Source organism: Arachidicoccus ginsenosidivorans, from assembly GCF_007971385.1.
Lineage (GTDB): Bacteria > Bacteroidota > Bacteroidia > Chitinophagales > Chitinophagaceae > Arachidicoccus > Arachidicoccus ginsenosidivorans.
This window is the reverse complement of record NZ_CP042434.1, coordinates 2,537,543-2,595,213: the sequence shown is the minus strand read 5'-3', so window position 1 is coordinate 2,595,213 and position 57,671 is coordinate 2,537,543. Positions and strand designations below refer to the sequence as shown.

Here is a 57,671-nt window from a genome sequence, read left to right as displayed (position 1 = left end):
GTGTACCTCTGCTTTTTGTTAGTGGTACTTGTTTGTATTGTGATCGTCGGTAAGGCTTTCTATATTCAACAAGTGCAGGGGACTATTGGGAATCCATGAGCGATAGCCTGCACCAGAAAATTCAGGAAATTGCTGCCGACAGAGGGACTATTTATAGTGACAATGGACAGATGCTGAGCACCAGCATTCCACAATTCGATGTTTACATTGACTTTGAGGCGGACGGACTGAGAGAAAAAAACGGTAAACGTTTTACGGAGAATCTGGATTCCTTAAGTTATGGACTGGCAGAGTTGTTTAAAGACAAAACGGCCGCTATGTACAAACAACTCTTGAAAGAAGGGTATAGAAAGGGCAGCCGCTATTTTAGCCTGAAAAAAGGAATCTCTTATAGAACCTACCAGAAATTATTAAAATTACCGCTGGTAAGAGAAGGACGTAATAAAAGTGGATTTATTGCAGAGACCAAAAACATTCGCTTAAACCCGTATCAGATTCTGGCCTATAGAACCATTGGGCTGAACCGCAGCAATTCCCAAAAAGTGGGGTTGGAAGGCACTTATGATTCCGTACTCAAGGGACGCCGGGAAAAAGGCTGGTCAGGTTTATCGCCGGCGGTGTGGCAGTACCTGTGGACGAATCAGCAGATATCGATCCCGAGAATGGTAAAGATATTATTACAACCCTTGATACCCATATTCAGGAAATTGCCGAAAATGCCTTGATGAAAATGATGGTTTCTAATGAAGCCACGCATGGCTGCGCGATTGTTTTGGAAGTAAAAACCGGTAAAATCAAAGCCATTGCCAATCTGGGCAGGACACCAAACGGGAATTATTGGGAAAATTTTAATTATGCCGTGGCACCTACAGAACCAGGCTCCATTTTCAAACTGGCCACAATGCTGGCGCTTTTAGAAGACAACAAAACAACGCTGGATGCACCCATTGACCTGCATGGTGGGCATTGGGCCATCAATGGACGCGTGGTCAATGATGCAGAAAATCATGGAAATGTAGCCAATGTTAAGGAAGCATTTGAAGTCAGCTCCAACGTGGGTATGGCTGAACTGGTCTATAACGCTTACAAAAACAATCCCATGCAGTTTATTAACCACCTGAAAAAATCGGACTGGGTAGCTTAACCGGGGTTGATATTAAAGGAGAAAGGCATCCATTCTTATATACACCCCAAAGTAAGCTCTGGAGTGCCACCACTTTGCCTTGGATGGCTTTTGGCTATAATACGCTCATCTCTCCTCTGGCCATCGCTATGCTATACAACGCTGTAGCAAATGACGGTGTAATGATGAAACCTTATCTGGTTTCTGCTTTTGCAAAGGAAGGGCAGATCATCAAACAGATTGAACCGACCAAACTAAGGACCATTGCAGATTCCACTGTTATTAAAAAGCTGCAATCCCTGGTCTATGGTGTCTGTAATGACAAGCATGGAACAGGATACACCTTACTAAAGGATCTTCCCTTTAAACTCTGCGGGAAAACAGGCACCGCACTTGTGGCAGACGGTAAAAATGGCTATAGTTCCAAAATCTATCAGTCTGCTTTCGCCGGTTATTTTCCAGCTGACGACCCGCAGTATACCTGCGTGGTAGAAATTGTCAACAAACCGCACGCAGCCCATTACTATGGCGCCGCTGTGGCAGGGCCGGTTTTTAAAGAAATTGCCGAAAGGTTATATACGCTTTATGTCAGACGCAATAATCCCAATCATTATGCGGGACTCGACAGCCTGAAAAAAGTGGCCAGCGACTATAGTTTTGTCGGCAAAACCTCTTCATTTAAAACAGTGGCTAATACACTGGGCTGGAAATACCAATATGCCACTAAAGATGAGGATGCCATCTGGAGCAGGTTTTATAACAACAACCAGCCTGAGAGTTACCTGGCACCTCTTGGAAGTGTGCAGACGGGCTTCAAAAAAGGGCTAAACGGCAACAAAATGCCAGATCTAAGCGGAATGGGCCTCAAAGACGCCTTATATATATGTGAAGGATTAGGACTTAAAGTAGATGTCAAAGGATTTGGGCGGGTCAGTAAGCAGTCGCTTGATGCGGGTGCTCCGGTAGAAAAAGGGCAGGTTGTGCAGCTTTATTTAGGGGATCCCCCAAAACAAAGCACTTAAGGATGATCGGCCCTAAATGAGGTTTGAAAAAGAGATTCAATCAGTAAAGGATTTAAAATCCAACAGTACTTATAAATATTATCTGAATTATCGCATTTGAAACAGTTACGTGACATATTACATAAGGTAGCCCTGGTACAGGTGCACGGTCAGACAGATCTTGATGTTCAGGCGTTACACCTGGATTCCAGAAAAGTACAGCCTGGCAGCGTATTTATAGCAGTGGCAGGCGTTCAGGTAGACGGTCATCAATTTATAGATAAAGCAGTCGCTTTGGGCGCCACCGCTATTATCTGTGAACAGTTGCCCTCCACCCTGCATGAAAGTGCCACCTATGTTCAGGTCAGAAACAGCCACGAAGCCACTGGGGTTATGGCTCATAATTTCTATGATGAACCTTCCGCTAAATTGCAACTGGTAGGCGTAACTGGCACCAATGGCAAGACCACCATCGCCACCTTACTCTTTAACCTGTTTTCAGAACTTGGTTATAGCTGCGGTCTGGTCAGCACAGTGCAAAACAAGATCGGGCAGTCCATAATTCCGGCGACCCATACAACCCCGGATGCCATTCAGTTAAATGCACTACTTGCTGAAATGGTCAGTGCGGGCTGCACGCATGCCTTTATGGAATGCAGCAGTCATGCCATCGATCAAAAGCGCATTGCAGGACTTCATTTTAAAGGGGCATTGTTTAGTAATATCACCCATGACCACCTGGACTATCATAAAACCTTTGATAATTATATCAAAGCCAAAAAAGCCTTTTTTGATGGATTGACTTCGGACGCTTTCGCTTTGTCCAATGCAGATGATAAGCGGGGCACAGTTATGCTGCAGAATACCAAGGCGTCCAAGCATTATTACGGCCTTAAAAATATGGCGGAATTCAAAGGCAAGATCCTGGAAAATAACCTCACGGGCCTCACGATGCTGGTGGGAGCTACAGAAGTCAGTTTTGGACTAATCGGCACCTTTAATGCCTATAATTTGCTGGCCGTATATGGCGCAGCCACATTGTTAGGTGAAAAAAGGGAGGAAGTCCTAAGGGTTTTGTCTATGATTAAAGGGCGGAAGGCCGCTTTGATTATGTCATCAGCCCGGGTAGGGTCATTGCTATCATAGATTATGCACATACACCCGATGCCCTGGAAAATGTGCTGGCCACGATTAATCAATTGAGAAATAATGGAGGGCAAATCATCTCTGTAATAGGTTGTGGCGGCGATCGTGACCGGACCAAAAGACCAGAAATGGCAGCAGCGGCTGCCTTATTAAGTGATCGGGTAATACTCACCAGCGACAATCCCAGAAGTGAGGATCCTACTCAGATTATCAAAGAAATGGAAACAGGCCTGGACAGCGCTGGCAGAAAAAAACCATCAGTATTGTGGACCGAAAAGAAGCGATCAAAACAGCTATTAGTCTCGCAGATTCCGGGGACATTGTTTTGGTAGCCGGTAAAGGCCATGAGAAGTACCAGGAAATAAGCGGTGTTAAAACTCATTTTGATGACCATGAAGTGGTCGGGGAAATGTTTGAATTACTAGATAAATAAAATAGAAGCAGTCAATTATAAAAAAGGCATAAAAGAACCATCAACACAACATAAATGTTATACAGTCTATTTACATGGTTAAAGCAAGAATTTAATATCGCCGGAGCGGGATTATTCCAATTCATTACGTTCCGTGCGGCCATGGCTATATTGCTGTCCTTATTTATCGCCACTGTTTATGGGAAGCGAATTATTAACCTGCTTTCCAGAAAGCAAATCGGTGAAACCGTACGTGACTTAGGTCTGGCAGGAGAAGCGCAGAAAAAGGTACACCCACAATGGGTGGTATTATTATTCTACTGGCCATTATTATCCCAACATTACTATTGGCGGACCTGGATAAGGTATATGTTCGGCTCATGTTACTGTGTACTGTATGGTTGGGCGCGATTGGCTTTTTAGATGATTATCTGAAAATAAAATCCCGTCGTAAAGCCCAGCAAAAGGGCGAACAATATAAAAAGAAAGATTCTGATGGCCTCGCCGGTACTGCAAAATCATTGGTCAGGTCGGACTCGGCATTATTATCGGTGCTACATTGTATTTTAACCACAATGTATCTATGGAAAGGGAAGTTATCCCCAGTGGCAACCAAAGCACCGTGGATATGAAGATCAACAATCCAAATGAAACCATCCGTAAAGTAGACGGTGTAAATATTAAATATGTAAAGGTAAACGCACCGATCACGACGATTCCCTTTGTCAAAAATCATGAGTTCAACTACAGTCGTTTAATCAGCTGGATTGGGCCGGGAGCGGAAAAATATACCTGGATCGTCTATATTCTGATTGTCACCTTTATTATTACAGCGGTTTCCAACGGTTCAAATATGACCGATGGGTTGGACGGACTGGCAGCTGGTGTCAGCGCCTTTATCGGGGTAGGGCTGGGTATTTTGGTTTACGTATCCGGTAACTTCAAAATGGCAGGCTACCTAAATATTATGTATATCCCCAATCTGGGTGAGCTCACTATTTTTATCAGTGCCTTTGTGGGGGCATGCATTGGATTTCTCTGGTATAACGCCTATCCTGCCCAGGTGTTTATGGGGGACACCGGCTCTCTGGCGCTGGGAGGTATCATTGCTTCTCTGGCCATTATTGTACGCAAAGAATTATTGTTACCCATTTTTTGCGGAATCTTCTTCGTAGAAACACTTAGTGTAATTATACAGGTCAGTTATTTTAAATATACAAAAAGGAAATATGGAGAAGGCAGGCGGATCTTTTTAATGAGTCCCCTGCATCATCATTACCAGAAAAAGGGATTCCATGAAAGTAAGATCGCTATTAGGTTTTGGATTATCACGGTTTTATTAGTGGTATTCTCTATTGCGACACTGAAAATCAGATAGTTGACAGATTAATAGAAAAAATCGTATTCGTTGTAATCAAAATAAAAGTGGCAGCTAAAAGTCAACATATAGAACCAAATAAAAATATGAAGTCATTATCCTTGGTGGCGGGGAGAGCGGCGTAGGAGCTGCTGTGCTCGCTAAGATCAAGGGACTCGACGTGTTTTTAACGGATGCAGGCCAATTGGCACCGCTCTACGAAAGAGAGCTGGAAGAGCATGATATCCCATTTGAGCAAGGAGGTCACACGGAAAATCTGGTGCTGAACGCATCATTAATCGTTAAAAGTCCGGGGATTCCGGAGAAAAATGAGCTAGTCAAAAGATAAGGGCTAAAAATATACAAGTCATCAGCGAAATAGAACTCGCTTACAGATATAAAGGAGACAGTAAAATTGTTGGCATTACCGGCACCAATGGCAAGAGCACGACAACCAGCCTGATCTATCATATTTGTAAAGAAGCCGGCTTGGATGTTGCCCTGGTGGGTAATATTGGCATCTCCATTGCCCGACAGGTGGCACTAAAGCCCAAGGCGCTATACGTAGCAGAAATCAGTTCCTTTCAACTCGATGATATCCAGCACTTTCGTCCTGACATCGCCATCCTGCTCAATATTACAGAAGACCATTTGGACAGGTATGAATATGATATCCAGAAATATATTCAGAGCAAGTTCAAAATCGTACAAAATCAAAAACCCGGTGATTATTTTATCTATAATATAGATGATCCGCTGATCACCGGCCATTTAAAAAATATTTCCATCTCATCTAACTTATTACCTTTCTCTATGAAACAAGAAGTATCCAAAGGCGCTTACATCAAGAACAGTGAAATGCTGATCAAACTGCAGGAAGAGCAGGTCAGTATGAATATCTACGATTTTGTTGCATTAAAAGGTAAACACAATCAGTATAACACTATGGCAGCAGGCATTGCGGCATCCGTGCTGGACATCCGTAAAGAGAAAATTCGTTCAGCGGTGCAGACTTTTGAAAGTCTGGCCCATCGTATGGAGTTTGTAGCCACCATCAGAGGCGTTGATTTTATCAACGATAGTAAAGGAACCAACCTGAACTCTGTATGGTTTGCACTAGAGAGTATGGAAAAGCCCACGGTACTGATCATGGGTGGTGTAGACAAAGGCAATGATTATACCCTGATCGCAGATCTGGTCAGTGAAAAAGTAAAAGCAATTGTCTGTATTGGACTGGATAATCAAAAGATAGCCGAAGCATTTAAAGACATCGTCCCACAGATTGTACAAACCGCCTCTATGAAAGATGCCGTAGAGCAGGCCTACCATCTTGCAGAAAAAGGCGATGCGGTTCTACTTAGCCCGGGTTGTTCCAGTTTTGATCTATTCAAAAACTATATGGACCGTGGAGATCAGTTCAAGGAAAATGTAAAAAACTTATAGTTACTTCTCAAAGGAGAAGGACGTCGACCATTTTAAAGTATATAATTAATAATAATACGGACTGAAATTAGTTTAGGAGTCTTAGCAGCAATGATCAATGATTTATTAGACATAGAAAATCCATTTAAGAACCTGAGTCAACGGACCAAGGGTGACCGGTATATCTGGGCATCTGTGGCCTTGTTGGCATTAGTGTCCTTACTCGTGGTATATAGTGCAACAGGATCGTTGGCTTACAAAATGAATCATGGAATACAGAGGTTTATCTTTTTAAACAAATTGTATTCATTGTGCTGGGACTGGGTGTCATCTACTTTCTGCACCGGGTAAATTATTCACTGTATTCCAAGATCGCTTTAATTTGTTATGCGATCTCCATACCGCTTTTGTTTTACACCTTGTTTTTCGGAGCAGAAATCAATGACGGTAGCCGGTGGATAAAGCTCCCCATCATAAATATGACTTTTCAGACCAGTGATTTTGCAAAACTGGCCCTGTTTATGTTTATGAGTCGCCAACTCAGTCGTAAGCAAAAGGTGATAAAAGATTTTAAAAGGGATTTTTACCCGTCTTTATACCGGCAGCGCTGACCTGTCTGCTTATCTTTCCGGCCAACTTATCCAACGGGTTGTTAACCGGGGCAACAGCCCTGATGCTCATGTTTATAGGCAGGGTCAGTTTAAAACATATCGGCCTGGTAATCCTGGTAGCCTTAATACCAGTTGCACTACTCATTGCATCCGCGGCGATTCACCACAGCCAGACCACGGACGCTGCGGGACATAAAATTGAGACAGCACAAAGCTCAGATGGCGTTTTTAAAAGATTTAGTACCTGGCGCAGTCGGGTTGAGAATTTTATGTATTCTGAAGATACAGAAGTCCCCTATCAAGTGAAGCAGGCAAAAATAGCTATTGCCAATGGCAGTGTACTGTTTGGCCTGGGCCCGGGCAACAGTCGTCAACGCAATTATCTACCACAGGCCTATAATGACTTTATCTATTCAATCATTATAGAAGAGTATGGATTGTTGGGTGGGGTTTTTATCATATTTATTTACCTGGTCTTTCTTTTCAGGTGTATTCGGATTTTTAGAAAATGCCCTTTTGCATTTGGCGCCTTTTTGGCCTTAGGCTTAAGTTTTACCCTAATTATTCAGGCACTGGCCAATATGGCGGTCAACGTAAACCTAATGCCCGTTACCGGCGTTACCCTTCCACTGATCAGTATGGGAGGCAGTTCCTTTTTATTCACCTGCGCCTCCATCGGGATTATCCTGAGTGTGGCCTGTAATGTGGAGAAAATGGAGGGAAAGCAAGCAGCGGCAACTATTGCTTCTTCCCTTGTCCCGAAAGCAAAAATTAAAACAGCAACCGTTTAAATATTTAACAAGCACGCAGCAGCAAAAATGGAAAAAGAAAATAAAATACCCAAAAAGTCAACTCGTATCATCATTGCTGGTGGTGGTACAGGAGGACACATCTTTCCGGCCATTGCTATTGCCAATGCCCTGCGTAAATCCAATCCGGAAATCGAGTTGCTGTTCGTAGGGGCTAAAGGCAAAATGGAAATGGAAAAGGTGCCCCAGGCTGGTTACGAGATCAAAGGGCTGAATATTGCAGGATTTAATCGTAGCTCACTATTGAAAAACCTAAGCCTGCCTTTTAAACTGATTCAAAGTTTCTACCAGGTAAAAGAAATTATAAAACAATTTAAGCCAAATGCGGTGATCGGTGTGGGGGCTATTCCACTTTCCCGGTTTTAAAATATGCCCAGAAAAAAGGGATTCCGACTTTTATCCACGAGTCCAACAGTTTCGCGGGAAAAAGCAACATTTTGCTTGGAAAGCATGCGGTTAAAATATTTGTTGCATCTGAGGGCATGGAGAAATTCTTCCCCAAAGAAAAAATAATTATCACGGGCAATCCGGTCAGAAAATTATTACAGAATCAACTGTGACCAGAGCACAGGGCATTAAATTTTTTGGTCTGGATGAGAATAAAAAGACCATTCTGGCAGTAGGCGGATCTTTAGGCGCCCGCAGCATCAATGAAGTGATGCTCACCCACCTGATCGACCTGCATCCATTAAACATCCAGCTGATATGGCAAACGGGGAAAAATAACGCTTCCCGCTATATCATGAGTGGAAAGATGCATAAAAATACGGTTTGGGCTGGTGAATTTATCCATGAAATCGATAAAGCCTACGCAGCAGCAGATATCGTCATCTCCAGAGCCGGTGCCATGTCCGTAGCGGAAATGTGCGTCGCCGGCAAGCCGACAGTCTTTGTCCCCTACCCTTATGCCTCTGAAGACCATCAGACAGAAAATGCCATGCGGTTGATTCGTAAAAATGCGGGGGCTATGGTGGCGGACAGCGAGGCTGGCACCAAATTATTCGGTACGGTGACCGATATTTTGTTTGACGAGACCAAATTAAAACAGTTCGCCCAAAATATCAGTAAACTGGCGATCACCAATGCAAATGAAATCATCGCAGATGAAATTTTAAAAAGTATTCAATAAAATATAAAATCAGAACAGTCAGTGAGTCAGTCAACTCAACATATAAGCACACCAGCCAAAAGGCTTCAGGATTACCGGCAAGTTTACTTTATCGGTATTGGCGGCATTGGTATGAGCGCACTGGCCAGATTCTTTAAAAGTAAGGGTGCAGCAGTGGCTGGTTATGACCGGCATCCGACACCGCTTACTGCTCAACTGGAAAAAGAAGGTATTCAGATTCATTTTACAGAGAACATTGACCTTATACCGGCTAAAACTGATCTGGTGATTTATACACCGGCCATCCCAAAAGACAGTGTTGAACTAAAATACGTACGCGATACATTTAAGGAGCTGGAAATTGTCAAAAGAAGTGATGTGCTTGGTTGGATCACCGAGCAGACATATAATATCTGTGTGGGTGGCAGCCATGGTAAAACCTCCATCTCCGCCATGACAGCGCATATTTTGCGACATACAGGGTATGGCTGCAACAGCTTTTTAGGTGGTATTGCCGTAAATTATAATAGTAATTTCTGGGCTAATGAACGCGGCGTAAGCGTTATAGAAGCCGATGAGTACGACCGCTCATTTTTAAAGTTATCGCCCGATATCGCAGTTGTTACCGCTATGGACGCGGATCATCTGGATATTTATGGCACCGCTGAGGAAGTTGAAAATGCCTACATAGCCTTTACACAGAAGATTAAGCCAGGGGCCTGTTAATCAGCAAATATGGCTTAAAAAGAGATCCTGAATTGACGGCAGATAATCACCTTAGATATAGTCGTTTTGATTCAACAGCAGATGTATATGCCTTCAATCTCTCCGTTGACAAAGGTAGCTATGTATTTAATATTCAGTTTAAAGATCAGGTAATTTCTGAACTTAGGCTGTCTATCGGCGGACTACATAATGTGGAGAATATGGTTGCAGCGGTCGCAGTTGCCACCTATCTTGGAATCAAAGAAGACAAGATTCGGGCTGCTGTTGCTGATTTTAAAGGAGTCAAAAGGAGATTTGAATATTATCTGAAAGACGATGCGCATATTCTAATTGATGATTATGCCCATCATCCGGAAGAAATCGCAGCGTTAATAGAAGGCGTCAGAAGTTTGTATCCTAAAAAACTCACCGTTGTATTCCAGCCGCATCTGTACAGCCGTACAAATGATTTGGCAAAGCAGTTCGCTCAAGCACTGGACAAAGCAGATGAAGTGATACTGCTGCCGATTTATCCGGCCCGGGAATTACCCATAGAAGGCGTGAGTAGCGAATTGATATTAAATGGCATGCATTTAGAACAAAAAAGAATTTTAGAAAAAGACGCCCTTTTATCCACCATTGAGAAAGAAAACCCGGAATTACTCGTTCTTTGCGGTGCGGGAGATATTGCAGAACTATTGAAACCGGTTCAGCATATTTTGGAGCAAAAGGTTAACATAAATTAATGATTAAAAAGAAGCTCATATTAATTGTTTGGTTATTGCTGGGGTTCGGCGCCATGGCTCTTTTCTTTATTGGTGCCAGCTCCAAGCAGGACAAGCCATGCAAGGGCATCAATGTAGAGGTGAGCCGTAAAGCCAAGCAAGTTTTTACAGATGTACAGGGTATCAAACAAAATATTGCAGAGGCGGGCGGCAAACCAGGTTTACCAATTGGCCAGATTAACTTGAGTCAGATCGAACAAACCCTCAAACTAAACCCGTGGATCAGTCATATTAAGCTATATTTTGACAACGACCAGGTATTGCAGGCAAGTCTGGAAGAAAATGATCCGATCGCAAGGGTGTTTACCATAACAGGCAAATCTTTTTATTTAGACAGCGGTGCTCATTTTCTGCCTACCAATAGAAATATCGTTGCCCGGATTCCTGTTTTTACCGGATTCCCGTCCGATAAAACAATTCTTTCCCGTCCGGATAGTGCGATATTACGGGACATGTGTGCCATTGCCGCATTTGTCATTAATGACACATTTTGGAATAGTTTTATCGCGCAAATTAATTATAGCCCTGAAGATGGATTTGAGATCCTACCCACAATTGGTGATCAGATAATCCGTATTGGTAATGGAGAAGCACTGGAAAGCAAATTTAACCGGCTGTACAGCTTTTATAGGCAGGTTATTGCCAAAACAGGCCTGGATGCATATAGCCAAATCGACGTACAGTATCAGGGACAGGTTGTGGCCACCCCTGCCGGGAAAACGGCACATGTACCGCATCCTTTGGTGACGACAAGCAAATCCACCGGGATTCCGCCACCAGCGACTTCAAAGGCAACAAGTCAGCCAACGCCTAAAGCAGTGATGAGGCCGGCAAAAAAAACAATAAAAAAACTCCCCAAACAAAAACAACTAAAAAACCATAAATAATGAACGAAAATCTAAACGCACAGCAAAGGAAAATTGCGGAAGAAATGGTTCAGATGTCTGTCGACAGTGACGCTCCAATTATTGTCGGGCTGGATATCGGTACTACTAAAATTGCCGCTATAGCAGGCCGTAAAAATGAACAGGGCAAACTAGAGATCCTGGGCTTTGGCCATGCGCCCAGCAATGGAGTTCAACACGGACAGGTGCTCAATATCGATCAGACCATGCGGGCCATTAATGCCGCCCTGGAAAACTGTCGGGCAAGCAATCCTGATTTGGATATCAATGAGGTGTATGTCGGCATCGCCGGTCATCATATCAAGAGTCTACAAACACGCGGCGATATTGTTCGACAGAATGCAGAATTAGAAATCCAGCGTGTAGAGATCGAACAGCTCATCGATAATCAACGTAAAACCTTTATTCCGGCAGGGGATCAGATCATTGATGTGATTCCTCAAGACTTCTATGTGGATAACTTTCAGTTCATTAAAGACCCCGTTGGCTATAATGGCGTGAAAGTTGGAGCTAACTTCCACATTATAACGGGGGACAGGAATGCGATTCGTAATATTAACCGCGCTGTGGAAAGAAGCGGGCTGAAAACAAAGGATCTGGTATTACAGCCACTGGCGTCCTCCTCCGCAGTTCTTTGTGACATGGATATGGAAGCAGGCGTAGCTGTACTGGATATTGGCGGCGGCACTTCAGATTTGGCCGTCTTCTATGAAGGCGTTCTTAAGCACACAGCCGTGATTCCATTCGGTGGCGAAAATATCACACATGACATTCGTCTGGGTCTGGGCGTCTTAAAACAACAGGCAGAGGCAATGAAAAAGCAGTTTGGTTCTGCACTTACAGATGAGGCCAAAGCCAATGCTTTTATAACCATTCCCGGCTTACGCGGTTTGCCACCCAGAGAAATCAGTGTTAAAAACCTGGCCAACATCATCCAGGCAAGAATGACCGAGATTCTGGAATTTGTAACCTACCACTTAAAACAAGTGGGTCTGGATAACCGTAAATTAAACGGTGGCATTATCTTAACAGGAGGTGGTGCACAGCTCAAACATTTGAAACAATTAACCGAATTTGTCACTGGTCTGAATGCCAGAATCGGTTATCCAAATGAGCACCTGGCTCCTAATCATATTGAACAGCTAAAAAGCCCGATTTACTCTACCTGTTTGGGACTGATCTTAAAAGGATATAGTGATTTTGAAAATCACACTAAAATATTTGAAAAGTCTAATCTGGTGAAACATCCTACAAGCCCTATTCTAACAAGTAATGGCCAAGGGACCCAGACACAAATAGATCAACAAACTGGTCAAACTGCGGGTGCCAATAGTGATTCGACGCCAGCACCAGCGGCTAAACCATCGAAACCCAAGGCTCCTCGTAAGCCGAATATGTTTTGGGAGAAATTTAAAAACAATTTGATTGATCTATTCAAAGAAGAAGAAGATCAGGTCATCAAATAATATATAACCTATACCGGCTTTAAAGTTTACAATTAATTTTAGATAATAATTGTAAACTTTAAGGCCAAAGAAAAACACTTATAACTACTAACCATTTAAATTGAAACATTATGATCGACTTTGATATCCCCAAGCAAAAGTCATCCATTATTAAGGTAATCGGTGTTGGCGGCGGTGGTGGTAATGCGGTTAACCACATGTTTGGTCAGAAAATAGAAAATGTAGACTTTATAATCTGTAATACAGATGCCCAAGCGCTGGAAAACAGTGCCATTCCAAATAGAATCCAACTAGGACCACACCTCACACAGGGTCTGGGTGCCGGCGCGAATCCCTCCATCGGTCGTCAGGCAACTGAAGAGTCTTTGGAAGAGATAAAAAGAATCCTTGAAGTAAACACCAAGATGGCCTTTGTCTGTGCAGGCATGGGCGGCGGCACAGGCACCGGAGGCGCTCCTATTATTGCTAAAATCTGTCAGGATCTGGGAATACTGACAGTAGGTATTGTTACGACGCCTTTCAGTTTTGAAGGGCCCAGAAGACGAGGCCAGGCAGAAAACGGCATCAAAGAACTGGAACCGCATGTGGACACATTACTGGTGATCAGTAATGATAAACTCCGTATGCAACACAAGAACCTTAAAATGCGTGAAGCCTTCGGAAAAGCAGATGATGTCTTATCCACCGCAGCTAAATGTATTACGGATATTATCAATTCCAATGGACAGATCAATGTTGACTTTGCCGATGTTTGCACTGTAATGCGTAAGGGCGGTGTTGCCATCCTGGGTAGTGCAATTTCTGAAGGCGATGACAGAGCTAAAACAGCGATTGAAGACGCTATCAATTCACCTTTACTCAATGATAATGATATCAGCGGTGCTAAATGGATTCTGCTGAACATCAATACCAGCGAAGGAGAATTTGAGTGTGGAACCGATGAATTCGAGCTCATCAATGACTTTGTCCGCGAAAAAGCGGGTGAGGAAACGGATGTAATCGTCGGTATGGGTATCGATGAGAGTTTAGGAAAAGGGCTTGCGGTTACTTTAATTGCTACCGGATTTGAACACAAAGATCCATTTGACAAAAACGTTCAGAAAAAAATTGCTGACAAAGACAAAGAACTCTATACTTTGAATTTACAGGAAAATACAGTAGCCGCAGAAGCAAAACCAGTCACACCAGCTGAGCTGGTCGCAAGTGCAGCGCCTGCTCCGGCCCAATCGCCGCAGCCAGTTGCTGCACCGAAAGCTCCTGTAGTGGAAACGCCGAAAGAACAAACGGAGAGCGAAAGGTTAGCTCCCAGACTGATGGAGGAAGAATTGCCAGAGGTCAAAACACCTATTGCTCAAATGGAGCAACCTATTAACCCTAATCCAAGTCAGCAGGAAGCACCACAAGTTGTTCATTTTACATTGGAGACTGAAGAGCAGATAACGACGCCAGGGCAGATTCAGCAGCAACAAACAGCAGCCGAATTGCCACAACAACCACAAGCTCAGCCACAGCCTCAGGTTCAAGTTCAGCAACCTCAACCTGATCCTGTAGCACCAGAGCTTGAATTTGGCTATACAGAAAAAACAACAGCGGCAGAACAAGCGCAATCCGCTGCATCCACGCAGTCCGCACAAGTACCGGGATTTCTAAACAAACCAGCCAATATTTACGCTGAGCAGCAGCAGCCCAAAGCTGCTCCACAACAGCCGCAAAGCCAACAGACGCAGAGCGCTCAACACGCATATGTTCAACAACCACAGCCCGAACAGCGACAAGTGCAGCCTGCACAGGTGCCAACTTACCAGCAGCCCGCACCAACATCTGCACCTTTTTCGCAGCAGCCAGCCCAACAGCAGTCAGTACAACAGCAGCCGGCCCCTAAGCCCGCAGAGCAGCGTCCGATTATGAATAGTATTCCCAACCTTCAACAAGAAGAGGAAGAAATGCAAATTGTATATAAAGAAACGCCACAGCAACCACAGACACCGGCACCGAATCCTTATGCCAGTGCAGCACTTGGCGGCCTGCAGGATCTCTCTGAAGAAGAAATGAAAAGAAAAAAAGCGGAAGAGAGAATCCAAAAGCTACGCAACCTTTCTTATAATGTGCAAAATGGTGATCCCAGTGGTGATTTTGATGCTGTTCCTGCCTATGTACGGCGCAACCTGGAAATGCTCGGTGGTGCAGAAAGCAGCACGGCAGAGAACTATTACAGTAAATACACCGTTAATAAAGATGATAAAGATGGCGCAAATATATCAAGCCTTAATGCTTTCTTGGAAGGCAAAAAGCCTGATTAATACCTGCTCTTTATTATAATAGCAATATCAATTTTTTGGTTTAAATGGTTTTTAGTTGTAAGGTCCCTCTGATATACATTCAGGGGGACTTTTTATTTGCCTTTATCAAATTTATTTTTAACTTTATTGAGAGCGCCTCTTACCGCTTTTAAATAACAAGACTCTCTAAATAAACGACTTTTAAGAATCCCCATAACAATTCAATTCATCAGAACATGAAAGTCACTCCACAAGCACAAGCACTTAAGGCTTTTCGTTAATGGATTATTAACCTCTGACTCTCCCTGTCGACTACCTTTCTAAAATATTGGCGGGTTAGTCAGAGCTTCGTAACTTTGCCCAGCGTTATGAACTTACAAAATTTACTAGGTCAATACCTGGATGCCCCCCACCTGCAACCGTTGGTAGGGCGCTTAACTATTGCCGGAACCCAGCATATCTTTTTAAAAAACCTCCATGGCTCAGCGGCCGCTTTTGTTGCGGCCAGCTTGTTTAACCATAAAGATCTCTCTACATTCAATCATGTTTTTGTGTTAAATGACAGTGAAGATGCGGCGTATTTTCACAATACACTGGCAGGTTTGACCAGTGCCCTGAATATATTTTACTTCCCGTCTTCTTTTAAAACAAAAAAGAATTTTCGGCTGCTCAATGCGTCACATGTAATGTTACGCACAGAGGCCCTGACCCGGTTTTCATCACCTTTGGGTGCCAGAACCGGCGCCCTGGTAACCTATCCGGAAGCTTTATTTGAGAAGGTTGTACTGCCAAAAACGCTCAGTGGGAATATTATACATATCAAAGCCAATGACACCTTAAAACTGGAGTCTCTAATGGGGCTGTTTATTGATTATGGTTTTGTACGCACAGATTTTGTCTATGAGCCGGGGCAGTTTGCTTTAAGGGGTGGCATTTTGGATATCTATTCATTCGGCAATGACAAGCCATACCGTGTAGAACTATTTGGTGATGAAGTAGATAGTATTCGATTATTTGACCCGGAAACCCAACTCAGTGAGCGCAAATTATTGCAGGTTTCTATTATCCCGAATATTGAAACACAGTTTGAACAAGAGGATAAGGTATCCCTGTTGGACTTTTTACCCGAAAACACCATCTACTGGATCAAAGACTGGGATGTGATCTCGGAACAGATTACCAGGCAATACCGGGATATGGAAGATTTTCAGCAGAAAATAGCCAGTGGAACCAAGGAAGCAGAGGTGCAGGATGACCCTGACGATACCAAGATTCTAAAAGAGATAAAGCCTCAAGATTTTCAGGATGCCACGGCACTCCAAACAGGATTGCAAAAAAGATCTATTATTGAATTTGGCTATCAGCGTCATTTTTCTGACGAGGTTATGGATTTTCAGACAAGGGAACAACCGGCATTTAACCGCAATTTTAGCCTCTTGATCCAGGACCTTAAGACCTTTGAAAAGAATAAATATTCAATCTACCTGTTCTCTGAGCAGCCTAGGCAACTAGAGCGGCTTAGGAGTATCTTTTTAGATCTTCAGACGGAGATTCAGTTTACGCCTATTCCCACGAGTATCCACGAAGGATTTATTGATGATGATTTGAAAATAGTTTGCTATACGGATCACCAGATTTTTCAGCGCTATCACAAATACCACATCAAACAAGCCTTTAATAAAAATAAAGCACTCACCTTAAAAACACTCAGAGACCTCCAACCAGGTGATTATGTTACGCATATTGATCATGGGGTCGGTCGTTATAGTGGACTGCAGAAACTTGAAGTAGGGGGCACCCTGCAAGAAGCGGTCAGGATCATTTATAAGGATAATGATATTTTATATGTAAATATCAATTCCCTGCATAAGATCTCTAAATATACCGGCAAAGAAGGCACTCAGCCAAAAGCCAATAAATTGGGCAGTGATTCCTGGAATAAACTCAAAGAGAAAACCAAGACCAGGGTCAAGGAAATCGCTTTTGATCTGATTAAATTATATGCGCAGCGTAAGGCACAAAGTGGTTTTGCATTCTCGCCTGACAACTATATGCAAACGGAGCTAGAAGCCAGCTTCATTTATGAGGACACTCCGGATCAAAGCAAAGCCACGGCGGACGTCAAAAAGGATATGGAAAGTGCCGCACCTATGGACAGGCTGATATGCGGAGATGTTGGCTTTGGTAAAACCGAGATTGCGGTAAGAGCCGCTTTCAAGGCAGTGGTCGACGGCAAGCAGGCAGCCATTTTAGTACCCACGACCATTTTGGCTTTTCAGCACTATAAAACCTTTGCAGAACGGCTGGCTGATTTTCCGGTAACCATCGATTACATTAACCGGTTTAAAACGGCCAAGGAAAAAAAGGAAACCCTGGAAAAGCTGGCCACAGGCAAAATCGATATCATTGTTGGTACCCATGCACTACTGGGCAAAGCTGTCAAATTTAAAGACCTGGGCCTAATGGTTATTGATGAAGAGCAAAAGTTTGGTGTAGGACATAAGGAAAAATTAAAAACCCTTAGGACAAATGTAGATTCACTCACTCTTACAGCTACGCCTATTCCACGCACCCTGCAATTTAGTATGATGGGTGCCAGAGACCTAAGTATCATCAATACGGCGCCGCCCAACAGGCAACCCATCCAGACAGAAGTAGTTACATTTAACCAGGATTTTATACGGGAAGCCATCTATTTTGAAATAGAAAGAGGTGGCCAGGTCTTTTTTATTTTTAACCGAATTCAGGGAGTGAAGGAAATGTCAGCCCTGATCCAGACGCTTTGCCCTGATTTAAGTGTATCCTTTGCGCACGGTCAAATGGAAGGTAAAGAGCTGGAAGAAAAGATTATGGACTTCGTAGAAAGAAAATACGATGTGCTGGTCTGCACCAATATTATTGAAAGTGGCGTGGATATACCCAATGTCAATACCATCATCGTGAATAATGCCCATCATTTTGGCTTAAGTGATTTACATCAGTTAAGAGGCCGGGTGGGTAGAAGCAATAAAAAAGCTTTTTGTTATCTGATCGCACCACCGATGAGCACCCTGCCTGCTGATTCACGTAAAAGGTTGCAGACCCTGGAACAATACAGTGATTTAGGAAGTGGTTTTCAGATCGCTATGCGAGATCTTGATATCCGGGGTGCAGGTAATCTGCTGGGAGGCGAACAAAGCGGCTTTATGGCAGAAATCGGCTTTGAGATGTATCAAAAGGTATTACAGGAAGCCATCAGAGAGCTTAAAAGAACCGACTTTAAGGATTTATTTAAAGAGGAGATCTCCCAGCAAGATGATTATGTTGCTGACTGCACCGTTGATACAGATCAGGAAATCCTGATTCCTGACGCTTATGTAGAAAGTATTACCGAAAGGCTGGCACTGTATACCAGACTTAACAATTGTGCGGATGAAGAGGAACTTCAAAGTTTCTATCAGGAACTCATAGACAGGTTTGGTCCTATTCCAAGACAAGTGGAAGATCTCTTTGCCGTTATCAGAAGCAGAAAACTGGCCATCAGTCTTGGATTTGAGAAAATGACCCTTAAGGACAAGGTCTTACGTTGCTATTTTATCAATAAAAATGACTCCCCTTATTTTGACAGCGCGCTATTCAAAAACATTTTAAGTTATATACAGACGGGCACCAATAAAGCAAGGCTTAAGCAAGCAGGCACTAATTTTTTACTGATTAATAACTCAGTGGAAAATGTCAATCAAATGTGGCAGTTTTTACAGCAGATTTGGGATGGGGTCAATTCCAGTCGCTCACAACAAAAATCATAACAGCCACCATAGCTTTCAATAAAAACAGCATAAACTGCTTTTATTGAAAGCTATGCCTGAAGGCAAGCGGAGAAACCTGGGTTTTGGTTTTAAACATCTTGCTGAAAGACTGTAAATGCTCAAATCCCAGTTCATAGGCAATCTCACTGACAGAAAGCGACGTGGTAGACAACTTCTCCTTGGCCAGTTCAATGAGCTTATCATGCAGGTGCTGTTGTGTACTCAGGCCAGTCAGTGTTTTAAGTAAGCTGCTCAAATAACCAGGGGATATATTCAGCTGGGCGGCTATCATTGAAACACTGGGCAATCCTTTTTCGGCAAGGGCACCACTGGCAAAATATTGCGCTAGAAAATCTTCCATACGCGTAAGTATTTCATGACTGGCCACCTTTCTGGTAATAAACTGCCGCTGGTAAAACCGCTCAGCATAAGATAATAACAGCTCAATTAGGGCAATAATTATATTTTCACCGACAGGATCAATATGCGTATTGTATTCTTGTTCAATCTGGCTGATAATGTTTGTAAGGATTTGTTCTTCTTTATCTGATAGATATAAGGCCTCGTTTACCGAATAATTAAAGAACTCAAATTTTTTAATCCCCTTTGCCAAAGACGTGTTCCAAAGAAAATCAGGATGAATAAATAGCATCCATCCCTCCGGCCGGTGTACTTCAAAGGTGTGATTCACATTTTCAAGACCAAATATTTGACCCGGAGCCATAAAAAATAGTACACCATTATCAAAATCGCTGATTTGCTGACCATATTTGAACTGCATGTCCATTACCTTTTTCAAGGAAACAGAATAATAATCAAAAATTATACTGAAAGGAATTTCGGCTATGGGTGCTTGAATGTCATCCATGTGAATAACACTAATCAGGGGGTGAGCGGGATTAGGCAATCCCGCTGCCTTATGATACTCTGAGATCGTATGAAATCTGTATGGTGCAGGAGCGTTCATCGATATAAAGTTAAGATTTTCTGTGATACACCTGTGCAAACTCAGCGGCAAACCGGGACAATTTAACATGACCCATTTTAGCACCATTTTTATGAAAATTTTCCAAAGCTTTGCCGCTGTGAATAGCTGCCTGCATATTAGTAAGGATCGATGCTAATTTTGCAGGCATTTTAGCCATTTTGAATCCTTGCATCATTTTCTTATCAGAAAGCAGCACCCACTTAAGCCAAGGTTTACCGATCGCGTTACCGATGATTTTTGCCGCCTCATTACAGGTCATTTCTTCACTACCCACATAACGAATAGATCTTTGGTCCGGCAATTGAATCAACTCCTCGGCCGCCACTATTGCAATATCTTCAGGCGCAACAAAAACCACCCGGTCCTCGCCCCCATAATTACCCATAAGCAAACCTGTTTTGCCGTTCCATAAGGAGCTGATGCCATAATACCTGAGTGCCAGTAATTTTCCCATGAGCCCCTTCCCTCTTATAAGCTCCATGGACTGATAAAAATTGGTATAGAAAATGGCCGGACGCAAAAACGTAATAGACACATCCAATTCCCCAAAAATATGCTCAATATTTTCTGCTTCAATCAAATCAGCGGCCCAACCACTGAGTATAACCACTCGTTTAATCTCAGATGCCCGAATGGCCTCTACGTAATTATGTGCCATCTGCCGCATATAAACCCCCAGATCCTCCTGTGTACTGTCTAATGGAATCATTGCAAATACTGCGTCTGCTCCCTCAAATGTATTTTCCAAAAATGATGCATCAGCAATGGAGCCAATAGCTGCCTTGGCCCCCATGGACGCAATGCGACTTGTTTTATTTCGATCACTGCTTATAACTGTTACCTGGTGCCCTTGGTGCACCAAAAATTCAATAAGCGGCCGACTGATATTACCTAGAGAACCTGTAACCACTATTTTCATGATAATTAAAACTTATAAATCATTGATTATAAATGCCATTTTCAATATCCTGAAATAAGGTCGGATGAACAGGATGCCATTCAAGACTACGCTGGGTGATCTCGCTGGATGCGGGACTATCTGCCAAGGCCATTTGTGCAAACCAACCAAAATGCGCTTCAGCGTCCTTTTTGTCGATGGACTTTGTAGGGATACTTAGTTGTCGACCAATCTGTTCTGCGATGGATTTGAGCGTAATCGACTCCTCAGTGGATCCGTGATAACGCGCTCCAGCCTTAGATTTTTCTAGCGCTAATCTGAACAAATGGGCAGCGTCCAAACGGTGAACTGCGTTCCAACGGTTTTGCCCCTCTCCTACAAAGGCAGCTAAGCCCTTTTGTCTGGCAATCCCAAAAAGTATCGGAATAAAGCCGTGTTGATCCCCATCACCATGTACAACCGGAGACAAGCGAACAATAGCCGTATGGACACCCGCTGCGCTGAGTTCATCAGCAGCCTTTTCAGAAATCCTCGGCCAGGAGGGATTTGCCGGCACAGGCGTATCCTCGGTCGCCATTTTGCCTGGATCAATCAAAGCCGTTCCTGAAGTCACAATAAGCGGTCGATCAGTTCCGGCTAAAGCTGCTCCCATGGCCTTTATCGCCTTATAATCAATCTGACAAACCTCATTAAACCTGGTAAAATCATGGATAAACCCGGCATGGATCACTCCATCCGCCTGAGCGGCTCCACTTTGCAAACTGGCCAGATCCTCCAGATCGCCAGGATGAACTGCTGCGCCGGCTGCAATCAAGTTTTTTTGAGCAGCCTCAGAGCGCGCAAGCCCTAATACATGATGGCCTGATGATAATAACTCCTGTACGATGGCCTTTCCAATGAAGCCTGTGGCTCCTGTAACAAATACACGCATAATGAATTTTCTTTTGTTACCACAAAGGTGAGGGTAAGCTGGAAAAACAATTTAATCAAATCAGCTTTTGGTTTAGCCGAATCTCATAAAAAAGCTTTTGGCAAATGATTAGGTTAGAATGGAACAACCTAGTTATTTAAATACGACAAGACATTTACTGCAGCCTAACCTGACCGCCAAGTGGCCTGCTTTGGCCGTAGATTGCTCAGGCATAAAAAAAATCAGGAGCGCAGACTTATTAAGCACCTACGTTCCTGATTTTCCTTATTTTAGTTGTAATTGAGCTGCTATCATTCCCCCATTTAGTCACAATATTAATTATGACTAAATGGCTACTTGTCTTCTGCCACTTTTCCCATATGCTCTGATGGAAAATAATGCGATCGCTGCAAGTATAGCTAATGTCAGATAACAAAGCGCAAGCGCACTTTCGTTGGTAACATGAATAAGGGCCAGCACCACAGTACTGAAAACAGAGGTCACCATGTATGATCCTCCACTGGTAATACCACTGGCCATTCCTGCATTCTTTGGAAATCGGGTCAAACAATAGGTAAAAAACAAGTTATAAACAAGTCCTACCATCAGGTGAATAAGCACCACAAACACCATCATTAGCGGCAATTGATTAAATAAGGAGCTGGCAATCATCATTAAAAAGATTAGTCCGATTTGTGTGATATTTGCCTTACTGGCATTCATTGGAATCGTCCCTTTTTTGAGCATTTTTCCAATGACTCCACCAAAGAGTAAGGCTGTACCGGATAATAAGGCGCAATAGCCGGTTACTACCGGGGAAAGATGATATTTATGCTCCACAATAAAAGGAACAGACATCCCAAACACCATTACAATAGAATAACTGATTCCAAGCACCAGAATACCGAAGCTAAAGTCGAAGGTGCCGATTAGCTTCTTATAAACATGCATAATTTTCTTACCTTTAAAAGCGACGGGATAACGCAGGGTTTCACCGCCAAAGAAGAGTTCAAAAATCAACATCAGCCCGCTATAAATACCCAATAAATAAAAATTAGATGCCCATCCAAAACTAGATTGCAAAAAGCCACCTAAAAAGGGCGCTGTTATTGGGGCGGTTGCCCAGACAATAGTCAGCAGACTGGTATAATGCTTTTGCTTTTCTCCGGTGAAAACATCCACAAAAAGGCCCTTTTCCCCACCACAATAAAAGCGGTGGATGCTCCCTGAACGACCCGCATGGCATAGACCATCTCCAGGCTATGCGCATGTATAATAAATATATTACTGATTGTAAATACAAATAGGGAGATTAATCCAATTTTATAGCGGCCAAAGCTATCCAGGATACTGCCTGCGAAAAACTGTGCAACACCATAACTGATTAAAAACAGGATAAGTGTTTGCTGGATATTCACAGACCCTGTGTGAAAAGCACTGGCCATATCCGGTAAGGAGGGGATATATACATCCGTTGCCAATCCTGACAAGGGAATCAGCACAAAGGCGATAATCGTGCTTGCTCTGCTGTTACTTTCTACAATCTGCCTCATAGTCTTCAATTTAAAAAGGCAAAATTAGCCACGATTGTCCTTGAAAAAAATAATGGAATCAAAGTAATTATTATACAAATCAAATATGCTGTACGAACAAAGATCTGTAAGTTTTGGGGCTTTTACCCGTCTGCCTTTTAAAAAACAGATTAAAATACTGTGGATATTCAAAGCCCAGACAGGTACTGATTTCCTGAACGGTCCAGTCTGTATTTTTAAGTAAAGAGAGCGCCTCTGCAATTTTCTTTTCCGCAATTAATTGCCCGGTCGTCTTGCCTGTATTGGTTTTGATCAAATGATTCAGGTGATTGATATGAATATTGAGTGCACTGGCAAAATCAGCTGGCGTCCTTAATTGCACCGTGCTTCGGGGCGAATCAATGGGGAATTGACTGTCCAGTAAGTCCAAAAAGCGACCCACCTGATAATCCTTTCTTTCGCCCAGTTTTACCGGTGCCAGTTCTTTTCGGATCTTTATTCCCGTAAGTAAAATCACTTTCAACAGATGTTTAATGATCTCATCTTTAAATTCAAAACAATCTTTGTATTCACTGGCCATCGTAGCAAAATAGCCATCCAGTTGTCCATATTGCGCTTCCGTTAACGGCACCAGCGGGTAAACATCGTTTTCAAAAACCTGACTGAGTCTTTTTAGCTCTGCCCGTATGCCTGGTGTCACAAAGACTTCATTAAACACGCAGACATATCCTTTGGGCTCTTCAGAGATATTTCGCCAGCCAAACTTTAATAGTGGACTGGAAAAAAACAAAGTAGGCGTATTAACTTCCACTTCACCTTTTTCCGTAAATAAGATTGCATTGCCTTTACATAGACAAATCTTATAATAATCTCGTCTTACAAATGGCAGGGTTTTAAAACAATTATTGCGCATAAATACATTAAAATGCCGAGTCAGTCCACTACCTCTTTGCAGATCCAGCGGTAGGCTTCTACAAGTGGTTTCATAATAATCCTGTATGGTTTCAAAAGGTTCCATTGCTATAGTATTAAACAATCCAAAGTTAAACAATTCAAAGATCAAACCCCTGTAGTGGACGGAGCACACCCACTTCCCTCAATGAAAGTTCGGGTACAAAAAAGCGCCAGTCAGACTTTTTAGCCTGCTGACGCCTTTATTTACTTACAAAACAAACAAATTATAGATAAGACGCTAACAATTAAACTGTTCGAGCCTTCGCTTTTTTATTTTACCGTGTACTCAGCTCCAATAGCCAGCCTTTGTTTGGCTGAACTGGAATTGAACCGTTCACATCGAATGTCCTGGCCTCCTGAAACTTATCAATGGCGGATGCCTTGAGTGTCACTTCAGATGGATTCATCCCGAGTGCTTTCCAGTCGATATTAAGATGCACTTCAGTCGTTTTGGGTGCCCAACTGGCAATGGAGATCAATACTTTGCCCTTTTTCTGATAAATGGTGGCAGGCACTAGCGCATTATCTGTTTTGATCGGGTTATCCGTCGCCCAATAGCCTATCATTTCAGCGTCTTTAATCCCAAAACGGTCCCACTCCTTCCAAAGGGGTCTTGGATCTGCCGTCTCGGACCATAGCAACCGATCCGTCATACCATAAACCATACCTCTCCAGGGGTTCCCATCATGCTCCAGCATTTCTCCCATCAGTCCAAAAGGAATCCCTGACATCTCGGTCAGGTAATAATCGCTGGACGTGTTTTCATAATCAAATTTCTCCCCAAACCAAAGCCTATTCAAATAAGGAAAGAGCTCCATATACAGCATGGCGCTATTGATAAAGCCGTCGGCTTTATCATACTGACTGGCTGAATGCAGATCAATAAGACCGGGATGATTATCTGTGGTCAACACTCTTTTGACCCTTTTCATAATATCTCTGTCAAAGGCTACATCATCCAGATACAACCCATCTATGCCGATATTTTTAGTGAGCCAGTTAATCCCTTCCACATAATAGTTATGCCAGCGACTCATGCCACTGTTGACAATTGCAGCATCTTTTTCCTCTGGGGTAAACCAGGCAGCTATATAATCCTGATCAAGATGTTCCCTCAGCCAGGAATAACCGCCGCCTTTGCCGGCGGAATAAATCTCATGGCCCAGGCTAAAGAGTGCTGGCAATTCATAGGCACGATTAGATAATTCCCGAACCGTATTGTAAATCTTTACCTTCATTCCTTCATTATGCGCACTGTCTATATAAGCCTTCATGGCATCCGTGCGAATAAAAGGATAATTGATATAAGGGTTAATAGCCGTTCCCTGATGGATATTAATCACCGTAGCTCCTAATGCTTTAGCCGTGTCGGTATTAATGTATTTATGGATATACCGGTTAGCAAAGTGTGCCTTCGTGTCTATTGTGTGAAAAGGCGTAATCAATAGTCTAAAATTAAAAAAGAGTGTATCCCCCTTTTTCATGCTGCGGGGCCCTGTATAATTATCTACCAGATAGGCCGCTCCTTTCATACCCATTTTAATCCCCCCTTTGCCTGCATTGCCCCACGAAAGAGGTAACAACAAGGGTTTTTGCAAATAAAAGTTGGTATTCAGTGGTCTGACATAATGTTCATCCCTTAGTCCATATTGCAAACCGGCATTCACGTCTCCCAGCCAGGCACCGTCTTGATTTTTAGTTGCCACCTGCCATTTCCAGTCTACGGCAGCTGGAGCCTTCTGCCCTTCATAACCTAGCCCCATTATGTATTTGGCTGCGGCTGGCACCATGGGTAGATGCAGTGAAATATTGCTCAGATCGATATCTTGAAGGGCGGTTACCTTGACCGTATAATTTACAAATCCGTCAAACTCTAAGGAACCTTTCACGAGCATATCCAGCGCTGTGGATTGATTATCCACCTGCCAGGACACCGTTCCATCTGATACCTCTGTATATTTTATGGGGCCTGACTTAAAGTTAATAGCCTTTGTGTCTGCCTTATTAAAATGAAAATGTACCGGCTCTGTAAACAAGTTTCTTCCAGAATCACCAATGGAAGTCAATCTTGTAGTAAAAAAGCTTTCAATTTGGGCTGGCAGGCCGGTGGCTGCCACCTTTAAGGACCTACCTAGTAAATGAATCGTATTGCCAGATTTCTGAAGCGGTATATAAGGACGAATCACGGTATTTTTCTCTGCCAGTGTAGAATTCAGCCAGGCAAGGCGTGTCTGTTTGCCGGGTTCATCAACCCCATGATCTTTTGCTAGTCTTGATTTTACTTCCAACTGGATATGCACAGTCCTGGTACCTGCATTTGCGGTCTGAATAGTGGCCGTTCCAAGGTAAAGTCCTGGCTTCGCATCTTCAGGTACCGCTACCGTACACCAAAGGGCCTGTACCAGGCCTTTGGGTACATTGACAGTAAAGCTTTCAGGCTGGCCGATCCAATTGACCCCGGTATTATTAATACAGCCAAGCGCCGATTGCCCTATTATGCTGCCACTGCTGCTTTTAAGGTCTGAAAATTGAACCTTTACATCAGATAGTGCCGTCTTTTGTGCATATACGCCTAACTGGTAGGCAAAGTTGGCGCCCCTGTCAGCTGTATCTTTAAATTGTAAGCTAGTGCCTTTTTCAATCCACCGGTAAGGCAAATCCTTGGTCATCCGGATGGGATGCATTCTATCTTCCGGAAATACCAAAAATGCCGCCCCACTATTTTTTGCTACAAGTGCAGCAGTCTCCCCAGGCGTTGCCGTAATCTCCATGGGACTAAATTGATTAAAGGCATCCACAGATTCAATGGCAACCGCCTTGGCGGTGGCTATACTTGACTTGCCTCCACTATTAACATCATTTAGCCAGTTACTGGCTGGCTTGTTTGCTTCAGGTAAATAATGGGTGCTGGGATAAAAAGTGCCTTTTAAATGATAAGGCATATAATAAATATAATAGGTGCCTGGTCCGGAAGTCGGTTCAAAATAAATCGTGCCTGAACTTCTTGTAAAATCCACAGATTTGTGGTTTTGAACGACACTATTTTTCTGGGCATCTACTATTATAATCCCCTTTTTTTCGGGCGCGTCATCTCTTCTTCTCCAGAGCAGCTGTACCTTTGCAATGTCCCCTTTGCTACTCACGCTTACGACGATCCGGTGATTGCCCAGGCTATCAGGATTCCAGGTTGATTTACTGACCCTGTATTGCATCTGGCCTAATTGACCTCCTTTTTGATGGTCATTTTTTGGATGATGCATCTGAGCGGTAACCAGACCCGCCATCAGGCTTAATATCCCTGCTAAAAACAGCTTTTGCATACTTACTTTATACGAATGGATGAATAACAGGAAAGGTACGGCAAATATGCAAAAATAACCTATGCAAACGGTTGACCTAAACTAAGTAGAACGATATATACGGGAGAATTTTATAAATTCAGTTATAGCTGCTCTTTTAAAACCCTGAGCTTTCCATCCAATATACGGCGACCAGCCGGTGATTTGGCCAGTCCAACGGCTTGCCTAAGATGCGCTGCCGCCTTTTGATTATCCATATCAGTATACAATTCTGCCAGCAGACTATGGTAAAGATAATGCTGGTCCAGATGAATTTCTGCCATGGCACTCAAGGCCTTTTGCTTCCCTTCCACTTTTGACAAAGCATAAACCCGGTTCAGCGCAGCCATCGGTGTATACTGCTGCTTCAATAACAAATCATATAATTTGAGGATTTGCTCCCATTTTTGGGGCTGTTCTTCGGGAAAACTGTGCCAAAATGCGATGCCGGCTTCGAGGTGAAATTTACTGGCAGCGGCCCCCTCAGCCATGGCTTTTTGCAAAAAGTAACGCCCTTTATTAATTAACTGCTGATCCCAGGCTGCCCTGTTTTGATCCTGGTATAATACCAGTTCGCCACGCTGATCTTGTCTGGCTTCAAATCTGGAGCCGTGAAAACACATCAACGCCAATAAGGCATACGTCGACGGAAGTGCCGTTAACGGAGACTCGGTCAGTAAAATCCCCAACCGCATGGCCTCCTGACAAAGCTCTTCGCGGATCGCTTTATCAGGCCCCTCACTAAAATACCCTTCATTGAACAAGAGATATACTACGAGCAGCACCTGCGGCAATCTTTCTTTGATCTCATTTTCTGAAGGTTGCTCAACACTGAGGGCTTTATCCTGCAGCAGTTTTTTTGCCCGCTGCAGCCTTTTGTAGACCGTTTCCCGGTCCGTCAGAAAAGCCGAGGCGATTTCTGAAGCCCCAAAACCGCACAGCAGGTTTAAAGCAAGTGCGACCTGGGCAGCGGGTTTATTTATGGGATTACAGACCACAAACAACATGGCAAGTTGACTGTCTTTTACATGCGTATCAGATAGATCCAGATCAAAGTCTTCAGCTGAAGAAGTTGTACTTAATTTTAATTGTGGGGTAACCTTATCTCGGAAAATCTTATTTCTACGCAAATGATCCAGCGCTTTATTTTTGGCCATTACGTAAAGCCAACCTGCCGGGTTTTCCGGCAGGCCTTTTAATCCCCAAAGCTCGGCGGCTGCTAAAAAGCAGTCACTGACAATATCTTCGGCCACTTGCAAAAACTGCGTACCGAAAAGCCTGACCAACACAGCAATCATCTTCTGATGCTGGGTTCTAAACAGATGCGGCAGGACCTTTTGTTGCTCCATGGATGTAATGATTTATTAAATAATGCCCCAGATTTGTTTGTTAGAGCACGTCTATCTCCCGGACTTCCACATTGCCCCCAAAAGAAAATATCGGACAACCTTTAGCCATTGCAGCGGCGGCGTCTAAATCATCAGCCTTTACTACGATAAATCCTCCAATTGCTTCTTTAAGCTCAACGTAAGGTCCATCAGTAACCAGTCCTTCTGGCCGTACGACTTTACCGGCTTTTTTCAACCTGTTACCCCTGTCGGCTAATTGCCCGGCCTTGTCCAGCTCTGTTATCCAGTTGATCCACCGCTGGGTGACCTGCTGCATTTGCTCGGGTGACATTTCAGGGATTTCAGACTCATTTCTTCTGAATAAATACAAAAATTACCCATTGTTTCCAATTTTTTAAGTGATTAAAATAATTAGCGCTCGCTGTATATAACGAGCCGCACCGCCAGTATTGGACATTTACCCCAAAAAAAAGTAGCCAACTGCAGCATATTAAAATAAAGAGCTGACTAACACTCGCTTATACGCTCCTAAAACAAATTTACGGCAAACCATTCACTTCAGCACCAGCGGCTTCTTAGAAAACCCCGAATTAAGTTATCTTTGCACCCTTAAACCGTATTAATTAATTTATTCAGATGTTTAACAAGAGAACAAAGATCAAGGAATTACTGGCCGGTGAACCCACCGGACAGCAGGTAACCGTTATGGGATGGGTGCGCACCTTTCGCAACAATCAGTTTATAGCCCTTAATGATGGCAGTACCCTAAATAATCTGCAGATCGTTGTCGAACTAGGCTTGCTGGATGAGGCCACTTTAAAACGCATTACCACGGGTGCTGCTTTGAAGATAACGGGTGAACTGATTCCTTCTTTGGGTAAAGGTCAGAAAATGGAGATCAAGGCTGCTGTTATTGAAGTACTGGGAGACAGCGATAGTGAGCAGTATCCTTTGCAGCCCAAAAAACACAGTCTGGAGTTTTTAAGGGAAATTGCGCATTTACGTTTCAGAACCAATACCTTTAGTGCGATTTTCAGAATCCGGCACGCCCTGGCATTTGCCATCCACAGGTTCTTTAACGAAAAAGGATTTGTTTACTTACATACGCCGATCATCACTTCCAGTGATGCAGAGGGGGCAGGAGAAATGTTCCAGGTTACAACCTTGCCACTGGCACAGTTACCAAAGAGCGCTGAAGGCGGCATTGATTTTAGTCAGGATTTTTTCGGCAAAAGCACCAATCTGACCGTATCCGGTCAATTGGAAGGCGAACTGGCGGCTACTGCCCTGGGCGATATCTATACATTCGGGCCTACTTTCAGGGCTGAAAATTCCAATACCACCAGGCACCTGGCAGAGTTCTGGATGATCGAACCAGAAATGGCTTTTTATGACCTTCAGGACAATATGGATCTGGCAGAGGAGTTTATTCAATACCTTATCCGCTATGTCATGGAGCATAATGCGGCAGATCTGAGTTTTCTGGATACCCGCCAAAAAGAAGAAGAAAAAGCCCTGCCACAGGCCCAGCGCAGTGAACTCGGCCTACTGGATAAACTACAATTTGTACTGGATAACCGATTTGAAAGAATCACTTATTCAGAGGCGATTGAGGTGCTGTTGCAATCCCCGGCTTATAAAAAGAAGAAATTTAAATATGAGGTCAAATGGGGCATTGACCTGCAAAGCGAGCATGAAAGATACCTGGTCGAAAAGCATTATAAAAAGCCAGTAATCGTCACTGATTATCCAAAAGATATCAAAGCCTTTTACATGCGCCAAAATGATGATGGCAAAACGGTGGCAGCCATGGATATTCTGGCCCCAGGCATTGGAGAAATTGTAGGGGGTTCTCAAAGAGAAGAAAGACTGGATAAACTGGAAACCAGAATGCAGGAAATGCATGTTCCATTAAAAGAAATGCAGTGGTATTTAGATACCAGGCGCTTTGGAACCGTTCCACATGCGGGCTTTGGGCTCGGTTTTGAAAGAATGGTCCTCTTTGTAACCGGCATGAGTAATATCCGGGATGTTATTCCTTTTGCCAGAACACCCAAAAACTGTGAATTCTAATGTCTCATCGAAAATAAGGCACTAAAAGATTCACTATCAAGCCTAAAACAAATAATGGACGCCGATTGGCGTCCATTATTTGTTTTATCAGGGCACAACTTTTTATTCACTGGCCATTTTATCTACCACCGGTTGCGTCACACCCGTGGAGCTGTAACCACCATCATGATAAAGGTTTTGCATCGTAACATACCTGGTAAGATCACTGAACAATGTGACACAGTAACCAGCAAAAGCCTCAGCCGAGGCATTACCCAGCGGGCTCATTGCTTCTGAAAAATTGATAAACCCATCAAAACCTTTTACGCCGCTACCGGCTGTTGTTCTGGTAGGCGATTGAGAAATCGTATTAACACGGACCTTGTTTTTAATACCGTAATGGTAACCAAAGCTCCTGGCAATACTTTCCAACAAAGACTTAGCGTCGGCCATTTCATTGTAATCCGGGAATACACGCTGCGCAGCAATGTAGGTCAGTGCTACGACGCTCGCCCATTCATTTAAAGCGTCTTTTTCGTAAGCGACCTGTAATACACGGTGGAAACTGACAGCAGAGATATCCAGCGTTTTTAGCTCCCATTCATGATTCAGGTGGGTATATGGATTGCCTTTGCGGATGTTCATACTCATACCTACGCTATGCAGGATAAAATCAATCTTACCGCCAAAATGCGCCATAGATTGATCAATGAGGGCCTCAAGGTCTTCCATTTTGGTAACATCTGCTCCGATAATGGGCGCATTAATTGTTTCTGCCAACTTATTGATTTCACCCATTCTAAGTGCAATTGGTGCATTGGTAAGCACGATTTCTGCTCCTTCTTCATGGCATTTCAGGGCTGTTTGCCAGGCCAGAGATTGTTCATTTAAGGCACCAAATATAATTCCTTTCTTTCCTTTTAATAGGTTATGCGACATGGGTTAAATTTTTAAATGTTTGTATTATGCTTTTAAAGATAATTATTTATTGAAACCACAAAATAAAGAATTTTATATTTATCAAGCATCAATCTGAGTGATTTTGTCGGACCTATTGTTGGTTTTAGCAGTAAAAAAAGGTTGGTTTACCTTGCTGATTTGAATAACAAATGCCGAAGTTTGCGGTAATTAACTGCTTTCAAGCATAACAATTAATTGTTTTACAATTATATTCAAATAATTATATAAATTAATATACTCCCTCAAATCCTTCATTGAACAATAAATTAGTTCAGCATTGTCATTAAAAATTAAGTAACCACAGTTGTTGTTCTGGCCAGTTTAGTGCTCAAAACCCGGATTGTTTAGGTTACGCATCAGCAACTGGCCTTCCTAAAAATCAGCTTAGCTAGCAGCAACGGCTATACCAATCATCCACCGTAATTGCGTAAGTGATTCATCAAATACCTTAACTTGCGGCTTGTAACATCTCGGGGAGTCTGCACGATGGTGATTGGCTGAGAATGAAACCCGTAATACCTGATCAGGATAATGTCTGCGTAGGAAATTGATGTTGATTAAATTTTGAAAATTCCAGCGTCATATGCGCCCCTGCTGTCCAAAAGCGCCTGATCTATTCAAGTTCGAATCTCCTTTCAACATTCGCTGACAATACCTGATTATTATTTTGTTATATTAATTAAATAGTCCGAAAAAAGCACCATGAATCTATTTGACTGGATTGAATACACTTCCGTCGCCTTTGGCCTTCTTTATGTAATTTTTATTATCCGCCAGCATATCCTGTGCTGGATATGCGGCATTATAGCCAGTGCCCTATATATCTGGTCATTAATGCATGCAAAAATATATCTGGAGGCAGCTCTTAATTTTTATTATGTCATTATGGGGGTCTATGGCTGGTATCACTGGCTTCATCCCAAAAGGCGTACGGCAACAAATGAACCAGCAGTTTTACCTGTTTCCGTGTGGAAATCAAGCGATCATTTGATTAATATAGTTGTCTGCGTCCTTCTTTCACTAATGCTTGGTCGTTTGTCTCACCAATTGACTGATTCACCCAGACCTTATTTTGATGCAGTGATTACCGTATTTAGTTTTAGTGCGACTTTTTTGGAGGCCAGAAAAGTATTGTCAGCCTGGGTATATTGGTTTTTTATTAATGGTGCCTCAATAATCCTGATGCTCGATAGAAGTATGCCGGGATATGCCATCCTTTCTGTGGTGACCACTATTTTGTGCATCAAAGGATACATTGACTGGAAAAAGAGTTATACAAAATTATCAAACTCTCATACAATCCTATAAGACAGTCATTCTCCAGCTTATTATTTTGTATTTTAGCCTGCCATTATTTATTATGGGCTGTATTATAGGATAAAATATAACTTGCAATACAACCACGAACGATAATAAATGCCGGCCAAACTCAATAAATAGACGAAAATTAAAATTAGCATTTACGATGAAAAAATTTCTTTTGATGGTTATTGCGCTCTGCCTGTTTCAAGCGAGCCAAGCCACAATACGGCTGCCGCATATCTTCTCTGATGGGGTTGTCTTACAACAAAAAACGGATATTCAGCTTTGGGGCTGGGCCTCCCCAAATGAAAAGGTGTCAATTTGGCCCTCCTGGCAAAAAGACAGCATTCATTTACGCGCCAATCCGGATGGTAAATGGATGGTAACGCTACATACCCCCGCCGCAGGCGGCCCTTTTACGATAGACTTTGATGCCCATAACCATATCCGCTTAAGTGATGTATGGCTGGGTGAAGTATGGGTCTGCTCTGGACAATCAAATATGGAATTTACCTATAACTGGCGTAAAGCCAAAGATATCGGTATTGACTTTGATAGTTGCAACCGTTATAACCTCCATTTTTTCCAGGTACCCAAAACCACTGGTGTAACACCTCAGGAAGATTTGCCAGGCAGCTGGATGCATTGTGATTCCAATACCCTTAAGAATTTCAGCGCAGTCGCCTATTTTTTTGGCAAAAAGCTTAATAAAAACCTGCATGTCCCCATCGGCCTAATATCTTCCAACTGGGGCGGAACACCAGCAGAAGTCTGGACACCAGCAGCACTGGTCAATGAAAATCCTTTCTTACATAAATGGCAGGAAAAAATAAAACCCTCTATCGGCTGGCCAATCCTTGCTGGAAGGGCTTACAATGGGATGATTTATCCCCTTACCAATTTTGCTATTGCAGGCACCATCTGGTACCAGGGAGAATCCAACGTGGATACCTATCAGAGTTACGGACAGTTGTTTAAAACCATGATCCGTTCCTGGAGAACACGTTGGAATCAGGATTTTCCATTTTATTTTGTCCAGATCGCCCCCTTCCACTATAATGCTGAAAACGGCGCAGAATTAAGGGATCAGCAGACACAGGCACTCACGCTCCCCCACACGGGAATGGTTGTAACAGCCGATCTGGTCAGTGACACCAATGATATACATCCGCATGACAAATATGATGTCGGCTACCGGTTGGCCAATCTTGCGCTATCAGATCATTATTTGCTGCAAGGGCATTTTCCAAAATCACCAGTACTCTCCCACTATGAAGTGAAAGGCAATAAAGTCCAAATCTATTTTAAGGATGCCGAAACGGGTCTAAATGTAAAATCAGGCAGTACGAAAGACATACAGCAATTATTTATTGCAGGAGAAGATCAACATTTATATCCGGCCACGCTTAGTATAGAACACGATGGCAGTATTACCGTTTCCAGTAAAGAAGTAACAGCCCCCAAGTTGATCGAATACGGTTTTACCAATACAAGACTAGGAAATCTAATATCTGGTGACGGCTTACCAGTAGCCCCTTTTAGAATTAAATTACAATAAAGTGGCAAAAGGGAACTTTCCAGGATGCTATGCAATATTATCCTGGAAATAATGTCAGTATTGTTGATAGCACCATCCTTTTAAATAAAAAAAAGTTCAGGGAATTGTCAGGTCGCGACCTGGCAATTCCCTGAACTTTTTTTTAGTTTCTACTAAGCAAAGAAATTCCGTAATCCATAAATTAACAATTACAGTTCTTCAATCATCTCACGTGCGCTTTGAAGTGCGGCCGTACTGGGCTTTTCGCCTCCCAGCATCTGGGCAATGGCGTGTACCCTTTCGTCTTTTGCCAGGCTCCGAACGCCTGTCTGAATAGAAGCATCCGCTTGAGGCTGTTTAAAGACGTATAAATGGTGCGCTGCTCTGGCCGCGATTTGCGGTTGATGCGTAATGGCGATCACCTGAATTTTACGGGAGAGCTCTTTCATAATAATCCCCACCTGTTTTGCCGCTTCCCCGGAAATACCGGTATCAATTTCATCAAAGATGAGTGTAGGCAGTTCAACCGACTCAGCCACTAAGGATTTTATACACAGCATCAGCCGACTCAATTCTCCGCCACTGGCTACTTTTCGGATAGGACTTGGCCGGCCGCTATTATTGGCATCAAATAAGAATTCAACAAGGTCCTGACCAAATTGATTTAGTTGCGGTTCTTTTGTAATATTTACTTGTATTCTGGCTGAAGGCATCCCTACGCTGGCCAGTCGTTTATTTACAGCCTCCTGTAGCGGTTTTACCTCCGCCAGGCGGGCCTTAGTAAGGGCAGCGGCCAATTTTTCAGCATCCGCCTGCAACGTCTTCTCCTCCTTTTGCAAGGCTTCGATCTGCGCCTCGGTGTCAAGTACACCATCCAGTTTTTCCTGCAACTTGGCTTGAATCGCCAACAATTCCTTTGTCGTTGTTACATTATGTTTCTTAAAGAGTTTATAGCCTTTATCCAACCTCTCCTGAATAATGCTGATTCTTTCCTGATCAGGGTTAAACTCATCCGTCAGCCCTTCCAGTTCCTGGGCAATATCCTGTAACTCAATCTGGGCACTCTTCAGGCGACCTGTAAGCTCTCCCAACTTTTCATGATAGGACTGAAAATGATCGAGTTTACTGCAAAGCTGTCGCAAAGTTTGCACAACCGGCTGCTCTCCTTCTGAGAGGGTGCTGGTCGTTTCTTCAAGTGCCAGTTTAATCTCCTCTGCATTGGATAATAAATTAAGTTCACTATCCAGTTCTTCCAGTTCATTTTCTGAAAAATTCAGTTCTGACAGCTCATCAAACAGATATTGATTGAAGTCTGCTTCTTTATCAAAGCTGGCCTTTTCTGCTATCAGTTTTGCCAGGCGGCTATGGACACTTTGCAATTGTTTAAACGTTTCCTGATATGCGGCAATTTTGGTTTTATTGCCCGCCAATGCATCAACAACCTGCCTTTGAAAATCACTTTCGCCCAATTGCAAGGTATCGAACTGCTGGTGCTGATCCACCAAAAGGACGGCCAGTTCCTTTAATTGTTGTAAGGTTACTGGTGTGTCATTGATAAAAGCACGGGATTTTCCGGAAGCGGCGATTTCCCGACGTACAATCAGATCGCCTGGCTCATTTAGTTCCTGATCAATCAGGTACTTCGGTGCAGATTTTTGGCCATCTAACGCAAAACTACATTCTACGACGCATTTTTTGTCCGTCGTCTTCAATACCGAGGTATCTGCCCTGGCGCCCAGAATCAGGCTCAGGGCGCCCATCAAAATACTTTTACCGGCGCCTGTTTCACCGGTAATGATATTCAGGCCTGATTTAAAATTGACTTCTAAATGGTCAATAATCGCATAATTGCTTATTTGGAGTTGCCTTATCACCTGTTATAATTAATGTTTCACGGATTCAACTGCGAATTTATAACAATCAAAGTTCGCCCCCAATTTAATTGCACAATTTACAGGACAAATAAGTGCCTGACCCAAAAGTAAAAAAACGGTAGCAAATCCACTACTGGGATTTACCACCGTCTTTCTTTTTAGGGTTTTTCTTTAGGTTTCTAACGAAAAGTATGTTTAGAGGCCCAAAAATCCGGATTTCTTAAGTGTTTTTACACCCTCCCCAATTTTATAGCCATTATTGTAGATTTCAATCTTATATTGACCTGTCTGGTAACGACCAGCCTGATCCCAGTCAAAGGAAACTTCCTTTCTCTGTCCGGTCGTATAGCTGATATTTTGCATATTGGTATATACTTTCTGCCCATCCTCCCTTGTCTGGAAAGTCCCACTACCCTGCGATGGGATGGATACTACCCGGCCGTCCGGTGCTACGACAATAATATATAGGTCTTTAGGGCCACTTGGCGCTACTCTGTTGGCGTCAATGGTGAATTTTACCCTAAGTAAATCTGCCTTTTTGGCTTTACTGGTCTCAGATTCTTTATCCCCTTTTACTTTAATGGCCTCTATCGTAATATTGGATGCATGCAGCGTGGAGGCCTCATCCAGGATTTTATTTTTCGCCTGACTGACCGCATTTAAACTATCTGCGACGATTTGTTTTTGTGCCGCAATGGTGTCTCTTTCCGAGGCAAGAACCTGATTGCTGACCGTTAAATTCGCATTTTCCTTTTGCAAGGCGGCGATTTGTGCAAATAGACCATTGACTTTCCCTTTGAGTTCGTCAATTAATGCACGTGCCTTGGACAAATCCCCGTTATTTTGTTCCCGGATATCTTCAATTTTTTTCTTTAAGGCGTCGATTTCTTGCTTCTGTTGTGCCATTGATCCTTGCAACTGGGTATTAGACCCCGTCAATGAATCCATCCTTTTTAAAGCATCATTGTATTCTGTCTGAATGGCATTTTTAGCAGAATCAGAAGACTGCGTCTGATATTGCAATCCTGCAATTTCCTGATTCTTATGGCTATGGTCATAAATAATATAGGCCCACGTTGCCAGTAATAGGGCAATAGAAATCCCTAAAATAATTTTTTTATTTCTGTCCTTTGGATCAGGTGTTGGCTGCGGAGCAGGTGGTTGTGGCGTGGCCGATGGATAATTAGAACTTTCCATGATTAATTGAGCATTTATTAAATTTTTATAAAGTATAAACAGTTAAAATCAAAATATTTAAGGCTTATCGCCCCTGTTTACGCTGTCATCTCAGCGCTCGTTTGCCTAGAAAATTACCAGGCAGTTCGCTTTCAATGTTCGTTTAAAATAGCGAAAATAATGCCAGACTAAATTTTAGGCATTCATCACATAGCAGCTTTAAGATTGACAAAAAAAACTACTTTTTAAATACATGTCTATCAGCGCATTCACGTTATTTTAAAAAACACCCTCCCTCCAAAATGCTACCAACTATTTAACAAATCTGAAGAAATTATTCGAGCCACAAGCATGGCTAGATTAGTTTTACTTTAAAGAAAATCTGACTTTACTCAATATCAATCAATTAGAGATAATTTAGTAACACCATCCACCTACCCAATACAAAATCCTTTAAAATAAAATTCCCTTAGGATTTTCGCCCTCAAAAACCAGCATAGCGTAGTCTGAAGTAAAATTGCGCTATCACCCGTAGCAATAATGACAGTTTTACCAAAGGCCATAAGGTTAGGTATTACAATACGTATTGCCATTTCTTCTTAGAAATTTTAGCGCTAGCTATTTATCAATTCTATGACTTTCTTCCAACCATTTACCAACCCGTCTACCAACCCTTCTTCCAACCCTTCTTCCAACCATTTAACAACTCATCATGTTCAGTAACCCTAAGTCACAAACACACACATTACTCCACCCTTGCAATTAATTCCTTCTATTGCAGAATTTAAATATTTTAAAAGAAAATATTTAACAAAGCCAATAAGCAAAGCCATTTTTTCGCCTGATAGGTTCTGCACTAAAAGCCCTTAACAATTCCACCAAGTCAAGGTCATAAAATATTGAATCAATTACCGATTACGCGTAATAGAAATACCTTCAAAAATGCTTCTTTTTTAAACCATCTGGCAAAAAACAACTAAAACAGCGGGCAATGCCCGCTGTTTCAAAATCAAATTAATCTACCTATTTCTATCCAATGGCTTTTCTGACTGCCTCAATCACCTGATCCAGATTGCTTGCATCCTGACCTCCTGCAGTAGCCAGATCCTTGCTGCCACCGCCACCTCCTTTTATAAGGGGCGCAATTGTTTTTTTAATCAGCTGTCCTGCATCAAGATCCAAACTTTTATTTACTTGGAGGGCCGGATCTAAAATCACCACCACACTGGCTTTTCCCTGGATGGCAGCAGTCAGGACAATTACATAATCTGTTAATTCGTTTTTAAGCGCAAAGGCCAGTTTCTTAAGCCCATCGGCACTACTTAACTCGACCTTTGCTCCTATAAAATTGACGCCACCCATCGTGGTCGCTTTATTCTTAAGATCCGCAGCCAATGCACTGATTTCTTTGGCTTCCAAAGACGTAAGTTTGCTTTCCAAGGCGCTTTTTTCTTCCAATAATTTTTCAATAGCCTTAATCGGATCCTTGGTTTTTAAAATGTCAGCAACTGCTTTATGTTGCCTCACCTTATCGGCAAAATACCTGATCGCTGCACCGCCTGTCAACGCTTCAATACGTCTGACACCGGCAGCAACAGCTGATTCTGCTGTAATGACCATTAGACCAATCATACCGGTACGCGCAACATGGGTACCACCACAAAATTCAATGGAGAAATTGGGGTCAATGGTAACCACACGTACAATGTCACCGTATTTTTCTCCAAAAAGCGCCATCGCTCCTTTTTTGAGCGCCTCCTCCTTAGGTAAAGATGCTATATCTACTGCAATATTTTCCCGGATCTTTTCATTGACAATGGAAGCAACCTGCTGTAATTCCTCTTCCGTAATCTTGGCAAAATGAGAGACATCAAAGCGTAGCACATCTTCACTTACCAAAGAACCCTTTTGATTTACATGGGTGCCCAGCACTTGTTTTAAGGCAGCGTGTAATAGATGAGTTGCTGTATGATTATAAGAGATATGTAATCGTCTCTCTGCATCTACCTTCGCAATCACTTCCCCATCTATCTTGGCCGGCAGTCGCTGCACAAAATGCAAAAATTCTCCATTTTCCTTTTTGGTATTCTCTACAGCAATCTGTTCATCGCCAAATACCAATACCCCGGTATCTCCAATTTGACCGCCACTCTCCGCATAAAAAGGCGTTTGCGCTAATACCAGCTGAAAGGTTTCTTTGTTTTTACTTTTTACCTTTCTGTATTTCACCACCTTGGTGTAAACCAATAAATCATCATAACCCACAAAACTGGTTGAACTAGTCGGATGCACACTCACCCAGTCTTCCGTATCCAGCGCAGTGGCTGCCCTGGAACGATTTTTCTGCTGTTGCATTTCATGTGAAAAGCCTGGTTCATCCACACTGAGCCCATTTTCTGATGCAATGAGCCTGGTCAGATCTATCGGGAACCCAAAAGTATCGTATAGCTCAAATGCCTGCGCGCCATCCAGTTGTTGGGAGTTTGCGGCTTTTGCACCTGAGATTAATTCTTCCATCTTCTTAAGACCTTTATCCAGTGTTCTAAGGAAAGCTTCCTCTTCTTCCCGGATTACTTTGACTACAAAATCCTGTTGCTGAATGAGTTCGGGGAATACCCCTTCAAATTGCCTGGCAATCACCGGGATTAATTGATAAAGCAAAGGTGATTTATAATCCAGATAAGAATAATAATAACGGACCGCTCTTCTAAGTATTCTGCGGATCACATATCCCGCTCCAGTATTAGAAGGCAATTGGCCGTCTGCAATGGTAAAAGCAATGGCTCTTATATGGTCTGCCAGCACCCTAAAAGCAATGTCGGGACGACTATCCGAAGCTGTATAGTTTTTACCGGTCAGATCACTGATGGCTTCCAATGTTCCTGTAAAGACATCTGTATCATAATTAGAGGTTTTTTTCTGTAAAACCCTAACTAACCTTTCAAATCCCATACCTGTATCTACGTGCTTTTCAGGCAGTGGGGAAAGACTACCGTCTTTGCCCCGGTTAAACTGCATAAACACATTATTCCAGATCTCAATAACCTGGGGATGATCTGCATTGACTAAGGTAGCGCCAGACAGTTGCTTCCTTTCTTCTTCGCTGCGACAATCCAAATGAATTTCTGAACAGGGGCCGCATGGCCCCGTATCGCCCATTTCCCAGAAATTATCCTTCTTATTGCCTTTAAGGATATGGCCTTTTGCCACCCATTTAGCCCACTCATCATAAGCCTGCTGATCAAAAGGCAATCCTTCAGATGCATCTCCTTCAAAAACAGTGACATAAATCTGCTCGGGATTGATCTTAAATATCTCTGTTAATAACTCCCAGCTCCAGGCAATGGCCTCTTTTTTAAAATAATCCCCAAAACTCCAATTGCCCAGCATCTCAAACATCGTATGGTGATAGGTATCCACACCCACCTCTTCCAGATCATTGTGCTTTCCACTGACGCGTAGACATTTTTGGGTATCAGCTACCCTACGGTGTACTGGTACTTTATTGCCCAGAAAATAATCCTTGAACTGGTTCATACCCGCATTGGTAAAAAGTAATGTAGGGTCGTTTTTAATTACAATGGGAGCGGAAGCAACGATGGTATGTTGCTTTTCTTTAAAAAAGTCCAAAAATTGTTGCCTTATCGCTGCAGAAGTCATTATTTTTCTTGTTTAAGGTGGCAAAGTTAAAGTTAATTGCGCAAAAAAATGCGTAATGGCAGACTGATAGGGTCGCCCTTACGCATTGTTCTTTTGTCATTTTAGTTGGCCTGGGAGTAGATTGAGTGCAATGGGCCCTTATTTATCCAACTGGCGATAATTATAACCGGCTGCACCCAGCATCTTTAATTCCCTTGGGAGTGCCTGATAAAAAGCGGGATAATCCTTTGCCTTTTCTGGTGACCAAAGGTTCTCAGCGAGTGCTAAAAGCCTGGGCAGCAACATATATTCCATACCACTATTGGTTCCAAAGAACTCTGTCCATATAGCTGCCTGTCCTCCCAGTACCAGTTTTTGCTGGGCTGGCGTAAAGCCAGAAGGCATCATTTGATAGCCATATACCCTTTCCAGGGTGTTCATGGAATGAGGGGCTGCCAGCGGCTCCCCTTCTGGTCCTGCCTGGTAGCGGTTCAGATAAAGCGGATCCGAGCAAACATTGATAAAGGGATGGCCGTTACTGACCGCTTTGAGTGGCGCTTTTTTCGCCCAGCTGCGCCAGTAGGTAATAGTCGCAGATGGTAACAGATTCCCTTCAAGCGCTTCATCCCAACAGATTATTCGCCGGCCATGTTGCTCTAAATAGTCCCCGATTTTATTGATAAAATAACTCTGCAACTCCTCATAGTTTTTCAAGCCTTCTTTTTTCATAAGCCCCAGGCAGCTAGCATTATTTTTCCAGTTGGTCTTATCAACCTCATCTCCGCCTAAATGAATATAATGAGAAGGAAAGATATCCATTACTTCATCCAGGATATTTTCTAAAAAGGTAAATGTTGCCGGATTACCGGGATTATATTCGCTGACAGCCCCTTTAGGGTAGCCCATTGAATTTGCCACAGTTTGCGGCTGGCCGCTGGAACTAAAGGCAGGATATGCAGCTAACGCTGCCTCTGAATGCCCCGGAAGTTCGATTTCGGGGATGACAGTAATACCTCTGAGTGCCGCATATCTAACAATCTCTTTCGCCTGCTGCTGCGTATAAAAACCCCCATAACGATAAGGTTTGCCCTTTAAGGTGTCCGGTCTCTTATTAAAAAAGACGGAACCTGGGATTTCCTGACGCCAGGCGCCTACCGATGTAAGCTTTGGATAACGCTTAATTTGTAGACGCCAGCCCTGGTCATCGGTCAAATGCCAATGAAAGACATTCAATTTATAACGACTCATTACATTCAGCAGTTTTTTGATCTCTTCCACACTGTAAAAATGGCGGCTGACGTCCAACATAAAACCACGCCAGCTATACTGAGGAAAGTCTTCAATTTCCAGGGCAGGGATTACGTGGCTGTTATCTGCGCTAATTAATTGCAACAAGGATTGCAGGCCATAATACAAACCGTTACTGGTCCTGGCTGCTATGTTTATTGTACCGGAGCTCACCTTAAGCTGGTAACCTTCCTCAGATTGCTTCAAGTTTAGATCAGTAGCACCGTGTTGCCAGCTAAGTTTAGGGTTTAGTTCCAGTTGGATGGCTATAAGGTGATTATCTCCACTTTTTTGCTTCACACCAGCCTTAACAACTCCCTTTATTCCATTAAACCCGAGCGTTTCCTCCAGTTGCCCCTTCATAATAGCAATAAGTGACTTTAATGCTTTGTTCTCTTTTTTAGAGCGACTGGCCTTATTTTCCAATTGAAACACAAAACCTTTAGACAGATCGCAATGATCGCCACCAACCTGATCATCTGATAGAACATGCATATAAACTGGTTCCGGGATCAACCGAATTGCCGGATGCGCCACACGATTGCTTTGGCCCATCTGACGGGTCAAGTCATCCTCCATTATTCTACTTTTCCTATGCGCACTTGCTGGTTGTATAGCAAAAGCACAAAAAATGCATGGGAAAACTAAAAACTTTAAAACCTTCGATTTTAATAAATTGACAGGTCTGTCATAACTTTTCATTTGTCGCATTGATTTTTGGTAATTTTCTAATATCATAATTAGAATTAATATTTAAATCGTTTATAAATAATTTCAAAAATGACACTTCTATAAGCCATCGTCACTGTAATCATTAATTTGATAATACGACGAGCCTCATATATTTATAAAACATGTATGACATAAACTGCTATAAAATCGTAAATTTATAGAATTTTCAAAGGACCGCCATATTAATTTGTATTTTTGGCACATTTGAAAAGGAGTATATGGCAAAAATCTTTTTGGTAGGTATGATGGGTGTGGGTAAATCGCACTGGGCTGGCAAACTTGCCCGCAAATTATCACTCCCGCATTATGATCTGGACGAAGTAATTGAAAAGCAAGAAGGCCAAACGATCACGGAGATTTTTGCGACCCAAGGTGAAGCGAGGTTTCGACAAATAGAATCCAATACGCTTAGAAAATTAGCAGAAGGCGCTGATTTTGTGATGGCTACAGGTGGCGGAGCCCCCTGTCAGCCAGGCAATATGGATTTTATGAATCGTATGGGTATTACAATTTGGCTGGATGAGCCACTGGAAATCATTATCGGTCGTTTAAGACAGGGCCGGGAAGCGCGTCCCCTTGTTGCCAGGCTTGCAGATGACGAACTCAGGACGTATATTGCAACAAAATTAGCGGAACGGTCAGTTTTTTATAAAAAGGCCACTTATCGGCTCAGCGGAAAAGAAATTTCTGCCGCAACATTTGAACAGATCCTTGAACCTCATAAATAAGATCATGAATAATTATAAAATCAATACTTGTTTTATTAAAATTGCCGCTTTACTTGGCGCCCTTGGCGTAATATTAGGTGCCTTTGGCGCACATGGCCTTAAAAGCCAGGTATCTGCTGAGGCCTTGCAGGTTTTTGAAGTGGGGGTTCGTTACCAGATGTACCACGTTTTTGCACTGGCATTAACCGGCATCCTTTTTATGAGCGGCAATAACAACCGGCTTAAATGGGCCGGCCGACTCTTTATAGCGGGCATTATTTTATTTAGTGGCTCCTTATATGCACTTACTTTTGCCATGGGCGCCGCAAATCCGGCCTTATTAAAATTAGGCATTATTACGCCTTTTGGCGGCGTTTGCTTTATTGCAGCCTGGATACTTTTGGCGGCATCTTTTGGAAAAACCCAAAAGCAGGAGCTAAAGTAGCCAAACGCTTAGTCTACCCCTAGGCTTAGGCTGATTTCCATCGGATTTAATTAACAGATTGATACAGTACAAAATATGATCGCCCCGGAAACCATACGCGAAGTCACAGACCGCATTGATATTGTCGATGTGGTAGGCGAGTTTGTGAAACTCAGACGAAGGGGCTCTAATTATTTGGGCTTATGTCCTTTCCATGGAGAAAAGACGCCGTCTTTTAATGTCTCTCAAAGCAAAGGCATTTTTAAATGCTTTGGCTGTGGCAAAAGTGGTAATGCCATTTCCTTTGTCATGGAGCATGAAAAGTACAGTTATGTTGAAGCGATTAAATGGCTGGCTAAGCGGTATGGCATTGCAGTAGAAGAAACGGCCATGAGCGAGGAAGCCAGGGAGCATATGCAAGCCGCAGAAAGCCTGTATATCGTCAATGGCTTTGCCCAGAAATTCTTTCATGAACAATTGCTGGATACAGAGGAAGGGCAACATATTGCCTTAAGTTATCTAAAGGAGCGGGGCTTTAACCTGCCTATTATCGAAAAGTTTGGTCTGGGTTATAACCCAGATTTACCGGACAGCCTGTCCCAGGCTGCCGTTAAAAATCAATACAGCCGGGATGTTCTTTTAAAATCAGGCCTGGTGCGTAGTTATCAGGACCGCCTGCAGGATAATTACAGAGGCCGGATTATTTTTCCCATCCACAATAACTCAGGTAAGGTCATTGGCTTTGGTGCGCGTATTATCGGCAAAAAGGACAAGGCCCCGAAATACATCAATACCCCGGAAAATGAGATCTATGTAAAAAGCAGGATTTTATACGGTAGTTATTTTGCCCGCCACACCATCGATAAGGAAAATGAATGTCTGCTGGTGGAAGGATATACCGATGTACTCGGCTTAGCACAGGCTGGCATCGAAAATGTGGTGGCCAGTGGCGGCACTTCACTGACCATTGATCAGTTGCGATTGATTAAAAAGTACACCCAAAATCTGACCATTATATATGACGGGGACAATGCAGGTATAAAAGCTGCCCTCAGAGGATTGGATATGGCGCTGGAAGAAGGATTAAACGTTCGACTGGTGCTCATACCGGACGGAGAGGATCCAGATAGTTATGTGCGGCAACTTGGTGCAGAGCAGTTCAAAGAATTTATTCAAAAAAACAAAAAGGATTTTATCCTTTTCCAACTAGAAATTCTGCTAAGAGACGCCGGATCGGATATTACCAAAAAAAATGATGCCGTCAACCGTATCGCTGAGTCTCTCAGTAAAATCAGTAAGGCAGAGGACTTTACCAAGCAACAAGAATATATCCGTCAGTGTTCCGGCATTTTAAAAATCGACGAACATGGACTGACTACACTGGTCAATAAATACAAAAGAGACGGCCTATCTAAACTTGAGAAAAAGCAACATCAGGATCAGCGCTATCAACAACCTGGAGACCAGGCAAATAGTCTTCCTAATAAGGCAGATCCATCTGCACCAGATGACATTGATGCACCAGCCGCTGCGGCAGAGCTCGCCATGCTGGATACGGGCAGTATCCAGGAAAGGAATCTCCTAAGGATACTTCTTGAGTTTGGATTAAAACCCTGGAAAGAGAACTGGACGATTGCTGATTATATTTTTGAGGAAATCCAAGGCTTTCCCTTTGAGAATGAACAAAATGAGAAATTGCTGGAGTATTACCGGAGAGCTTATAATGCAGGGGAAAACCCTGATACTGCATCCTTCCAATATATAGAGGACAAAAGTATGCAGGATCTGGTGGTCACCATTACTTTGACTCCCTATGAAATCAGCCGTCGCTGGGATGAGAAAATACCCGGCAAAAAATCGGACAGTATCGTCAATAGAGATCTTTCAAAACAGGATGCCCTCAACAGCGTCATCTACTTTAAACTCAGAAAGATTAAGCAAATGCTGGAGATCACCCAAAAAGAACTCATGGAATGTACCGATTTTGAAGAGCAGTTAAAACAACTCTCCATTCAAAAGCACTTAAAAACGGAAGAAAAAACCTGACCGATCAATTAGGTGCTGTTATATTTAAATAGCCGCTACACTGGCCTGGATAGCCTCCTGGGTGATCCCATAATGACTCTCATGGTAAACACATTTGCCTTCATGAATAATCAACAGTTGTGGTGATTCATGGCGCACTCCAAATTTATGAGCAACCAGATCTGAAATCGCTCTGTAGTTCCACAAATCCAACAGATAATAATCAGCCGTCTCGCTCCTTTGGGAACGATCCAGTCTGCTTTTGACCATTGAACTTGTTGGACAGGATATACTATGTTTTAATATAATCTGTGGTTTTGTTTCTGAATGCGCTATAAGATTTGTTAATTGCGCTTCGCTATCTAAGGGTTGCCAATCTATCATAATATTTTACTTTTCACCGGTTCCATTCTCTCATTATATAGAATGCAAAGTTAGGCAAAAACAGTCGAAATTAAATAGCTCCAGAAGGATAGTGCTTTGGATAGTATAACTAGGCATTTGCACCACAATTTCCAGTTTTCATTCCAGATTAAGACAATGTCTCGCAATTTGACAATTAAATTTTTGGCTCCCCATAAGGACTTAATTGTTATTTCACTTTTGAAGTTCCTTTAATCTGGTCTTTGGAATCCTTTTTTCGATTCCTCTATTTGCCAATATTGAAAAATCCAGGTATCACCAGCATTGAATAAAACCCTTTTTTACGTCTGGATTAAACTCTGCCTAACCTAATCAAGTCTATCTAACTGTAAAACAGTAGCATATATACCAACACATAAAAAATACACCATGAAAAAACTTACTGGTCTTTTGGGGATCCTGATATTTTTAAGTTCCTGTTCAGCTTTACGCGTAAATTATTACGGGAGAAGTACCACGCCTTCTGATAATGTTGACCTGTATCTATATGCTAAAGACATCTCCACCCCCTATCAGGTTTTAGGCAGGGCAACGTTTAAAGGCAATGCATATACACTGCTTTCAGAAATTTCTGAAAAGGCAAAAAAATCACTTATTGAACAAGGCAAAAAAATCGGGGCAGACGCAGTCATTTTGTATGATCAGGAAAACAGCTCTGCCATCCCTACATTCAAAACAACCACAACGCAAGAATCCAAAGTAAATACTTTCGGGGATAGTACCATTACCAGAACATCCATTACTACAGCACAAAATAATAATTATATTTTGAGTCCGGTATTTGTACAATACAAATAGGCGTAGCAATTATAGCTAAAATATTAGCTTAATATTACAATTGCCACCATTATTTCCTAAAAAAATACCAAATGTTTTTATAAAAAATATTATATTTGGAAACCGCAACTTTAAAATAATTTTATAGTTCAGATACGCCCTATTGATGGACGGTGAATTTGTTTAAAAACATTAAAATTTCAAAGGAAGGAACCATGCTAATTCAAAATTGTGGAGCATAATCCCTTCATATACATCAGTCAACTTTAGCCTAGTATTTGGGGAAGATATATTTGGGCCAAACATGATATTTTTATGAGAAGGCGCTGAAGATTTTGCACCAACTCAAAACTATGGAGGACTATAGCTTAAAAATGACATTGCAGGTGATTTGCAAAATATTCTCAAAAGGCAATATCAGAAGATGCGAAGGGTTGCACATCTTACCATATATCGGAAAATCTGTTATCTGGAACAGCGACAACAACCGCTCAATATAAAAGTATGTTTAAGAGTCATTTTTTAGGAATGGCTGGCGCAAAATATGCCTGGTGAAACTACAATGAACATTATAAATAGTAACATAACTGGTGTCGTTACAGCAATTATAACGGAAGGAGATCTCAAAGCGCACCACTGATAATTACTGAATCTTTTAAAAAATCTTAATCCTGAATAATTATGGATATTAGTGAATATATTGATTTATTAAAGGAAATAAATTTAAATTACAAAATCAATGAACAAGAAAACCAGTATAATGAAGTTGATGGTTTGAGCTCAATTTTAAAAAATAAACTTAATGAAGCAAAAATAGATAAAAGGTGGACACAATTTAAAGAATGTTTAGCACAGAAGGTTGAATGGTATTCAATTAATGATTTGACGACGTTTTCTTATTCGTTGCCATGTTTTAAAATAATTGCTAAATTAAATATAGATAGCCAATACATAATTCAAATTTTCGTCTCAGTTATATCCAACTATTTTGCGTTCAAAATTAAAGAGAAACCATTAACGATTATTGATATATCCACAATCAAAGATGAGATCGTGAATTATCCTGAAATTAACTCTAAGATTAAGGATCTCTTTAATAAACAAAATATTTTTATGGATCTTAAAGAGAAACAGATGCAATTAAAGGGTTTACTGGAATCAATCCCTGAATTTTATAAATTATTTAAAGATGAAACAGAAACTATTTATTCTTTAAATGAATATCCAGCTAATTTAAAAGATTGTATGGCGAAAGTGCTTGATTGTCAAACGAAGATCTTTAAATATAAACCATTAGATTCGAAATTTGCAAATAATATTATACCAGGAGTCACAACGAATCTTAAAGTTGAAGGTACGGCAACCTTGTTCGATTGTGTATTTACTGATGTTATATAGAATAATTCATTAATTCAGAATCTTGCAATTAATATTTTAAAAAATAGTTGCGGGAACATTAGTATCAAATAGCACTTTGTTTATCAAAAAGTCTTTTTAAATTTATTATTAATGGCAACCACATATGTCTATTTATATTAAAAACTACGTATTCTTTACTTGCGGCATCGAAGATGCTATTCTGATTTGAAATGTCATAAATACTTGTAAGCTTCATATCATAAGGTTTTCCTTGCATTTAGCATCAAGGTCCCATCGTGTCACATTAAAATTGATAAACGTGTACAGGCCATTTGTGAACAGTTTAGTAACAAGAAGGAAACTTTCCTTGAATGTAAAATGCACTAATTCAAAATGTTAGTATAACACATAAAGTTAGTGCATCATTTCCATTAACAAACAACTCAAAACAAACCTGGAGGTACTTTGCCATATCCATTGATTGAATCAGCTTTTTGTTGCGTAATCAGAATAATTGAGCTGCTAAGAGAAAATAAAGAATCGAGTTATCAATTATCTACTTTGGACTAGGCCATAAGCGGCCTCACCAACTGTTCATCAACTTGAAACATAGCTGCAACATCTTTTACCGATTTTTTCAAAAGGTTCGGGTTAGCAGCCAAAAAGGATTTGATGGTATTTATCGTACCCTTTACTTCTCCTTCAATTAACCCTTCTGCTTTACCTTCTGCTTTACCTTCAATTATTCCTTCTGCTCTGCCTTGCGTCCTACCCACTGCTATTGCATTTTCTTCAACACGTTCTTTTGTCAGCCGCTCTAATTTCCTTACGCGATCTCTCCAGTGGAAATCATCCAGCATGTTCATAAATTCTTCCATTTTAGTTTGATTTAATTGTTTGGCTATTTCAATAACATCTTCAAAGTAGCCACCCTTCAAAAATGTTGGTGTTTCTCTTAAGTTGTGGAAATTATTCAAAATAAAAAGCCATTTATCTCTTTCTGAATAATTTTCAGGTACCGCTTTGCGGAATTTCGGCAGATCAATCAGCATTTTCCAATCTTTCCCACAAAACAATTCTTCGGGATCTTTTTGATTGGTACTGATAAATTCATGAATATAATCCATCCGATTTTTCCTATTTAAGTCAAAATCTGCCAAGCCTAAAACATGTATCGGCACTTGTTGAAAATCCCAATCAATACCCTTAATTGCAAACAAGCAACGAGCTTTCCCTTCATACAGAGAAACTCTATCCCCGTAAAATAGCTGCCTTTCTCTTTGCATTTCGGTTAAAAAAACGGATTTTGTATTTGGTTCTTGCCACACAATGTCAGGGGCCATATTTCTGGAATCTAATGTCGCACCCTTAAAATCATTAGATTTCAGAACCAAATCCTTAATCTTTGCCCTATGGCCCCAAAAAGCTCTGTGAAATGGAATGGCCACTTCCTTTTTGTACAGATTATTTCCTAAAAATAATCTGAAAGCTGCGTCTTTTCTTAAATCTTCTGCAGCCAATTTAATGGCCTCATCCGTCCATTTTTCGTTCTGATCATTATTTTGACCGGACCATTCCCATCCATGGTCCATTTCATGCCTTTTCTCAGCTACCTCGTGATCTATCAACTGACCACCACCCGTTACGTATAACCTGGAAGGTGCATTTGCGGGCCTTAAACCAAAACTCAATTGATCTTTCATACTTGTAAAATTCAGCAAGACCTTCCAGTTAGATTTTAAAATTCGTTTTAAAATCAACTCACAGTCCCAGTTATAAAATAAAAAAACGGTAAAACCGGCAATAATCCTCTACTTAACAGCAGCAAATCGAATATCAGCAACCATCCCAAATTATCTGCTGTGGAAACAAAGATACTCCATAAAATCAAAATTCCCAAGAATAATACTAAAATATTCAAAAAAATGTAAAATTATTAGTTTTAGATAGAGCAGGATGTTTTGATGGCAAATCTTATAGCCAGAACCATTTCCCTTAAGAAGTATAAATTATCTTTATTTTGCAGTTAAATTCTAAAATAAGGACCTTTTCGGTCACATGATTTAAATGATATGAGGATCCATTTTATATCCATCGGAGGCAGCGTAATGCATCAGTTAGCCATTGCACTGCAAAAAAAAGGTTATCAGATCACCGGTTCTGATGACGAAATCTTTGATCCGGCCAGATCGGTGCTGGAAGCTGCCGGATTATTGCCAGCGATTATGGGTTGGCACGGCGACAATATTACCGAGCAGTTGGATGCGGTCATCGTCGGCATGCACGCCAGAGCAGATAACCCCGAACTACTAAAGGCCCAAGCGTTACATTTAAAGATATATTCATTTCCGGAATATATATATCAGGAAAGCAAGGAAAAAGTGCGTGTAGCCATCGGGGGTAGCCATGGCAAAACTTCTACGACCGCCATGGTCATGCATATCCTGTCACAAAATAAAAAGGCATTTGATTACCTGGTGGGTGCCAGGCTACAGGGATTTGAACAAAGTGTCCAGATTACCGAGGCGCCTATTTTGGTAGCAGAAGCCGATGAATACCCAGCCAGCGCCTTAAAACCAGTTCCTAAGTTCCACTTCCTCTATCCGCATATCGCAGTTATAACAGGCATCGCCTGGGATCATATTAATGTATTTCCCACTTTTGATTTTTATCTGGAGCAATTCCGCATCTTTATTCAAAAAATTGAACCAGGAGGCATCCTGATCTATAACGCATCAGATCCTGCATTGCAACAATTAGTGGCAGAAGAAAAAAGAGCGGATATTCGCTTTGCGCCTTATCAGATTCCAGTGCACGAGATCAAAGATGGCGTAACCTATATTGAGTTGGAAAGTGTTAAAACTGCCCTTGGTGTATTTGGAGATCATAATTTGCTTAATCTTCATGCCGCCTTCTTAGTTTGCAAAGAACTTGGATTATCGCCATCAGCTATACTGGAAGCAGCATCCAGTTTTAGTGGCGCAGCAAAAAGACTGGAATTACTCTATCAGGATCCGGCAAATGGAGTCAGTATATTCAGAGACTTTGCACATGCACCCAGTAAAGTCAAGGCAACGATTCAGGCCGTAAAACAACAATTTCCCGAAAGGCAACTTCTAGCGGTTTTGGAACTACACACCTATAGTAGTCTAAATGCTCACTTTATGCAGCAATACAAAGGTGCAATGGACGCGGCGGATCAGGCCATTGTTTTTTATACACCCCATGCGTTAGCCATGAAAAAAATGGCCCCATTGCCTCCCCAGAGCGTTGAAGCGGGCTTTGACAAACCAGGGCTTAAAGTAATCCAGGACAAGGTCGAATTAGAGAAAATATTAAATACGACCCCGCTTAAAAATGTAAATATTTTGCTGATGAGTAGCGGGAACTATGACGGACTTGACCTGGCAGGCTGGATTCAACAAACTAAATCCAAATAGAGGTAAACGGAGGTTAAATTAACAGGAAAGCACACCAGCTTCAAGGCAGGGCACCAAAAAATACGCCCATTTTGTAAAACCTTCTTATCTTTCCTGCCAGAATTTATCGCATCTACGTTAATAACTATAATAAAGCCATGAATATAGAGCTCTTAAAACCAATCGCCTTTTTTGATATCGAGTCAACGGGTATTAATCCGGCTACCGACAAAATCGTTGAGCTGGCCATTGTCCGAATAGAACCAACTGGCGAAAAGAGCCGACTGAGAAGACTAGTCAATCCTGGTATGCCCATACCCAAGGAATCTTCAGATATCCATGGCATTACAGATGAGATGGTTAAAGATGCACCCCTGTTTAAAGAAATCGCAGCGGAAGTTGTTCGTTTTTTGGACAATTGCGATTTAGGTGGATACAACTCCAATCGATTTGATGTGCCATTATTAGTTGAAGAATATTTAAGGGCAGGCGTCACTTTTTCCTTAAGTGACAGAAAATTATTGGATGTTCAAAAGATTTACCATAAAATGGAACCCAGAACATTAAGTGCTGCTTATCAATTCTATTGTAATAAAAACCTGGAAGACGCCCATAGTGCTACGGCGGATGTGGAAGCCACCTGGGAGGTTTTACAGGCGCAGATTGACAAATACCCCAACATCGGCCATTCTCTTAATAGTATATTACAGTTCACCGGAGAGGATAAAATTGTAGATATGGCCCGACGTTTTGTATTTAAAGGCGAAGAAATTATATTTAATTTTGGAAAATATAAGGGAAAAGCTGCACATCTTGTCTTTAGAGAAGAACCGCAGTATTATGACTGGATGATGCGCGGCGATTTCCCATTACATACCAAACAAGTAATTTCTGAAATCTTCAGGCAAGTTTTCCCCGGTAAAAAATAAATCGCCTTTAACATAAATACCCAAGGAATTATATATTTTTAATTCTTATTTTGAGCCTCAAATTACCATTTTTTGGAGAAACTTGTTATCATACCCACTTACAACGAAAAGGAAAATATTGAAGCAATTGTGCGCTATGTATTTTCCATGAACCTTAACTATCACATATTGGTAATTGATGATGGTTCTCCAGATGGCACCGCATTGATTGTCAAATCTTTAATGCAAGTTTTCCCCGATAAATTATTTTTAGAACAGCGCAGTGGAAAACTGGGACTGGGTACTGCTTATATCCATGGTTTCAAATGGGCCATGGAAAGGGGTTACCAGTTCATTTTTGAGATGGATGCTGATTTTTCGCACAACCCAGATGACCTGGAAAGGCTTTACAAAGCCTGTAAAGACGACGGGGCAGATGTCGCCATCGGCAGCCGTTATGTCAAGGGGGGCGCCATCCAGAATTGGCCCCTTGACAGAAGAATATACTCCAAAGGAGGCGCTTTATACACCCGCCTTATCACCTGGATGCCCGTAGGCGATCCGACCGCTGGGTTTGTATGTTACCGTAATGAGGTATTATCTTCCATAAATTTTGATGCCATCAAGTTTGTTGGCTATGCCTTTCAGGTAGAGATGAAATTTGCCTCCTGGAAATTGGGCTTTAAAATTACCGAAGTACCCATTACCTTCAAAGACAGAACTTTCGGTGCCAGCAAAATGAGTAAAGGTATTATTAAAGAGGGTATTGTTGGCGTACTCAAGCTCCAATGGCACAGTCTGTTTAAAAATTATAAAGCTTCCGTATCTATGGAGGCCTCCGTTAAATAAAGGGCTGTAGTCTACTTATAATCCATACTTCTGAACATTTTTACACAAAAAATAGTTTTTGCATCATTTTTCATAAAGCGCCGTTAATTCCTTAACTTGCTGGGAAGTATGCGCTATTGTCCGTTAATTTAAACGGACACTAACGCTAGAATACTAACTAAAATTCAAATCCTTAGTAAGATGCAAAAGGTAAAATTATTGTGGGTTATTACTGGACTTTTTTTCCTGTTCCCTGTTTTGGGTAGTGCGCAAGAAGGCAGCCAATTGGAGCTGTCCATGAATTATCCGAAAGTGCATAGAAGAATCGGCTTTCAATATACAGGGAAGCTTTCCAACAGTCCCGTGCTGAAAAGTATTTTATATTATAGTGTAGAGAGTAGAATTTATGCCGAGCAACTCAGCCATGCCATGATGGGTGACAAACTGATCGGCAGCTTTACACTCCCCGACTCAGCGCAGGCCTTTGCACTGGTTTTTAAAGACGACAAGAATACCGACAAAAATGAGGGCAAAGGCTATGTTTATAATGTCTACACAGAAAATCAGCCCAGCCTGGGCACCTACGCCTCTGAGGCCACCTTTTATGGAAATATGGCCGCCCTATTGGGGATCAACAGAAATTTTGATACGGCAGTTACCCTTTATGAAAAGGAATTTTCTCAGCATCCGGATCAAAAAGACATTTATCACGATGCTTATTTGACAGCTGGGCTTTATAGCAGAGATAGAGTCACCGTACTGGGAGCCGTTAAAAGTGATTGGGAGCAGATGATCGCGCGCAAAGCGCCGGAAGACTCCCTCATTAAAGTCTACGGCGTACTCGCAAATTTTGACAGGGATAATATGCAGCAATATAAGGACAGCCTACTTGCACTATATCCACATGGTCTGCTTTCCGCCAGAGACCAAGTTGGTAATATCTTTAAAAAAGGTAGCGCAGATTCCATGGTAATGGCCTATGATGCATTAATGAGCGATTATAAAAATCTTAAACCAGAGGATATCATCAATCCTCAGCAATTTTATTATATCGTTGCCAAAAAGTACTGGGAAGAGAACAATGCGGATAAATTTCAGCAGTATGCAGACAAGGTAAACATAAACAGCATGCGGTCTTCTATCTATAATTCAGCCGCCTGGCCCATTGCCGAAGCTGAGGTAAAAGACAGTCTGGATCTGGGTGTAACACTTGCCAAAAAATCGGTAGATGCTGCACTTAAGATGAAAGATGACCGTCCGACTTATTACACCAAAGACGATTGGGCAAAAGTATGCCAGTCCAACTATAGCATGGTGGCCGATACTTACGCCTATTTACTCTTCCAGCAGGGAAAAGTCAAAGATGCATTGGATATCCAGCAAAAAGTAATTGATGGGATGCAAACAGACGCGGATGTCAATGGTCGTTATCTGCAATACCTGCTGGCCAATCATGATCCAGAAACAGTGCTGGATAAAGGAGCTGCATTTATCAAGGCAGGCCAAGGTAATCAAAGCATGAAAAAGCTGATGCAGGAGGCTTACCAGAGCGTCAATAATTCAGACAGCGGGTTTACCGCTTATTATGATAAACTGGAAGCAGTAGCCTTTGAGAAGAAAAGTGCAGAAATTAAAAAATCTATGCTAGATCTGCCCGGACATACATTTAGCCTAAAGGATTTGGATGGTAAAACGGTAGCGCTGGATTCTCTTAAAGGCAAAGTGGTCATCATTGATTTTTGGGCAACCTGGTGCGGCCCTTGCAAAATGTCCTTTCCTGGTATGCAAATGGCCCTGGATAAATATAAAAATGATCCAGACGTCGTTTTTCTTTTTATTGACACCTGGGAAAGGCAACCCACCATGGAAGAAAGGAAAAAAGATGTTCAAAAGCTGATGGCAGATAATAACTATTCTTTCCACGTAGTACTGGATGATCCCACCACTAAGGAAAAACAAGCCTATAAAACTGTAAGCGCTTACGAGGTCACCGGCATTCCAACCAAATTTGTGCTCGACAAAACCGGCAAAATTCGGTTTAAGGCAGTGGGCTTTGACGGCAATAGTGAAAAACTGGCCGAAGAGCTATCCATTATGATTGAACTGGCAAAAAAGGAAAATCAGGAGTAATAGGGACTAATCATACAATAAATGATCGGGCCGCTAATAGCAATATAAAGCCATAGCGGCCAGGTGATCCTGGCAATTTTCTTATGCTTTGCCCACTCTCCAGTTAGCCCTCTATAGGCGGTAAATAAGATAATGGGGAGCATCACAGCAGCAAGAACGATATGGGTGGCTAACAGCGTCAGGTAAACCGTACGAATGGTGCCTGTCCCACCAAATCTTGTTTCTCCCGCAAATAAATTATGACAGATATAGGCGCAAAGAAATAATACAGACAATACAAGGGCCGTGATCATTAATTTTTTGTGTAATAAATAATGCCTGGACTTAACGGCGATAAGCGCAGCAATCAAAACAAAAGTCACAATAGTATTAATGATGGCACTAATCAGTCCGAATACGTGTGGATTAAATCCCAAATCCACACCTGTTAACTTATACTTTCCAAGCGCAACGATCACCAGAAATACAATGACAGAGAATAATCCAATCAGCCTTTTGGCTTTTTTGTCATTTTTAGCAATGGTCGGCCCTAATGGCGTTTGATTTTGGTGGTTCATAATAAATATTTGGAAGTGGTGCGGATAATTAATTTTGACAATCATCAACAGGTTAACGCCTGCTCTTCATTGCCTTAAAACAATAAATGGCCTATTTTGTTACAGGATCTTTCTTTTTCTTAAGCAGCCCGTAATAGATAAATATAATCACCACTATCGTAATAAATAAGGCAATGACCATTTCAACAGGGTCAAATGGTAATGGTGCAGGATGTTTTGCGTCCCTTTCCACCATCAGCTTGCCAATATCTTCAGCCAACCTGGGAAGATCGCTCACTGTGTCTAGTCCATTATAATAACCTCTGATGCCAAAATCCCTGTCTAATAATACAAATCTGCCGGTATGCGCAAAATTTGGATCTATAGGCGTTTCATTATCATATTTATCCACTCTTAGTTGGTGGAAAATAAAATCATAAATAGAATCCCGGTTTCCGGTAAGGAACCACCAGTTATCTCCGTTCACCCCATATTTATCAGCATAAGCTTTTAATCTGCTTACTGAATCACGTAATGGATCTATGGAGAAGGATAAAAATTGTACATTATTAACGCCAAGCAAATCTCCCCGCTTATCGCCGCCCTTTTCAAAAGACCGCTGTAAACGGACCATATTCTTTGTTAGGTAAGGACAAATGGAACCGCAACTGGTGAAAAAGAAGTCGGCCA

42 protein-coding genes, 4 pseudogenes and 1 riboswitch (1 of these 47 cut by a window edge) are annotated in these 57,671 nt (G+C 42.1%); of the genes and pseudogenes, 29 read left to right on the top strand and 17 right to left on the bottom strand.

The features are described from left to right. Nucleotides 1–95 precede the first annotated feature (95 nt). The 17 genes and pseudogenes from FSB73_RS24740 (at nt 96) to mfd (ending at nt 18,917) form a co-directional block, all read left to right on the top strand. The gene (locus tag FSB73_RS24740; protein ID WP_225974692.1) at nt 96–725 is read left to right on the top strand and encodes a penicillin-binding protein 2; all 630 of its coding nucleotides are present in this window, start codon (nt 96–98) and stop codon (nt 723–725) included. After that, entirely contained in the window at nt 620–1,144 is a 525-nt protein-coding gene (locus tag FSB73_RS26625) for a penicillin-binding transpeptidase domain-containing protein (RefSeq protein WP_262712569.1), read from the top strand. The genes FSB73_RS24740 and FSB73_RS26625 overlap by 106 nt, the downstream gene beginning before the upstream one ends. Next, a complete protein-coding gene (locus tag FSB73_RS26620; protein ID WP_317132875.1) occupies nt 1,126–2,145 on the top strand; it encodes a penicillin-binding transpeptidase domain-containing protein in 1,020 nt (339 codons plus the stop codon). The genes FSB73_RS26625 and FSB73_RS26620 overlap by 19 nt, the downstream gene beginning before the upstream one ends. 96 nt (nt 2,146–2,241) lie before the next feature. Then, nucleotides 2,242–3,270, top strand: coding sequence for a UDP-N-acetylmuramoyl-L-alanyl-D-glutamate--2,6-diaminopimelate ligase (locus FSB73_RS10335; protein ID WP_225974691.1), 1,029 nt, complete (start codon nt 2,242–2,244; stop codon nt 3,268–3,270). After that, nucleotides 3,240–3,602: a glutamate ligase domain-containing protein gene (locus FSB73_RS24725; RefSeq protein ID WP_225974813.1), complete on the top strand. Its 363-nt coding sequence runs from the start codon at nt 3,240–3,242 to the stop codon at nt 3,600–3,602. Before FSB73_RS10335 ends, FSB73_RS24725 begins: the two co-directional genes overlap by 31 nt. Before the next feature lie 155 nt (nt 3,603–3,757). Next, nucleotides 3,758–5,060, top strand: a pseudogene (mraY, locus tag FSB73_RS27565) (phospho-N-acetylmuramoyl-pentapeptide-transferase). 133 nt (nt 5,061–5,193) lie between these two features. Then, nucleotides 5,194–5,388 carry a hypothetical protein gene (locus tag FSB73_RS24715; RefSeq protein ID WP_225974689.1) on the top strand — a complete coding sequence of 65 codons (195 nt, stop codon included), beginning with the start codon at nt 5,194–5,196 and terminating at the stop codon, nt 5,386–5,388. Next, nucleotides 5,385–6,482, top strand: coding sequence for a UDP-N-acetylmuramoyl-L-alanine--D-glutamate ligase (gene murD / locus FSB73_RS10325; protein ID WP_225974812.1), 1,098 nt, complete (start codon nt 5,385–5,387; stop codon nt 6,480–6,482). The genes FSB73_RS24715 and murD overlap by 4 nt, the downstream gene beginning before the upstream one ends. Nucleotides 6,483–6,772: 290 nt before the next feature. Then, a pseudogene (locus tag FSB73_RS10320) lies at nt 6,773–7,863 on the top strand (FtsW/RodA/SpoVE family cell cycle protein). A 27-nt stretch (nt 7,864–7,890) separates the two neighbouring features. Next, a pseudogene (locus FSB73_RS27560) lies at nt 7,891–8,441 on the top strand (UDP-N-acetylglucosamine--N-acetylmuramyl-(pentapeptide) pyrophosphoryl-undecaprenol N-acetylglucosamine transferase). Then, nucleotides 8,438–9,010 carry a UDP-N-acetylglucosamine--N-acetylmuramyl-(pentapeptide) pyrophosphoryl-undecaprenol N-acetylglucosamine transferase gene (locus FSB73_RS24705; protein ID WP_225974688.1) on the top strand — a complete coding sequence of 191 codons (573 nt, stop codon included), beginning with the start codon at nt 8,438–8,440 and terminating at the stop codon, nt 9,008–9,010. Before FSB73_RS27560 ends, FSB73_RS24705 begins: the two are co-directional and overlap by 4 nt. A 21-nt stretch (nt 9,011–9,031) precedes the next feature. Then, the gene (locus tag FSB73_RS24700) at nt 9,032–9,715 is read left to right on the top strand and encodes a Mur ligase domain-containing protein (RefSeq protein WP_225974687.1); all 684 of its coding nucleotides are present in this window, start codon (nt 9,032–9,034) and stop codon (nt 9,713–9,715) included. A gap of 32 nt (nt 9,716–9,747) precedes the next feature. Next, complete coding sequence (locus FSB73_RS24695; protein ID WP_225974686.1) at nt 9,748–10,440, top strand: glutamate ligase domain-containing protein; 693 nt, start codon at nt 9,748–9,750, stop codon at nt 10,438–10,440. Continuing rightward, a complete protein-coding gene (locus FSB73_RS10305; protein ID WP_146781584.1) occupies nt 10,440–11,366 on the top strand; it encodes a cell division protein FtsQ/DivIB in 927 nt (308 codons plus the stop codon). Before FSB73_RS24695 ends, FSB73_RS10305 begins: the two co-directional genes overlap by 1 nt. Continuing rightward, the gene (gene ftsA / locus FSB73_RS10300; protein ID WP_225974685.1) at nt 11,366–12,850 is read left to right on the top strand and encodes a cell division protein FtsA; all 1,485 of its coding nucleotides are present in this window, start codon (nt 11,366–11,368) and stop codon (nt 12,848–12,850) included. The genes FSB73_RS10305 and ftsA overlap by 1 nt, the downstream gene beginning before the upstream one ends. Before the next feature lie 110 nt (nt 12,851–12,960). Next, nucleotides 12,961–15,150: a cell division protein FtsZ gene (gene ftsZ, locus FSB73_RS10295; protein WP_146781581.1), complete on the top strand. Its 2,190-nt coding sequence runs from the start codon at nt 12,961–12,963 to the stop codon at nt 15,148–15,150. A gap of 347 nt (nt 15,151–15,497) precedes the next feature. Next, a complete protein-coding gene (mfd, locus tag FSB73_RS10290; protein WP_146781579.1) occupies nt 15,498–18,917 on the top strand; it encodes a transcription-repair coupling factor in 3,420 nt (1,139 codons plus the stop codon). 40 nt (nt 18,918–18,957) lie between these two features. Here mfd and FSB73_RS10285 read toward each other — a convergent pair whose 3' ends face one another. The 8 genes and pseudogenes from FSB73_RS10285 to FSB73_RS10250 all read right to left on the bottom strand — a co-directional run bounded on the left by FSB73_RS10285 (nt 18,958) and on the right by FSB73_RS10250 (nt 29,217). Beyond that, the gene (locus tag FSB73_RS10285) at nt 18,958–19,884 is read right to left on the bottom strand and encodes a helix-turn-helix domain-containing protein (RefSeq protein WP_146781577.1); all 927 of its coding nucleotides are present in this window, start codon (nt 19,882–19,884) and stop codon (nt 18,958–18,960) included. Nucleotides 19,885–19,894: 10 nt separating this feature from the next. Further along, nucleotides 19,895–20,824, bottom strand: a complete 930-nt coding sequence (locus FSB73_RS10280) for an NAD(P)H-binding protein (protein WP_146781574.1) — start codon at nt 20,822–20,824, stop codon at nt 19,895–19,897. Nucleotides 20,825–20,843: 19 nt separating this feature from the next. Beyond that, nucleotides 20,844–21,734 (bottom strand): SDR family oxidoreductase, encoded by an 891-nt coding sequence (locus FSB73_RS10275; RefSeq protein WP_146781572.1) that lies wholly within the window; start codon nt 21,732–21,734, stop codon nt 20,844–20,846. Between the two features lie 324 nt (nt 21,735–22,058). Beyond that, a pseudogene (locus tag FSB73_RS10270) lies at nt 22,059–23,158 on the bottom strand (MFS transporter). A 187-nt stretch (nt 23,159–23,345) separates the two neighbouring features. Further along, nucleotides 23,346–24,263, bottom strand: coding sequence for a helix-turn-helix domain-containing protein (locus FSB73_RS10265; RefSeq protein ID WP_146781570.1), 918 nt, complete (start codon nt 24,261–24,263; stop codon nt 23,346–23,348). A gap of 211 nt (nt 24,264–24,474) precedes the next feature. Next, on the bottom strand, nt 24,475–27,519 hold the full coding sequence (locus tag FSB73_RS10260) for a glycoside hydrolase domain-containing protein (RefSeq protein ID WP_225974684.1): 3,045 nt from the start codon (nt 27,517–27,519) through the stop codon (nt 24,475–24,477). A gap of 122 nt (nt 27,520–27,641) precedes the next feature. Further along, the gene (locus FSB73_RS10255; protein ID WP_146781568.1) at nt 27,642–28,886 is read right to left on the bottom strand and encodes an RNA polymerase sigma factor; all 1,245 of its coding nucleotides are present in this window, start codon (nt 28,884–28,886) and stop codon (nt 27,642–27,644) included. Nucleotides 28,887–28,926: 40 nt separating this feature from the next. Further along, nucleotides 28,927–29,217, bottom strand: a complete 291-nt coding sequence (locus FSB73_RS10250) for a YciI family protein (protein ID WP_146781566.1) — start codon at nt 29,215–29,217, stop codon at nt 28,927–28,929. 305 nt (nt 29,218–29,522) lie between these two features. Between FSB73_RS10250 and asnS the strand changes: the two genes are divergently transcribed. Further along, nucleotides 29,523–30,959, top strand: a complete 1,437-nt coding sequence (gene asnS, locus FSB73_RS10245) for an asparagine--tRNA ligase (RefSeq protein WP_146781564.1) — start codon at nt 29,523–29,525, stop codon at nt 30,957–30,959. Nucleotides 30,960–31,061: 102 nt separating this feature from the next. On the opposite strand, the gene FSB73_RS10240 is transcribed toward asnS, so the two are convergent. Then, nucleotides 31,062–31,877, bottom strand: coding sequence for an enoyl-ACP reductase FabI (locus tag FSB73_RS10240; RefSeq protein WP_146781562.1), 816 nt, complete (start codon nt 31,875–31,877; stop codon nt 31,062–31,064). Nucleotides 31,878–32,359: 482 nt separating this feature from the next. Then, nucleotides 32,360–32,463: riboswitch (TPP riboswitch) on the top strand. Between the two features lie 137 nt (nt 32,464–32,600). Between FSB73_RS10240 and pnuC the strand changes: the two genes are divergently transcribed. Both pnuC and FSB73_RS10230 read left to right on the top strand, forming a co-directional pair. Beyond that, on the top strand, nt 32,601–33,206 hold the full coding sequence (gene pnuC / locus FSB73_RS10235) for a nicotinamide riboside transporter PnuC (RefSeq protein WP_146781560.1): 606 nt from the start codon (nt 32,601–32,603) through the stop codon (nt 33,204–33,206). A gap of 157 nt (nt 33,207–33,363) precedes the next feature. After that, entirely contained in the window at nt 33,364–34,758 is a 1,395-nt protein-coding gene (locus FSB73_RS10230; RefSeq protein WP_146781558.1) for a sialate O-acetylesterase, read from the top strand. A 188-nt stretch (nt 34,759–34,946) separates the two neighbouring features. Here FSB73_RS10230 and recN read toward each other — a convergent pair whose 3' ends face one another. The 4 genes from recN to FSB73_RS10210 all read right to left on the bottom strand — a co-directional run bounded on the left by recN (nt 34,947) and on the right by FSB73_RS10210 (nt 43,292). Then, nucleotides 34,947–36,611: a DNA repair protein RecN gene (recN, locus tag FSB73_RS10225; protein ID WP_146781556.1), complete on the bottom strand. Its 1,665-nt coding sequence runs from the start codon at nt 36,609–36,611 to the stop codon at nt 34,947–34,949. A 195-nt stretch (nt 36,612–36,806) separates the two neighbouring features. Continuing rightward, nucleotides 36,807–37,808: a hypothetical protein gene (locus FSB73_RS10220; protein WP_146781554.1), complete on the bottom strand. Its 1,002-nt coding sequence runs from the start codon at nt 37,806–37,808 to the stop codon at nt 36,807–36,809. Nucleotides 37,809–38,816: 1,008 nt separating this feature from the next. Beyond that, the gene (gene alaS / locus FSB73_RS10215) at nt 38,817–41,447 is read right to left on the bottom strand and encodes an alanine--tRNA ligase (protein ID WP_146781552.1); all 2,631 of its coding nucleotides are present in this window, start codon (nt 41,445–41,447) and stop codon (nt 38,817–38,819) included. A 138-nt stretch (nt 41,448–41,585) separates the two neighbouring features. Next, entirely contained in the window at nt 41,586–43,292 is a 1,707-nt protein-coding gene (locus FSB73_RS10210; RefSeq protein ID WP_158639492.1) for a beta-N-acetylhexosaminidase, read from the bottom strand. A gap of 371 nt (nt 43,293–43,663) precedes the next feature. On the opposite strand from FSB73_RS10210, the gene FSB73_RS10205 reads away from it, so the two are divergent. From FSB73_RS10205 to dnaG, 3 genes are all read left to right on the top strand, one after another. Then, nucleotides 43,664–44,173, top strand: coding sequence for a shikimate kinase (locus tag FSB73_RS10205; protein WP_146781548.1), 510 nt, complete (start codon nt 43,664–43,666; stop codon nt 44,171–44,173). A gap of 4 nt (nt 44,174–44,177) precedes the next feature. Further along, nucleotides 44,178–44,597, top strand: a complete 420-nt coding sequence (locus FSB73_RS10200; RefSeq protein ID WP_146781547.1) for a DUF423 domain-containing protein — start codon at nt 44,178–44,180, stop codon at nt 44,595–44,597. 75 nt (nt 44,598–44,672) lie between these two features. After that, nucleotides 44,673–46,622: a DNA primase gene (dnaG, locus tag FSB73_RS10195; RefSeq protein ID WP_225974683.1), complete on the top strand. Its 1,950-nt coding sequence runs from the start codon at nt 44,673–44,675 to the stop codon at nt 46,620–46,622. A gap of 24 nt (nt 46,623–46,646) precedes the next feature. Here dnaG and ytxJ read toward each other — a convergent pair whose 3' ends face one another. After that, nucleotides 46,647–46,985 (bottom strand): bacillithiol system redox-active protein YtxJ, encoded by a 339-nt coding sequence (ytxJ, locus tag FSB73_RS10190; RefSeq protein ID WP_146781545.1) that lies wholly within the window; start codon nt 46,983–46,985, stop codon nt 46,647–46,649. A 408-nt stretch (nt 46,986–47,393) separates the two neighbouring features. Between ytxJ and FSB73_RS10185 the strand changes: the two genes are divergently transcribed. Together FSB73_RS10185 and FSB73_RS10180 are read left to right on the top strand one after the other, a co-directional pair. Further along, the gene (locus FSB73_RS10185) at nt 47,394–47,822 is read left to right on the top strand and encodes a hypothetical protein (RefSeq protein ID WP_146781543.1); all 429 of its coding nucleotides are present in this window, start codon (nt 47,394–47,396) and stop codon (nt 47,820–47,822) included. Between the two features lie 660 nt (nt 47,823–48,482). Next, a complete protein-coding gene (locus tag FSB73_RS10180; RefSeq protein ID WP_146781541.1) occupies nt 48,483–49,199 on the top strand; it encodes a hypothetical protein in 717 nt (238 codons plus the stop codon). A gap of 527 nt (nt 49,200–49,726) precedes the next feature. Here the strand turns inward: FSB73_RS10180 and FSB73_RS10175 are convergent. Further along, nucleotides 49,727–50,752: a PD-(D/E)XK nuclease family transposase gene (locus tag FSB73_RS10175; protein WP_158639491.1), complete on the bottom strand. Its 1,026-nt coding sequence runs from the start codon at nt 50,750–50,752 to the stop codon at nt 49,727–49,729. A gap of 480 nt (nt 50,753–51,232) precedes the next feature. Here FSB73_RS10175 and FSB73_RS10170 point away from each other — a divergent pair, with 480 nt between their 5' ends. The 4 genes from FSB73_RS10170 to FSB73_RS10155 all read left to right on the top strand — a co-directional run bounded on the left by FSB73_RS10170 (nt 51,233) and on the right by FSB73_RS10155 (nt 56,445). Further along, nucleotides 51,233–52,600, top strand: coding sequence for a UDP-N-acetylmuramate--L-alanine ligase (locus FSB73_RS10170; RefSeq protein ID WP_146781537.1), 1,368 nt, complete (start codon nt 51,233–51,235; stop codon nt 52,598–52,600). A gap of 137 nt (nt 52,601–52,737) precedes the next feature. After that, nucleotides 52,738–53,508 (top strand): 3'-5' exonuclease, encoded by a 771-nt coding sequence (locus tag FSB73_RS10165; protein WP_146781535.1) that lies wholly within the window; start codon nt 52,738–52,740, stop codon nt 53,506–53,508. 72 nt (nt 53,509–53,580) lie between these two features. After that, nucleotides 53,581–54,336, top strand: a complete 756-nt coding sequence (locus FSB73_RS10160; protein WP_146781533.1) for a polyprenol monophosphomannose synthase — start codon at nt 53,581–53,583, stop codon at nt 54,334–54,336. Between the two features lie 180 nt (nt 54,337–54,516). Next, nucleotides 54,517–56,445 (top strand): redoxin domain-containing protein, encoded by a 1,929-nt coding sequence (locus tag FSB73_RS10155; protein ID WP_146781531.1) that lies wholly within the window; start codon nt 54,517–54,519, stop codon nt 56,443–56,445. Here the strand turns inward: FSB73_RS10155 and FSB73_RS10150 are convergent. Both FSB73_RS10150 and FSB73_RS10145 read right to left on the bottom strand, forming a co-directional pair. Further along, the gene (locus tag FSB73_RS10150; protein WP_146781529.1) at nt 56,436–57,002 is read right to left on the bottom strand and encodes a DUF420 domain-containing protein; all 567 of its coding nucleotides are present in this window, start codon (nt 57,000–57,002) and stop codon (nt 56,436–56,438) included. The genes FSB73_RS10155 and FSB73_RS10150 overlap by 10 nt on opposite strands. 91 nt (nt 57,003–57,093) lie before the next feature. Then, on the bottom strand, nt 57,094–57,671 hold the 3' portion of the coding sequence (locus FSB73_RS10145; RefSeq protein ID WP_146781527.1) for an SCO family protein. It continues 250 nt past the right edge of the window; only the last 578 of its 828 coding nucleotides appear in the window; its start codon lies beyond the right edge, outside the window — the gene reads right to left on this strand; the stop codon is at nt 57,094–57,096.

Coding starts and splice junctions, on each gene's coding strand:
- FSB73_RS24740 (WP_225974692.1), top strand. CDS start 96: ATGAGCGATAGCCTGCACCAGAAAATTCAGGAAATTGCTGCCGACAGA.
- FSB73_RS10305 (WP_146781584.1), top strand. CDS start 10,440: ATGATTAAAAAGAAGCTCATATTAATTGTTTGGTTATTGCTGGGGTTC.
- ftsA (WP_225974685.1), top strand. CDS start 11,366: ATGAACGAAAATCTAAACGCACAGCAAAGGAAAATTGCGGAAGAAATG.
- ftsZ (WP_146781581.1), top strand. CDS start 12,961: ATGATCGACTTTGATATCCCCAAGCAAAAGTCATCCATTATTAAGGTA.
- mfd (WP_146781579.1), top strand. CDS start 15,498: ATGAACTTACAAAATTTACTAGGTCAATACCTGGATGCCCCCCACCTG.
- FSB73_RS10285 (WP_146781577.1), bottom strand. CDS start 19,884: ATGAACGCTCCTGCACCATACAGATTTCATACGATCTCAGAGTATCAT.
- FSB73_RS10280 (WP_146781574.1), bottom strand. CDS start 20,824: ATGAAAATAGTGGTTACAGGTTCTCTAGGTAATATCAGTCGGCCGCTT.
- FSB73_RS10275 (WP_146781572.1), bottom strand. CDS start 21,734: ATGCGTGTATTTGTTACAGGAGCCACAGGCTTCATTGGAAAGGCCATC.
- FSB73_RS10265 (WP_146781570.1), bottom strand. CDS start 24,263: ATGGAACCTTTTGAAACCATACAGGATTATTATGAAACCACTTGTAGA.
- FSB73_RS10260 (WP_225974684.1), bottom strand. CDS start 27,519: ATGCAAAAGCTGTTTTTAGCAGGGATATTAAGCCTGATGGCGGGTCTG.
- FSB73_RS10255 (WP_146781568.1), bottom strand. CDS start 28,886: ATGGAGCAACAAAAGGTCCTGCCGCATCTGTTTAGAACCCAGCATCAG.
- FSB73_RS10250 (WP_146781566.1), bottom strand. CDS start 29,217: ATGTCACCCGAGCAAATGCAGCAGGTCACCCAGCGGTGGATCAACTGG.
- asnS (WP_146781564.1), top strand. CDS start 29,523: ATGTTTAACAAGAGAACAAAGATCAAGGAATTACTGGCCGGTGAACCC.
- FSB73_RS10240 (WP_146781562.1), bottom strand. CDS start 31,877: ATGTCGCATAACCTATTAAAAGGAAAGAAAGGAATTATATTTGGTGCC.
- pnuC (WP_146781560.1), top strand. CDS start 32,601: ATGAATCTATTTGACTGGATTGAATACACTTCCGTCGCCTTTGGCCTT.
- FSB73_RS10230 (WP_146781558.1), top strand. CDS start 33,364: ATGAAAAAATTTCTTTTGATGGTTATTGCGCTCTGCCTGTTTCAAGCG.
- FSB73_RS10220 (WP_146781554.1), bottom strand. CDS start 37,808: ATGGAAAGTTCTAATTATCCATCGGCCACGCCACAACCACCTGCTCCG.
- alaS (WP_146781552.1), bottom strand. CDS start 41,447: ATGACTTCTGCAGCGATAAGGCAACAATTTTTGGACTTTTTTAAAGAA.
- FSB73_RS10210 (WP_158639492.1), bottom strand. CDS start 43,292: ATGGAGGATGACTTGACCCGTCAGATGGGCCAAAGCAATCGTGTGGCG.
- FSB73_RS10205 (WP_146781548.1), top strand. CDS start 43,664: ATGGCAAAAATCTTTTTGGTAGGTATGATGGGTGTGGGTAAATCGCAC.
- FSB73_RS10200 (WP_146781547.1), top strand. CDS start 44,178: ATGAATAATTATAAAATCAATACTTGTTTTATTAAAATTGCCGCTTTA.
- dnaG (WP_225974683.1), top strand. CDS start 44,673: ATGATCGCCCCGGAAACCATACGCGAAGTCACAGACCGCATTGATATT.
- ytxJ (WP_146781545.1), bottom strand. CDS start 46,985: ATGATAGATTGGCAACCCTTAGATAGCGAAGCGCAATTAACAAATCTT.
- FSB73_RS10185 (WP_146781543.1), top strand. CDS start 47,394: ATGAAAAAACTTACTGGTCTTTTGGGGATCCTGATATTTTTAAGTTCC.
- FSB73_RS10180 (WP_146781541.1), top strand. CDS start 48,483: ATGGATATTAGTGAATATATTGATTTATTAAAGGAAATAAATTTAAAT.
- FSB73_RS10175 (WP_158639491.1), bottom strand. CDS start 50,752: ATGGACCATGGATGGGAATGGTCCGGTCAAAATAATGATCAGAACGAA.
- FSB73_RS10170 (WP_146781537.1), top strand. CDS start 51,233: ATGAGGATCCATTTTATATCCATCGGAGGCAGCGTAATGCATCAGTTA.
- FSB73_RS10165 (WP_146781535.1), top strand. CDS start 52,738: ATGAATATAGAGCTCTTAAAACCAATCGCCTTTTTTGATATCGAGTCA.
- FSB73_RS10155 (WP_146781531.1), top strand. CDS start 54,517: ATGCAAAAGGTAAAATTATTGTGGGTTATTACTGGACTTTTTTTCCTG.
- FSB73_RS10150 (WP_146781529.1), bottom strand. CDS start 57,002: ATGAACCACCAAAATCAAACGCCATTAGGGCCGACCATTGCTAAAAAT.